General features: G+C 72.8%; 47 protein-coding genes and 3 tRNA genes (1 of these 50 only partly in view). 24 read left to right on the top strand and 26 right to left on the bottom strand.

The window, feature by feature from the left end:
- Both dusB and ppdK read left to right on the top strand, forming a co-directional pair.
- Window positions 1–76 carry the final stretch of a tRNA dihydrouridine synthase DusB gene (gene dusB / locus ACFZBB_RS01520; RefSeq protein WP_391116680.1) on the top strand. The gene continues 1130 nt to the left of window position 1, outside the view, so 76 of the gene's 1206 nt are visible here — the last part of the coding sequence; its start codon lies off the left edge, out of view; it ends in the stop codon at window positions 74–76.
- Between the two features lie 412 nt (window positions 77–488).
- Window positions 489–3212 carry a pyruvate, phosphate dikinase gene (gene ppdK, locus ACFZBB_RS01515; protein WP_391116678.1) on the top strand — a complete coding sequence of 908 codons (2724 nt, stop codon included), beginning with the start codon at window positions 489–491 and terminating at the stop codon, window positions 3210–3212.
- 271 nt (window positions 3213–3483) lie between these two features.
- On the opposite strand, the gene ACFZBB_RS01510 is transcribed toward ppdK, so the two are convergent.
- From ACFZBB_RS01510 to ACFZBB_RS01495, 4 genes are all read right to left on the bottom strand, one after another.
- Complete coding sequence (locus ACFZBB_RS01510) at window positions 3484–4206, bottom strand: DUF4230 domain-containing protein (RefSeq protein WP_391116676.1); 723 nt, start codon at window positions 4204–4206, stop codon at window positions 3484–3486.
- A gap of 111 nt (window positions 4207–4317) precedes the next feature.
- Complete coding sequence (locus ACFZBB_RS01505) at window positions 4318–5235, bottom strand: oxidoreductase (protein ID WP_391116674.1); 918 nt, start codon at window positions 5233–5235, stop codon at window positions 4318–4320.
- Window positions 5236–5564: 329 nt separating this feature from the next.
- Window positions 5565–6491, bottom strand: a complete 927-nt coding sequence (locus ACFZBB_RS01500) for a DJ-1/PfpI family protein (protein WP_391116672.1) — start codon at window positions 6489–6491, stop codon at window positions 5565–5567.
- Window positions 6488–7096, bottom strand: a complete 609-nt coding sequence (locus ACFZBB_RS01495; protein WP_391116670.1) for an isochorismatase family protein — start codon at window positions 7094–7096, stop codon at window positions 6488–6490. The genes ACFZBB_RS01500 and ACFZBB_RS01495 overlap by 4 nt, the downstream gene beginning before the upstream one ends.
- Window positions 7097–7287: 191 nt before the next feature.
- Here ACFZBB_RS01495 and ACFZBB_RS01490 point away from each other — a divergent pair, with 191 nt between their 5' ends.
- From ACFZBB_RS01490 to nirD, 3 genes are read left to right on the top strand one after another with little or no spacing between them, the layout of a single operon-like run.
- On the top strand, window positions 7288–8688 hold the full coding sequence (locus ACFZBB_RS01490) for an FAD-dependent oxidoreductase (protein ID WP_391116668.1): 1401 nt from the start codon (window positions 7288–7290) through the stop codon (window positions 8686–8688).
- A gap of 2 nt (window positions 8689–8690) precedes the next feature.
- A complete protein-coding gene (gene nirB / locus ACFZBB_RS01485; RefSeq protein ID WP_391116666.1) occupies window positions 8691–11294 on the top strand; it encodes a nitrite reductase large subunit NirB in 2604 nt (867 codons plus the stop codon).
- Window positions 11291–11635 (top strand): nitrite reductase small subunit NirD, encoded by a 345-nt coding sequence (gene nirD / locus ACFZBB_RS01480; protein ID WP_391116664.1) that lies wholly within the window; start codon window positions 11291–11293, stop codon window positions 11633–11635. The genes nirB and nirD overlap by 4 nt, the downstream gene beginning before the upstream one ends.
- 19 nt (window positions 11636–11654) lie before the next feature.
- Here the strand turns inward: nirD and ACFZBB_RS01475 are convergent, their stop codons facing one another.
- Window positions 11655–13097 carry an endo-1,4-beta-xylanase gene (locus tag ACFZBB_RS01475; protein WP_391116662.1) on the bottom strand — a complete coding sequence of 481 codons (1443 nt, stop codon included), beginning with the start codon at window positions 13095–13097 and terminating at the stop codon, window positions 11655–11657.
- Between the two features lie 314 nt (window positions 13098–13411).
- Window positions 13412–14521, bottom strand: coding sequence for a substrate-binding domain-containing protein (locus ACFZBB_RS01470; protein WP_391116660.1), 1110 nt, complete (start codon window positions 14519–14521; stop codon window positions 13412–13414).
- Window positions 14522–14761: 240 nt separating this feature from the next.
- On the opposite strand from ACFZBB_RS01470, the gene ACFZBB_RS01465 reads away from it, so the two are divergent.
- Complete coding sequence (locus tag ACFZBB_RS01465) at window positions 14762–15478, top strand: hypothetical protein (protein WP_391116658.1); 717 nt, start codon at window positions 14762–14764, stop codon at window positions 15476–15478.
- Between the two features lie 8 nt (window positions 15479–15486).
- On the opposite strand, the gene ACFZBB_RS01460 is transcribed toward ACFZBB_RS01465, so the two are convergent.
- The 4 genes from ACFZBB_RS01460 to ACFZBB_RS01445 all read right to left on the bottom strand — a co-directional run bounded on the left by ACFZBB_RS01460 (window position 15487) and on the right by ACFZBB_RS01445 (window position 19657).
- Window positions 15487–15969, bottom strand: coding sequence for an OsmC family protein (locus tag ACFZBB_RS01460; protein ID WP_391116656.1), 483 nt, complete (start codon window positions 15967–15969; stop codon window positions 15487–15489).
- A gap of 23 nt (window positions 15970–15992) precedes the next feature.
- Complete coding sequence (locus ACFZBB_RS01455) at window positions 15993–16628, bottom strand: FCD domain-containing protein (RefSeq protein WP_391116654.1); 636 nt, start codon at window positions 16626–16628, stop codon at window positions 15993–15995.
- 63 nt (window positions 16629–16691) lie between these two features.
- Entirely contained in the window at window positions 16692–18728 is a 2037-nt protein-coding gene (locus tag ACFZBB_RS01450; protein WP_391117474.1) for a molybdopterin-dependent oxidoreductase, read from the bottom strand.
- Between the two features lie 203 nt (window positions 18729–18931).
- A complete protein-coding gene (locus ACFZBB_RS01445) occupies window positions 18932–19657 on the bottom strand; it encodes an ElyC/SanA/YdcF family protein (protein WP_391116652.1) in 726 nt (241 codons plus the stop codon).
- Between the two features lie 140 nt (window positions 19658–19797).
- On the opposite strand from ACFZBB_RS01445, the gene ACFZBB_RS01440 reads away from it, so the two are divergent.
- The 5 genes from ACFZBB_RS01440 (at window position 19798) to ACFZBB_RS01420 (ending at window position 24891) form a co-directional block, all read left to right on the top strand.
- Window positions 19798–20229: a gamma-glutamylcyclotransferase gene (locus ACFZBB_RS01440; protein WP_391116650.1), complete on the top strand. Its 432-nt coding sequence runs from the start codon at window positions 19798–19800 to the stop codon at window positions 20227–20229.
- Window positions 20230–20576: 347 nt separating this feature from the next.
- Window positions 20577–21371, top strand: coding sequence for a CbiX/SirB N-terminal domain-containing protein (locus tag ACFZBB_RS01435; RefSeq protein WP_391116648.1), 795 nt, complete (start codon window positions 20577–20579; stop codon window positions 21369–21371).
- Between the two features lie 48 nt (window positions 21372–21419).
- A complete protein-coding gene (locus ACFZBB_RS01430) occupies window positions 21420–22751 on the top strand; it encodes a deoxyguanosinetriphosphate triphosphohydrolase (protein ID WP_391116646.1) in 1332 nt (443 codons plus the stop codon).
- A gap of 335 nt (window positions 22752–23086) precedes the next feature.
- On the top strand, window positions 23087–24349 hold the full coding sequence (locus ACFZBB_RS01425; RefSeq protein WP_391116644.1) for an FAD-dependent oxidoreductase: 1263 nt from the start codon (window positions 23087–23089) through the stop codon (window positions 24347–24349).
- A gap of 53 nt (window positions 24350–24402) precedes the next feature.
- Window positions 24403–24891, top strand: a complete 489-nt coding sequence (locus ACFZBB_RS01420; RefSeq protein WP_391116642.1) for a GNAT family N-acetyltransferase — start codon at window positions 24403–24405, stop codon at window positions 24889–24891.
- Window positions 24892–24927: 36 nt separating this feature from the next.
- On the opposite strand, the gene ACFZBB_RS01415 is transcribed toward ACFZBB_RS01420, so the two are convergent.
- Window positions 24928–26856 carry a glycoside hydrolase family 9 protein gene (locus ACFZBB_RS01415; RefSeq protein WP_391116640.1) on the bottom strand — a complete coding sequence of 643 codons (1929 nt, stop codon included), beginning with the start codon at window positions 26854–26856 and terminating at the stop codon, window positions 24928–24930.
- Between the two features lie 151 nt (window positions 26857–27007).
- On the opposite strand from ACFZBB_RS01415, the gene dnaG reads away from it, so the two are divergent.
- Window positions 27008–28951: a DNA primase gene (dnaG, locus tag ACFZBB_RS01410; RefSeq protein WP_391116638.1), complete on the top strand. Its 1944-nt coding sequence runs from the start codon at window positions 27008–27010 to the stop codon at window positions 28949–28951.
- 120 nt (window positions 28952–29071) lie between these two features.
- On the top strand, window positions 29072–30250 hold the full coding sequence (locus tag ACFZBB_RS01405) for a sigma-70 family RNA polymerase sigma factor (protein WP_391116636.1): 1179 nt from the start codon (window positions 29072–29074) through the stop codon (window positions 30248–30250).
- A 46-nt stretch (window positions 30251–30296) separates the two neighbouring features.
- Here ACFZBB_RS01405 and ACFZBB_RS01400 read toward each other — a convergent pair whose 3' ends face one another.
- The 5 genes from ACFZBB_RS01400 to ACFZBB_RS01380 all read right to left on the bottom strand — a co-directional run bounded on the left by ACFZBB_RS01400 (window position 30297) and on the right by ACFZBB_RS01380 (window position 38058).
- Window positions 30297–32108: a phosphatidylglycerol lysyltransferase domain-containing protein gene (locus tag ACFZBB_RS01400; RefSeq protein ID WP_391117472.1), complete on the bottom strand. Its 1812-nt coding sequence runs from the start codon at window positions 32106–32108 to the stop codon at window positions 30297–30299.
- A gap of 207 nt (window positions 32109–32315) precedes the next feature.
- A complete protein-coding gene (locus ACFZBB_RS01395; RefSeq protein WP_391117470.1) occupies window positions 32316–34235 on the bottom strand; it encodes an ABC transporter transmembrane domain-containing protein in 1920 nt (639 codons plus the stop codon).
- A 50-nt stretch (window positions 34236–34285) separates the two neighbouring features.
- Window positions 34286–36019: an ABC transporter transmembrane domain-containing protein gene (locus ACFZBB_RS01390; RefSeq protein WP_391116634.1), complete on the bottom strand. Its 1734-nt coding sequence runs from the start codon at window positions 36017–36019 to the stop codon at window positions 34286–34288.
- Window positions 36020–36207: 188 nt separating this feature from the next.
- Entirely contained in the window at window positions 36208–37653 is a 1446-nt protein-coding gene (locus ACFZBB_RS01385) for an FGGY family carbohydrate kinase (protein WP_355344733.1), read from the bottom strand.
- A 105-nt stretch (window positions 37654–37758) separates the two neighbouring features.
- A complete protein-coding gene (locus tag ACFZBB_RS01380) occupies window positions 37759–38058 on the bottom strand; it encodes a YtxH domain-containing protein (protein WP_391117468.1) in 300 nt (99 codons plus the stop codon).
- 209 nt (window positions 38059–38267) lie between these two features.
- On the opposite strand from ACFZBB_RS01380, the gene ACFZBB_RS01375 reads away from it, so the two are divergent.
- The 3 genes from ACFZBB_RS01375 to ACFZBB_RS01365 all read left to right on the top strand — a co-directional run bounded on the left by ACFZBB_RS01375 (window position 38268) and on the right by ACFZBB_RS01365 (window position 38648).
- Window positions 38268–38340 (top strand) — tRNA-Asn (locus tag ACFZBB_RS01375).
- A gap of 5 nt (window positions 38341–38345) precedes the next feature.
- A tRNA-Asn gene (locus ACFZBB_RS01370) sits at window positions 38346–38418 on the top strand.
- Between the two features lie 156 nt (window positions 38419–38574).
- Window positions 38575–38648 (top strand) — tRNA-Ile (locus ACFZBB_RS01365).
- Window positions 38649–38880: 232 nt separating this feature from the next.
- On the opposite strand, the gene ACFZBB_RS01360 is transcribed toward ACFZBB_RS01365, so the two are convergent.
- The 5 genes from ACFZBB_RS01360 to ACFZBB_RS01340 form a co-directional block, all read right to left on the bottom strand.
- A complete protein-coding gene (locus tag ACFZBB_RS01360; protein ID WP_391116632.1) occupies window positions 38881–39147 on the bottom strand; it encodes a DUF4235 domain-containing protein in 267 nt (88 codons plus the stop codon).
- Complete coding sequence (locus tag ACFZBB_RS01355; protein ID WP_391116630.1) at window positions 39144–39731, bottom strand: DUF3618 domain-containing protein; 588 nt, start codon at window positions 39729–39731, stop codon at window positions 39144–39146. Before ACFZBB_RS01355 ends, ACFZBB_RS01360 begins: the two co-directional genes overlap by 4 nt.
- Entirely contained in the window at window positions 39728–40168 is a 441-nt protein-coding gene (locus ACFZBB_RS01350; RefSeq protein ID WP_355344864.1) for a phage holin family protein, read from the bottom strand. The genes ACFZBB_RS01355 and ACFZBB_RS01350 overlap by 4 nt, the downstream gene beginning before the upstream one ends.
- Window positions 40169–40309: 141 nt before the next feature.
- Window positions 40310–40759: a hypothetical protein gene (locus tag ACFZBB_RS01345; protein ID WP_391116628.1), complete on the bottom strand. Its 450-nt coding sequence runs from the start codon at window positions 40757–40759 to the stop codon at window positions 40310–40312.
- A 132-nt stretch (window positions 40760–40891) separates the two neighbouring features.
- Window positions 40892–41131, bottom strand: coding sequence for a hypothetical protein (locus ACFZBB_RS01340; RefSeq protein WP_391116626.1), 240 nt, complete (start codon window positions 41129–41131; stop codon window positions 40892–40894).
- Window positions 41132–41373: 242 nt separating this feature from the next.
- Here ACFZBB_RS01340 and ACFZBB_RS01335 point away from each other — a divergent pair, with 242 nt between their 5' ends.
- Window positions 41374–41550, top strand: a complete 177-nt coding sequence (locus ACFZBB_RS01335) for a hypothetical protein (RefSeq protein ID WP_355344748.1) — start codon at window positions 41374–41376, stop codon at window positions 41548–41550.
- 53 nt (window positions 41551–41603) lie between these two features.
- Here the strand turns inward: ACFZBB_RS01335 and ACFZBB_RS01330 are convergent, their stop codons facing one another.
- The 3 genes from ACFZBB_RS01330 to ACFZBB_RS01320 form a co-directional block, all read right to left on the bottom strand.
- A complete protein-coding gene (locus ACFZBB_RS01330; protein ID WP_355344751.1) occupies window positions 41604–42446 on the bottom strand; it encodes a helix-turn-helix transcriptional regulator in 843 nt (280 codons plus the stop codon).
- 120 nt (window positions 42447–42566) lie between these two features.
- Window positions 42567–43535, bottom strand: coding sequence for an SDR family oxidoreductase (locus ACFZBB_RS01325; RefSeq protein WP_391116624.1), 969 nt, complete (start codon window positions 43533–43535; stop codon window positions 42567–42569).
- Window positions 43536–43717: 182 nt separating this feature from the next.
- Window positions 43718–44536, bottom strand: a complete 819-nt coding sequence (locus ACFZBB_RS01320; protein ID WP_391116622.1) for an SDR family oxidoreductase — start codon at window positions 44534–44536, stop codon at window positions 43718–43720.
- A 238-nt stretch (window positions 44537–44774) separates the two neighbouring features.
- Between ACFZBB_RS01320 and efeU the strand changes: the two genes are divergently transcribed.
- The 4 genes from efeU to ACFZBB_RS01300 all read left to right on the top strand — a co-directional run bounded on the left by efeU (window position 44775) and on the right by ACFZBB_RS01300 (window position 51187).
- Window positions 44775–46895, top strand: coding sequence for an iron uptake transporter permease EfeU (gene efeU, locus ACFZBB_RS01315; RefSeq protein WP_391116620.1), 2121 nt, complete (start codon window positions 44775–44777; stop codon window positions 46893–46895).
- Between the two features lie 131 nt (window positions 46896–47026).
- Window positions 47027–48277 (top strand): iron uptake transporter deferrochelatase/peroxidase subunit, encoded by a 1251-nt coding sequence (efeB, locus tag ACFZBB_RS01310; RefSeq protein ID WP_391117466.1) that lies wholly within the window; start codon window positions 47027–47029, stop codon window positions 48275–48277.
- Window positions 48278–48414: 137 nt separating this feature from the next.
- Window positions 48415–49929 (top strand): aldehyde dehydrogenase family protein, encoded by a 1515-nt coding sequence (locus ACFZBB_RS01305; RefSeq protein WP_391116618.1) that lies wholly within the window; start codon window positions 48415–48417, stop codon window positions 49927–49929.
- A 154-nt stretch (window positions 49930–50083) separates the two neighbouring features.
- Window positions 50084–51187 (top strand): hypothetical protein, encoded by a 1104-nt coding sequence (locus tag ACFZBB_RS01300; RefSeq protein ID WP_391116616.1) that lies wholly within the window; start codon window positions 50084–50086, stop codon window positions 51185–51187.
- Between the two features lie 29 nt (window positions 51188–51216).
- Here ACFZBB_RS01300 and ACFZBB_RS01295 read toward each other — a convergent pair whose 3' ends face one another.
- Window positions 51217–51723, bottom strand: a complete 507-nt coding sequence (locus ACFZBB_RS01295; protein WP_391116614.1) for a MarR family transcriptional regulator — start codon at window positions 51721–51723, stop codon at window positions 51217–51219.
- 149 nt (window positions 51724–51872) lie between these two features.
- Between ACFZBB_RS01295 and ACFZBB_RS01290 the strand changes: the two genes are divergently transcribed.
- Entirely contained in the window at window positions 51873–52883 is a 1011-nt protein-coding gene (locus ACFZBB_RS01290) for a zinc-binding dehydrogenase (RefSeq protein WP_391116612.1), read from the top strand.
- A gap of 118 nt (window positions 52884–53001) precedes the next feature.
- Window positions 53002–53430, top strand: a complete 429-nt coding sequence (locus ACFZBB_RS01285; RefSeq protein WP_355344774.1) for an organic hydroperoxide resistance protein — start codon at window positions 53002–53004, stop codon at window positions 53428–53430.
- 59 nt (window positions 53431–53489) lie between these two features.
- On the opposite strand, the gene ACFZBB_RS01280 is transcribed toward ACFZBB_RS01285, so the two are convergent.
- Window positions 53490–54092, bottom strand: a complete 603-nt coding sequence (locus tag ACFZBB_RS01280) for a TetR family transcriptional regulator (protein WP_391116609.1) — start codon at window positions 54090–54092, stop codon at window positions 53490–53492.
- A 132-nt stretch (window positions 54093–54224) separates the two neighbouring features.
- Between ACFZBB_RS01280 and ACFZBB_RS01275 the strand changes: the two genes are divergently transcribed.
- Window positions 54225–56780 (top strand): glycoside hydrolase family 3 C-terminal domain-containing protein, encoded by a 2556-nt coding sequence (locus tag ACFZBB_RS01275; protein ID WP_391116607.1) that lies wholly within the window; start codon window positions 54225–54227, stop codon window positions 56778–56780.
- Window positions 56781–56966 lie beyond the last annotated feature (186 nt).

Genomic DNA, 56966 nt, shown 5'->3' with positions numbered 1-56966 from the left:
GGACGGCTGGCTCAACGACCCGTACGACTGCGCCGTGCTCACGGAGGACGCCGAATCCGACACCTCGGGCGGCTAGCCACCCGGGAACGCCGGCCGCCCACGGCCGGAGCGGGCCCTGACCGCCGTCCACTATGTGAGACGCAAGGCGTGATTCGCGCCACGGTTGATAGGGCTTGCGCTCAAACGAGCGCGAGGAGGGGTGCCGCACCTTCCGAAAGCATGGCACGCAGTGCCACCCCCGCTGTGTCCACGCGGCGCGGCGCGACGTGACGCTCCGTAGACCGAGTCGCCGAAGCGACCACCGGAGTGAAACCGTCCGTTCGACTCGTGAACGGAGCGCGAACACCGGTCGGCGAGCCCCCCGCCCGGGAGACACCGGCAGACGGGCGGTTACCGCCGTGTGTCGAGGTCATGGACGCACTGCGGCGCCTTCGACCTGGGTACGCTCCCCGCCGTCAGGGCATCCCGGTCGCGAGGAGTCGAGTCCCGTGTCGGCACGACAGAAGAAGCAGAAGTTCGTTTACGACTTCACTGAGGGCAACAAAGACCTCAAGGACCTACTCGGCGGCAAGGGAGCGAACCTCGCCGAGATGACCAACCTCGGCCTGCCCGTCCCTCCGGGTTTCACCATCACCACCGAGGCGTGCAGGGTCTATCTGGAAACCGGCGCGGAACCCTCCGCGCTGCGCGACGAGGTGAGTGCGCACCTCGACGCGCTGGAGCAGCGGATGGGCAAGAAGCTCGGCCAGCCGGACGACCCGCTGCTGGTCTCGGTCCGCTCGGGCGCGAAGTTCTCCATGCCCGGCATGATGGACACCGTCCTCAACATCGGCCTGTCCGACGCGTCGGTCGCCGGGCTCGCCCAGCAGGCGGGCAACGAGCGCTTCGCGTGGGACTCCTACCGGCGTCTTGTGCAGATGTTCGGCAAGACCGTGCTCGGCGTGGACGGCGACCTCTTCGAGGACGCGCTGGACGAGGCCAAGCGGCACAAGGGCGCGGACAGCGACCTCGGTCTGGACGCGGCCGATCTCCGACAGCTCGTGGACGACTTCAAGGCGATCGTCGCCAAGGAGGCCGGCCGGGACTTCCCGCAGGAGCCGCGCGAGCAGATGGACCTCGCCGTGCGCGCGGTCTTCGACTCCTGGAACACCGAGCGCGCCAAGCTCTACCGCCGTCAGGAACGTATCCCCGGCGATCTGGGCACCGCCGTCACCGTCTGCTCGATGGTCTTCGGCAACCTCGGCCCTGACTCCGGCACCGGCGTCGCCTTCACCCGCGACCCGGCCAGCGGCCACCAGGGCACGTACGGCGACTATCTGCAGAACGCCCAGGGCGAGGACGTCGTCGCCGGTATCCGCAACACCGTGCCGCTCGCCGACCTCGAAGGCATCGACAAGGCGTCGTACGACCAGCTCATCGCGATCATGGAGACGCTGGAGACGCACTACCGCGACCTGTGCGACATCGAGTTCACCATCGAGCGCGGCAAGCTGTGGATGCTCCAGACCCGGGTCGGCAAGCGGACCGCGGCGGCGGCCTTCAGGATCGCCACCCAGCTCGTCGACCAGGGCCTGATCAGCGAGGCGGAGGCGCTGCAACGGGTCAACGGCGCGCAGTTGGCGCAGCTCATGTTCCCGCGCTTCGACGACACGGTCGCCGACAGCGGGAACGTACGGCGGATCGGCTGGGGCATCGCGGCCTCGCCGGGCGCCGCCGTCGGCAAGGCGGTCTTCGACTCGTACACCGCCGTCAAGTGGTCGCGGTCCGGCGAGAAGGTCATCCTGATCCGCCGCGAGACCAACCCCGACGACCTCAACGGCATGATCGCCGCCGAGGGCATCCTCACCAGCCGCGGAGGCAAGACCTCGCACGCCGCCGTCGTCGCCCGCGGGATGGGCAAGACGTGTGTGTGCGGCGCCGAGGAGCTGGAGGTCGACACCAAGCGGCGACGGCTGACCGCGCCGGGGGGCGTGGTGATAGAGGAGGGCGACCTCATCTCGATCGACGGCTCCTCGGGCAAGGTGTACGTCGGCGAGGTGCCCGTCGTACCGTCCCCGGTGGTCGAGTACTTCGAGGGCCGCATGCACGCGGGGGCCGACGAGGCCGACGGACTCGTCCAGGCGGTGCACCGGATCATGGCGTACGCCGACCGGGTCCGCCGGCTGCAAGTGCGCGCCAACGCCGACAACGCCGAGGACGCCAACCGCGCCCGCCGCTTCGGCGCGCAGGGCATCGGCCTGTGCCGTACCGAGCACATGTTCCTCGGCGAGCGCCGCGAGCTTGTCGAGCGACTGGTCCTCGCCGACACCGACACCGAGCGGGAAGAGGCGCTCGGCGCGCTGCTGCCGCTGCAAAAGGCCGACTTCATCGAGCTGTTCGAGTCGATGGACGGACTGCCGGTGACCGTACGGCTGTTGGACCCGCCATTGCACGAATTCCTGCCCGACATCACGGAGTTGTCGGTACGGGTCGCGCTCGCCGAGTCCCGCAGGGACGCCAACGAGAACGACCTTCGGCTGCTCCAGGCCGTCCACAAGCTCCATGAGCAGAACCCGATGCTGGGCCTGCGCGGCGTACGCCTCGGCCTGGTCATCCCCGGCCTGTTCGCCATGCAGGTACGGGCCATCGCGGAGGCGGCGGCGCACCGCAAGTCCGTCAAGGGCGACCCGCGCCCCGAGGTGATGATCCCGCTGGTCGGCACCGTGCAGGAACTGGAGATCGTCCGCGAGGAGGCCGACCGCGTCATCGCCGAGGTCGAGGCGGCCACCGGCACCTCGCTCGGCATGGCCATCGGCACGATGATCGAGCTGCCGCGCGCCGCGCTGACGGCCGGTCAGATCGCGGAGGCCGCCGAGTTCTTCTCCTTCGGCACCAACGACCTCACCCAGACCGTGTGGGGCTTCTCCCGCGACGACGTCGAGGCGTCCTTCTTCACCGCCTACCTGGAGAAGGGCATCTTCGGCGTCTCCCCGTTCGAGACCATCGACCGCGACGGCGTCGGCGCGCTGGTCCGCTCCGCCTGCGAGGCCGGCCGCGCCACCCGCCCCGGCCTCAAGCTCGGCATCTGCGGCGAGCACGGCGGCGACCCCGAGTCCGTCCACTTCTTCCACGACGTCGGGCTCGACTACGTCTCCTGCTCGCCCTTCCGCATCCCCGTCGCCCGCCTGGAGGCCGGCCGCGCCGCCGCCCGTCCCCCCACGCCGACCACCTGACCGGGCCGGGCCCGGACCGCCGCCGGACGCCCCTTGCCCTGGGGGCACCCTCACCGACCGGCGACCCGATCCCGACCCCACCCCGCCGGGGGCGACGCTTCGTGCGGAGGCGCCGCCCCCGGCACCTTCACGCCTGCCGGGTCACGGCCCGGCCGGGCCGGCACCACGGCGTCCCACGCCCACGATCCGAGGCGCGCACCCGTGATGAGCACAAAAAGGTCGCCATGGCCGCACCGTAGCGGTGCGGCCATGGCGACTGTTCTAGGCGGGGTCAGGAGGACGTGGGGCTGGCCGTGGTGGGGGTCGCGCTGCCGCTGGGGGCTGGGGCGGTCTTCGGGGGCGGCCCGAAGACGACGTTCACGTGCTCGAAGCCGAGCGAGGTCAGCAGGTGCTCCAGCATGAATTTGGTGTTGGTCTCGGCCCGCGCGCCCAACTCGGTCTGCTTGGCGGCGTCCTGGATCTTCTGCGCGGCCAGCTCGTTGAGCTGCTGGGCGTTGCCCGGGTTGTCGCCGAAGAAGTCGCCGATCCGGTCGAAGAAGCCGCGCTGCTGTGAGACGACGTAGGAATGCTTGGTGTCCAGCGAGGTCCGCTCAAGTGCCGCGTGCGGCAGGCGGATCGTCGCGGACTTGCGGTCGGCGGAGACCTTCACCGCGTCGTTGCCGACGGAACCCAGATCGACATACGCGTCGACGCTGCCCGCGCCGACGTACAGCGTGCGCTTGCCGCGCACCGCGGACGGCAGGAATTTGGCGTCCTTCTCCAGGTCGACGACGACCTCGAAGTTGCCGCTCGCGCCCTCGAAGCGGCTCATGTCCTGGATGGACTTCAACAGGACGGGACCGCTGCGGTCCTTGTCCTTCTCCGCGAACGGATTCGGTATACCGGGCAGCAGATTGGCCTTGCCGAGCAACAGGAACAGCAGCGCGAGCACGACCACTCCGATAGCTGTCCGCGCCCACCAGGGCATACGTCCCGCAGCACCACTGATCGCCATGACCGCGTCACCTCCTGAAGTGCCGGGTACCCGCGCTCCGCGATTCCATGAGCCGAACATGCGGTCGACATAGGTGAGTTGGTACGGCCGGTGCGGGTCACGCCCGACGGCTCACAGGGCGTACGTGACCCCCGTCAGCCGCTCCGACGCCTCCCACAGCAGCTCACCGGTCACGTCGTCTCGGGTCCTGGGCAGCCGCCAGGCGCGGGCGGGCGCGCCGCGCAGACCCGGCGCGCGCGGGCCGGTGAAGGAGTCGGGGGCGACACCGGGCGCCGTCGCCGCGTAGAGCGTGGGCAGCGCCCCGCGCTCGGCCGACTGCGCCAGCAGCCGGTTGCCGAAGACGTAGACGCGCTCCACGCCCCTGCGGCCCTCCATCAGCGCCCCGCGCGTGTGCAGGTCCGTCGCCGCGTAACCGGGGTGCGCCGCCGCGGCCACGATCCCCGAACCGGCCGCGCCGAGCCGCCGCGACAGCTCGTGCACGAAGAGCAGATTCGCGCTCTTCGACTGGCCGTACGCCGTCCAACGGCGGTACCCGCGGGTCGCGTTGAGGTCGCCGAGATGCACCCCGGCCAACACGTGCGCCACGCTCGACACCACGACGATCCGGGCTCCGCGGTCCGCCGCCCGCAGCCGTGGCAGCAGCAGGCCCGTCAGCGCGAAGTGCCCCAGGTGGTTCACCCCGAACTGCTTCTCGAAGCCGTCGTACGTCAGGCCGTACGGCAGTGCCATCACCCCGGCGTTGTTGACCAGCAGGTCCAGCGACGGCTCCTCGTACGCCTCCGCGAACGCCCGCACGCTTCCCAGGTCGGCCAGGTCCAACGGCCTGAACACCGCCTGGGCGTGCGGCACTTCGGCCTGGAGGCGCTTCAGCGCCGCCGCCGCGCGCTCCGCGTCCCGGCACGCCAGGGTGACGCGGGCGCCGCGGCGGGCCAGTTCCCTGGCCGTGCAGTAACCGATGCCGGTGTTCGCGCCCGTCACCACGGCCGTCCTTCCGGACTGGTCCGGAACGCTTTCCGCCGTCCAGCTCATGACGTCCCCCCTCCCTCATACCTGACCACCCGTCAGAGTAGGGCCCTCCCGGCGTACGGTGCCCCCGTAGGGTCCCGTCCTGGACGGTTCTTTCGCGGCGGGCGGTGGGCCGACCTGGCCCAGGGTGGTGGCTGTTCTTTTCGGGGGTGCGGGGAACTGCGCGACGAGCCACCGCGCTCCCGCAGGTCACCACCCGCCCCAGCGGGGCAGTTCGGTTGTTCCCGGACCGCCGGCCCGTGGGGGCTGGCCGAGCACTTCTCCGCGCCCCTTCGGGGTACCAGCCTTGCGCGAGGTGAACGCGACAGGGGCCGCGCCCGTAGAGGATCGCCTCACGCGGAGGCGAGGTCCGGGCGTCGGCGGGCGCGGAGGCGGCGGAGCATGCGGGCGTCCTGGAAACCGACGGCGCGAGCGGCGGCTTCGAGCGTGGCCCCCTGCCCGATGAGATGCTCGGCGCGCTCGATGCGCAGCTCTTGTTGGTAGCGGAGCGGCGTGAGCCCGGTGGAGGCGGTGAAGCGCCGCGTGAGGGTGCGCTCGCTGAGGCCGGTGGAGGCGGCGAGGTCGGCGAGGGCGAGGTGATGGGCGAAGCGGGCGTCGATCAGATCCTGGGCGCGGTGGACGGCGTCGCTGAGGTGCCCGCGGTGCCGGAGCATGGCGCTGGTCTGGAGTTCGTCGCCGTTGCGCCGGGCGTAGACGACCATCTGCCGGGCGACGCGGGCAGCGGCGCCCGGCCCGTGCCGCACGGCGACCAGGTGCAGCGCGAGGTCGATGCCGCTGGCGATCCCGGCGGAGCTGACGACGCGGTCGTCCACGACGTAGAGAACGTCGCGTACGACGGTGGCCCGCGGATAGTCGCGGGCGAGTTCGTCCTGCACGTCGTGGTGGGTGGTGCAGCGGCGGCCGTCGAGCAGCCCGGCCCGGCCGAGCGCGTCCGCCCCCGCGCACACGCTGGCGACGGTGCCGCCGCCCGCGTGGTGCGCGCGCAGCCACTCCAGGGTCGCGGGCGTGAGCGCGCCGTTCTCGTGCAGGGTGCGGGACCGCCAGCCCGGTACGAGGATCAGGTCGTCGGCCGTCAGGGCGGGCGGCTCGGTGGCAGCGCGCAGCGCGACCCCCTGGGCGGTCGGGACGTCTTCCCGCTCGGCGACGTAGTCCAGCCGGTACCCGAGGCCGTAGTCGGCGGCCGTCGAGAACACCTGGGCGGGACCCGCGAGGTCGAGCAGATGCAGGTGGGGCACGAGCAGGAAGACGACCCGGGTCACGATCCGGTCAGCTCCTTGACGGTCGAGACGGTGGCGAAGCGGCCCGCGAGAGCGTACTCGGTGCGCGCGATGATGTCCGCCGGGAGCAGCGTGCGCGGGTCGGCCAGCACCTCGGCGAGCGGGCGGCCCGCCGGCGCGTCGCGGTGCTCGATCGGCTCGGTGGCGGTCGCGTCGACCACGAAGGTGACGTCGTAGCCGAGGTCGGAGGCCAGCCGCGTCGTGGTCTCCACGCACTGCTCGGTGCGGATGCCGCAGGTGATCAGCGAGCGGATGCCGCGCGCGGTGAGGATCTGCTGGAGATTCGTGGTCGTGAAGGCGTTGTGCGCGGTCTTGGTGAGCAGCGGCTCGCCCTCGGCGCGGGTCAGCCCGTCGATCAGCCGCACATGGCCGCTCTCCGGGTCGAAGACCGTGTTCGAGCCGGGCTCGGAGTGCAGCACCCAGATCACCGGGTGCCCCTGCTCGCGGGCGTAGTCGACCAGCCGTGCGACCTGCGTGGCCACCTCGGGGTCGGACGCGGCCTGCCAGCTCTCCCGCTGCCGGAAGGACTCCTGGACGTCGATGACGATGAGCGCGGTCGCGCTCGCGGGGTTCGTGTTGTCAGCCATGTCTCGATCGTGCCTCCGGCGCGGGCCCGCGGGTAGACCCGATCATGCCCCGCTGCGGAACGATCCGGTCACACGGTGGGGCGCCGGCCGGTACGGACTCACAGTGCCGCCCGCCACCGGATGAGGGGGGCGTTCCCCACGGGTAATGGCGGGGATGCGGGCGGGAAACAGCGCTCGCCCATCCTCGGGGCATGGACATCGTGGTGGTCGGCGGCGGAATGGCGGGGGCGCGCCTCGCACAGCAGCTCGCACCGTACGCGGAGGCGCGCGCGGACACGGACGCGGACACGGACGCGGACACGGACACGCCGGACCGTACGGTCACGGTCACGCTCGTCGGCGAGGAGCCGCACCCGCCGTACAACAGGGTGTTGCTCGCCGAGGTGCTCGCGGGCCGCTACGAGCCCGCGAGGATCACGCTCCCGGCCGCGGGCATACGTACGCCGCCCCGGCGGGCGGTACGGCTGGACCGCGACGCCCGGCGGGTCCTCTGCGACGACGGTACGTCGCTCCCGTACGACCGGCTGGTGCTCGCCACCGGCTCCAACTCCGTACTGCCGCCGCTGCGCGGCCTGTTCGAGGACGGCGCGGACGAACTCCCGCTCGGTGTGCGCTGCTTCCGCACGATGGACGACTGCCTCGCGCTCGCGTCGGCCGCCGGGCACGGCACCCGCGTGGTCGTGGTCGGCGGCGGGCTGCTGGGCGTGTCCGCCGCGCAGGCGCTCGCCGCGCGCGGCGCCCGTGTCGTGGTCGCCCAGCAGGGCGAATATCTGATGGAACGTCATTTGGACGACGCGGCATCCGCGTTGCTCCGCCGCCACCTGGAGGCCCAGGGCGTCGAGGTGCACACCGAGTGCCGCGTCCGCGGTCTGCTCACGCAGCGGACGCCCGACGGCCGCCGCGCCGTGCGGTCGGTCGAACTCTCCGACGGCTACTGCCTCGGCGCCGAACTCGTCGTGCTGGCCTGCGGGGTACGCCCCCGCGTCGGGCTCGCCCGCGCGGCCGGGATCACCGTCGAGCAGGGCGTCGTGGTCGACGACCGGCTCCGCACCTCGGACCCCGCCGTCCACGCGATCGGCGACTGCGCCCAGCACGACGGCGTCCTCTACGGCGTCGCGGGCGCCGCCCGCGACCAGGCGGACGTCCTGGCGCGGGTGCTGGCGTACGAGGCGCGGACTGACCTGCGGCCGCGGACGGACCGGCTGGCGCCCACGGCCGGGACGCGCGCCGACGACATACGTACCGATACGGCCGGCGGCGCACCCCGTTACGGCGGCACCCGCGCCCTGACCCGGCTCACCCTCGCCCCCGGTCCGCCCGACTCCGGCGCGGCTCCCCTCGACGCCGCCCCGCCCCTCGACATCGCCGCGTTCGGCGACCCCGAGCCCGGTCCGGGGGACGACGTCCTGCGCCTGACCGACGCCACAACAGGCGCCTACCGCAAGGTCGTTGTGCGCGGTGACCGGCTGGTCGGGGGAATTCTGCTGGGCGACCTGGCCGCCGTCGGCACGGTCGCCGGGGTCTGGGAGGGCGACGAGCCGCTGCCCTCCGCCCCACTGCTCCATCTGCTCACCGACGACGGAGGTTACTGAGCATGGCCGCACACCCTACGACGCAGCGGACGATCGTGCTCGTCGGCCACGGCATGGTCGGCCAGCGGTTCCTGGAGGCGCTGGCCGATCGGGGCGTGACCGCGCGCGACCGCGTCGTCGTCCTCTGCGAGGAACCGCGCCCCGCGTACGACCGCGTCCACCTGACCTCGTACTTCTCCGAAGGCACCACCCCCGAGAAGCTGTCCGTGGTCGAGGACGGCTTCATGGAACGGCACGGCATCGAGCTGCGCGTCGGCGACCCGGCGGTGGCCGTGGACCGTAACGCCCGTACGGTGACGGCCCGTTCCGGTCTGACCGTGCGCTACGACACGCTCGTCCTGGCCACCGGCTCGTACCCCTTCGTGCCACCGGTGCCCGGCAAGGACGCCGAGGGCTGCTTCGTCTACCGCACGATCGAGGACCTGTTGGCCATCGAGGCGTACGCGAAGCGCCCGACGACGGTGACCGGCGCGGTCGTCGGCGGCGGGCTGCTGGGCCTTGAGGCGGCGGGCGCGCTCAGGGGCCTCGGACTCGCCACGCACGTCGTGGAGTTCGCACCCCGCCTGATGCCCGTGCAGGTGGACGACGGCGGCGGCGAGGCGCTGCGCCGTACCGTCGAAGGGCTCGGCGTGACCGTGCACACCGCCGTCGGCACTCAGCGGATCGGCACCGGGCCCGACGGGCGCGTCAACTCCATGGCGCTGTCGGACGGTTCGGCGCTCGTCGCCGACCTGGTGGTGTTCTCCGCCGGGGTCAGACCGCGCGACGACCTCGCCCGCTCCTGCGGGCTGCCGGTCGGCGAACGCGGCGGCGTCGTCGTGGACGAGCGCTGCCGTACCGCCGACGCGGCGGTCTACGCGATCGGCGAGTGCGCGCAGGCCGCGGACGGCCGGGTGTACGGACTGGTCGCGCCCGGCTACGAGATGGCCGAGACCGCCGCGCGGACCATCGCGGGCGACGCGGGCTCCTTCACCGGCGCCGACCTGTCGACCAAGCTGAAGCTGCTCGGCGTGGACGTGGCGAGCTTCGGCGACGCGCACGGCACCGCCGACGGCTGCCTCGACGTCCTCTACTCCGACTCGCGTTCCGGCGTCTACCGCAAGCTGGTGATGGGCGCAGACGGCACGCTGCTCGGCGGAATCCTGGTCGGCGACGCGGAGTCGTACGGCGTCCTGCGCCCGCTGACCGGCTCGGTGCCGCCGGTCGCGGCGGAGCACCTGGTGCTGCCCGCGGGCGCGGGAGCACCTGTCCGGCTCGGGCCCGGCGCGTTGCCCGACGAGGCGGTGATCTGTAGCTGCCACAACGTCACGAAGGGCGTGATCAGGGGCGCGGTCACCGAACACGCCTGCGGGACCGTGGCCGAGGTCAAGAAGTGCAGCAAGGCCGGTACGGGCTGCGGCAGTTGCGAGAAGGTGCTCGGCCAGCTCGTCACCGCGGAGCTGGAGGCCGGCGGCGTCGCCGTCGACAAGGGCCTGTGCCGCTGCTTCGCGCACACCCGCGCCGAACTGTACGAGATCGTGCTCGCGCTGCGGATCGGCTCCTACCGTGAACTGCTCGACGGGCACGGCCGCGAGACGGCCAGAGGCGGCGAGGGCTGCGAAATCTGCAAGCCGGCCGTCGCCTCGGTGCTGGCCTCGCTCGCCCCGGCGATCGGCGCGTCCGTGCACGTCCTGGACGGCGAACAGGCCGCGATCCAGGACACCAACGACCGCTTCCTCGCCAACATGCAGAAGAACGGCTCCTATTCGATCGTGCCGCGCATCCCCGGCGGCGAGATCACCCCGGAGAAGCTGATCGTGATCGGTGAGGTCGCCCGCGACTTCGGCCTCTACACCAAGATCACCGGCGGCCAGCGGATCGACCTCTTCGGCGCGCGCATCGAGCAACTGCCCTTGATCTGGACCCGGTTGGTCGACGCGGGCTTCGAGTCGGGGCACGCCTACGGCAAGGCGCTGCGGACGGTGAAGTCCTGCGTCGGCGAGACCTGGTGCCGGTTCGGCGTGCGGGACAGCGTCCGGATGGCCATCGGCCTGGAGCTGCGCTACCGCGGGCTGCGCGCGCCGCACAAGCTCAAGTCGGCGGTGTCCGGCTGCGCGCGCGAGTGCGCGGAGGCGCGGAGCAAGGACTTCGGGGTGATCGCCACGGCGAGCGGCTGGAATCTCTACGTCGGCGGCAACGGCGGCGCCACCCCGCGCCACGCGGACCTGCTCGCGCAGGACCTCTCGGACGCCGAACTCGTGCGGCTCATCGACCGGTTCCTGATGTTCTACGTGCGCACCGCCGACCGGCTGGAGCGCACCAGCGTGTGGTTGGGGCGGATCGAGGGCGGCCTGGACCACGTACGCGAGGTGGTCGTCCATGACTCGCTGGGCATCTGCGACTCGCTGGAGGCGCTGATGGCCGCGCATGTCGCGCACTACCGCGACGAGTGGGCCGACACCGTCAACGACCCCGAACGGCTGCGGCGGTTCGTGTCCTTCGTCAACGCGCCGGACACCCCGGACCCGACGGTCCGCTTCGTCCCCGAGCGCGGCCAGATCAGGCCCGAGCCCGCGACCGCCCCGGCCGCCGTACCGGTGACCCTCTCCGCGACGGTGACCGTATGACCACGCACGTGACGCGGGCCATGGTCCGGATCGGATTCGGCGGGGGTTGGGTGCCGGTGTGCGCGCCCGGACTCGTCGGGCCGGGGCGGGCGGTGGCGGTGCTGCTGCCCGACGGCTCGCAGGCCGCGGTCTTCCGGATCAGGGGCGGCGCGCTCCACGCCATTGGCAACGTCGACCCGTTCACCGGCGCCGGCGTGCTCGCGCACGGCCTGACCGGTTCGCTCGACGGCCGCCCCTACGTGGCGTCGCCGCTGCTCAAGCAGCGGTTCGACCTGGCGAGCGGGCGGTGTCTCGACGACGACGCGGTGGCGGTGCCGGTGTATCCGGTCGTCGAGGAGTAGCCGCCCGCTCGCCCGGCAATCAACTCACCGTGCAGGCAGCGCCGTTGAGAGTGAAGCCGGTCGGCTTCGGGTTACTGCCGGACCAGTTGGCGTTGAAGCCGAAGTCCACCGTCCCACCCGCCGCGATCGTCCCGTTGTAGGACAGATTCGTGGCCGTCGCCGCGGTGCCGCTCTGGGTGACCGTCGCGTTCCACGCCTGCGTGACCGTCTGGCCCGGCGCGAAGGTCCACTTCAGCGTCCAGCCGTTGACCGGCGCGGAGCCGTTGTTCTTCACCGTCAGATTGGCGGTGAAGCCGGTGTTCCACTGGTTGACCCCGTACGTCACCGCGCAGCCGCCACCGCCGGGCGGTGTGGTGGGCGGAGTGGTCGGGGGCGTGGTGGGCGGTGTCGTCGGCGGTGTGGTGGTCGTGCTGCCGCCGAGCGCCGTACGGACCGCGGTGTAGGCGGGCTTGGGCTGGTAGTTGTCGTCGTACAGCAGAGCCGCGCCCTGGCCGGGGAAGACACCCGGGATCCACGAGGTCGCGTCGGAGACGCCCCACACCGTGATGCCCACACAACGCGACACGCCCAGGCAGGCGTTGACCACCGAGGTGTAGTCATTGGCCTGCTGCTGGAGCCTGGCGGCGTCCGACGGGGTCTGCATCCGGATGTCCAGCTCGGTGATGGCCACGTCCACGCCGAGGTCGGCGAAGCGCTGGAGGTTGGCCTTGAAGGTCGACGGGACCTGACCGAGGATCAGGTGTGCCTGGAAGCCGACGCCGTCGATCGGAACGCCCTGCTGCTTCAGCGACTTGACCAGGTTGTACATGCCGTCGCTCTTGGGGCCCGTGCCCTCGACGTTGTAGTCGTTGAGGTAGAGCTTGGCGCCCGGGTCGGCGGCGCGGGCGGCCGTGAACGCGTCCGCGATGTACGACGAGCCGAGCTGGTTGTACCAGAGGTCCTGGCGGAAGGTGCCGTCCTCGTTGAACGGCTCGTTGACCACGTCCCAGTGGACGACCTTGCCCTTGTAGTGCGTGGCCTCGTCGGTGACGTGCTTGATCAGGATGTTGTGCAGCTCGGTGTTGCTGAAGCTGCCGGAGGTCAGCCAGTTGGGGAGCTGGCTGTGCCACACCAGATTGTGGCCGCGGACCTGCATGTTGTGCGCCTGCGCGAAGTTGACGATCGAGTCGCCCGGCGCCCAGTTGTACGTGCCGCGGCTCGGCTCGACGGTGTCCCACTTCATCTCGTTGCCGGGAGTGACCATGCCGAACTGGGCGCCCGCGATGGGCCCGCTGGCCCCCGTGGCCTCGCTCGCGGTCAGGGCGGTGCCCATGTAGATGCCCTTGGCCGCGGCCAGATCGCGCAGCGGCGGGTCCGCGGCGTGCGCCGACGGCACGGTGACGGCGATCAGCGCCGCTGTCGCCGCCAGCAGCGCCGCGCCGGATCCGCCGATGGCGGATCTGAGGGCTCGCTTGGAGAACATGTGTGAATACCTCTTCCAAGTGGGGGATTGGAGCAGGCAGTTCGGTACGCGTGGTTGCGAGCGATGCGCGTGGGACGAGGGAGGAACGCATCGAATGTTTCGATACGAATTCCGACTGCGGCGCAGACCCTACGGGCACCCCACCCGGCCGTCAACACCCCCGGCAATCACCGCACTTCGGACGGGGGCGGTGCGCGTACGCCTCGGCGTGCGGACGTGCGGACGTGCGGACGTGCGGACGTGCGGACGTGCGGGTGCGCGGCGTGCGGGTGCGCGGCGCGCGGGTGTGTGAGTGTGCGGGCGCGCGAGGACGCCTAGGCGGGGGGCCGGGTGCTGCTGCGCTCGACCAGCCGGGTCGCCAGGTCCACCCGCAGAGTGCTCGGCTGCTTGCCGCGACTCAGGTCGAGCACCAGCCGGGCGGCGGCCTCCGCCATCTCGGTCAGCGGCTGCCTGACCGTGGTCAGCGGCGGGCTGATCCAGCGCGACAGCGGCAGGTCGTCGAAGCCGATCACGCTCACGTCGCCCGGAATGCTCAGCCCCAGCTCGCGCGCCGCCTCGTACAGGCCGAGCGCCTGGAGGTCGTTGCCGGTGAAGACGGCGGTGGGCCGCTCCGGCAGCCGCAGCAGTTCGAGCCCCGCGGTGTAACCGGCCTCGTGGTGGAAGTCGCCCGCCCTGACCAGCGCAGGGTCGAAGGCGACCCCCGCGGTCTCCAGTGCGGCGCGGTACCCGTCGATCCTGGCCCGGCTGCACATCATCCCCGCCGGGCCGCCGATCACACCGATCCGCCGGTGCCCCAGCTCCAGCAGGTGCCGGGTGGCGGCCACCCCGCCCTGCCAGTTGGTCGCCCCGATCGCGGGCACGTCCTCGCCGGGGTCGCCCGCCGGGTCCATCACCACGAACGGGATGTCCCGGCTGGTGAGCTGCGCCCGCTGGGCCGGGTCGAGCCCGGACAGCACGAGGATGACGCCGGTCGGACGCCGGGCCAGCACCCCGTCCACCCACGTCTGGCCGGGGCTCAGGCGACCCGCCGACTCCGAGAGCACCACGCTCAGGCCCTCGACCCGCGCCACGTTCTCCACGCCCCGGATGACCTCCATCGCCCACGCGCTCTCCAGCTCGTGGAAGACCAGGTCGAGCAGCGGCGCGGGCTGCGCGTTGCCGCGCCGCCGCTGGTAGCCGTGGAGGCGCAGCAGCTCCTCCACCCTGCTCCGCGTGGCGGGCGCGACATCGCCGCGGCCGTTGAGCACCTTCGAAACAGTCGGAGCCGAGACGCCCGCGGCTCGGGCGATCTCGGCGAGGGTGGCCGCGCCGGCGCTGCCGCCCGCGGTTCCGCCCGCGCTCGCGCGGCCCGCCGCTCCCGCCGCGCCGTTCGACGGCGTGTCGGGCTGGTCGGCTGTCCTGGACGGTACGTCTGCGGCGCTCATGCCTGCGATCGTAGCCCGCCGCCGCCCCATCCGTCCGACCCCGGGGTGCCCCCTGTTTTCCCGGCAACAATCGGCAACTAACTCGAATCATTCTCCGGTGTCGTCCGTCACCGGTTACCTGTGCCCCTCGGGGCGCGGGGGACCGTACGGTCAGCCGTGACGCCCGGGCGGCCGGAAACGGGCGTGGCATGGCCGATTCCGGGCGGGCGGCCGGGGGAGGGAGGGTGCGACGGTGACGGGATGAGCTTCTTCCAGGACGTGCCAGAACCGCCGACACCGCAGGAGCCGGAGCCCCGGCCGCGTCCCTCGTGGGAACAGCCCGTCTACGTGCTTCCCGCGTCGGTGCCGGGTGACGTGGTGCTGCTGCGCTCGGACCGGGCGGCGGTCTGGATCGGCGGGCTGCGGGCGTACCCCAACGGCTTCGTGTTCCATCTGCGCGCGGTCCTGCGAAGGGCCCCGGCCAACGGTGCCTGGCTGGGCAATCCCCTCGACGGCCGGTCCAACCCCCTGCGTCCGCACGAGCCGCAGAGCAATCTGCGGCTCGGCCTGCGGTACGCGGACGGCCGACGCGTCGCGACGCAGGGCGGCATGCCGGTGCCCTGGCCGGGCGACGACGACACGGAGGCGATCCGCCTGATCAGCCAGGGCGGCGGCGGCAGCGGTCTGACATGGGAGGCGAGCTTCTGGACGTATCCGCTGCCGCCGGACGGCCCGGTGACCGTCTTCGCCTCGTGGCTCGACGCCGGGGTGCGTGAAGCGTCGGTGGAGCTGGACGGCGCGGCGATCCGGGCGGCGGGCGGCCGGGCGGTCCGCCTGTGGCCGCAGGACGAGGACCCCGAGGACGAGGACGGCTACAGCTACGCCACGACGAGGCTGACGGTCGGCGACGCCGAAGCGGACGGGGACGACCCCGAGACCGTACCCGAGACCGCACCCGGCACCGCACCGGGCGCGTAACCGGACGCTCACGGGGCCGAGACCGTCACCGACGTCTCGTGCCGCACCGGAAAGTTCACCGAGTTGGCGATGAAGCACAGCCGTTGGGCCTCCTCGTGGAGGGCCTGGGCGGCGGCGGCCATCGCGGGGGAGGCGACCTCGACGGCGGGCCGGAGCACGGCTTCGGTGAAGTGGCCGCCGCCGTCGCCGGTCTCCCGCATCGTGCCGGTCGCGTGGTCGATGTAGCCGGTGACGACCACGCCGTTGACGGCGCAGACGTGGAGGTACGACAGCAGGTGGCACTGGGAGAGCGCGGCGAGGAGCAGCTGCTCGGGGTTCCAGCGGTCGGCGTCACCGCGGAAGGCGCGGTCGGCGGAGCCGCAGATGGCGGGGAGTCCGGCCGCGGTGACCTCGTGCGTACGGTCGTAGTCGCGGTAGGAGCTGGTGCCCGTGCCGCGGTTGCCGGTCCAGACGACCTCGGTCTCGTAGGAGTGCTGACGGGCTGACGGCATGGCTCGATGTCCCTTCGGGTCGCTCAGTCGGTGAATCGGGCGCCGCAGGTGTCCAGGACGTGGCGGCGGGCCGCCTCGGCCGCCTCGCGCGCCCGGCCCCCGGTGATCGCGGCCAGCAACTCCCGGTGCTGGGCGTTGACCTGGGCGGGCCGGTGGGGCGGGTCGAGGGAGGCACGGGTGGAGACGAGGATCTGGTCCCACAGCCGGTCGAGCGAGGCGAGCGCCACGGGGTTGGCGGCGAGTACGGCGATCCGGCCGTGGAAGCGGCGGTTGTGGGTGACGGCCTCGGCGAGCCGCCCGGCCAGCGTGGCCTCTTCCGTACGGTCCGCCTCGCGGACCAGCTCGGCCAGGTCGGCGGGGGCGATCCGGCCCTCGGCCTGGCGCCGGGCGGCCAGCTCGGCGGTGAGCGCCTCCAGAGCGGCCCGCACCTGGTAGGCGTGGCGCAGCGCCTCCGTGTCGAGCGCGACCACCCGCACACCGCGCCCAGCCGAGTGGACCAGCCCCTCGGCGACCAGCGCGCGGAACGCCTCGCGCACCGGCGTCCTGCTCATCTCCAGCGACAGCGCGACCTCGGTCTCGGTGAGCCGCTGGCCCGGCGCGTAGGCGCCGTCCAGGATCAGGTCACGCAGCCGCGCGCGGGCGGAATCGGTCTGCTGCACACGGCCGAGGCTAGCTTCCGCATGCATTGCATGCAATGGATGCAGAAGGCCGGGGCGTACGGCTCAGGCCCGCTCCACCCGCACCGCGCACACCTTGAACTCCGGCATCCGCGACGCCGGGTCCAGTGCCGGATTGGTCAGCGTGTTGGCCCGGCCCTCGCCCGGCCAGTGGAAGGGCATGAAGACGGTGTCGGGCCGGATCGCGGGGGAGAGGCGGGCGGGCGCGACGGCCCGGCCGCGGCGGCTGGTGACCGCGAGCGGCTCGCCCTCGCCGACGCCGAGCCGGGCCGCGAGCCGCGGATGGAGCTGCACGAAGGGTCCCGGCGCCGCCGCGTTCAGCTCCCGCACCCGCCGGGTCTGCGCACCCGACTGGTACTGCGCGAGCACCCGTCCGGTGGTCAGGTAGTACGGATAGTCCGGCGTCGGCTCCTCCGCCGAGGGCCGGTGCTCCACGGGCGTGAACCGGGCCCGCCCGTCCGGCGTCGCGAACCGGTCGAGGAACAGCCGTGGCGTGCCCGCCGGTTCACCCGTCTCCGTACGCTCCGCGCCGTTCCGCGGGCACGGCCAGAAGACGCCGTCCTCCGCGACGATGCGCCGGTAGCTGATGCCCGAATAGTCGGCCGGGCCGCCCGCGGAGGCCCGCCGCAACTCCTCGAATACCTCCTCCGGGTCGGCGGGGAAACCCTCCTCGCGGCCCAGCCGGCCGGCGAGCGCGCCCAGCACCTCCAGGTCGCTCCGTACCCCCGGTGGCGGGTCGACCGCTTTGCGGCGCAGGAGCACCCTGCCCTCCAGATTGGTGGTGGTCCCGGTCTCCTCCGCCCACTGCGTGACCGGCAGCACCACGTCCGCCAGCGCGGCCGTCTCGGAGAGCACCACGTCGCAGACCGCGAGGAAGTCCAGCGCGGCGATCCGCTCCTCGACGTGCCGGGCGCGCGGCGCGGACACCACCGGGTTGGAGCCCATGAGTAGCAGCGCGTGCACGTCACGGCCGAGGGCGTCGAGCAGTTCGTACGCGCTGCGGCCGGGTCCCGGCAGGTCGTCGGGGTCGACGCCCCAGACGGCGGCGACGTGGGCGCGCGCGGCCGGGTCGTCCAGCTTGCGGTAACCGGGGAGCTGGTCGGCCTTCTGGCCGTGCTCGCGCCCGCCCTGGCCGTTGCCCTGCCCGGTCAGACAGCCGTAACCGGACAGCGGGCGGCCCGCCCGGCCGGTCGCCAGGCACAGATTGATCCAGGCGCTGACGGTGTCGGTGCCCTTGGCCTGCTGCTCGGGGCCGCGCGCGGTCAGCACCATCGACTCCGGCGCGTCGCAGAACAGCGCGACCGCGCGCCGCAGTTGAGGCACCGGCACTCCGGTGATCCGCTCCACCAGCTCGGGCCAGTGCGCCATCACCCCGGGCAGCGTCCGCTCCCAGCCCGCGGTCCGCCCGGCGATGAAGCCGGTGTCCAGCCGTCCCTCGGCGACCACCAGGTGCAGCAGGCCGAGCGCCAGCGCCAGATCCGTGCCGGGCCGCGGCTGGAGGTGCAGATCGGCCTGTTCCGCGGTCCTGGTGCGGCGCGGGTCCACGACGATCAGCGTCCCGCCGTTCCGCCTCAGCTCGGTCAGGTAGCGCAGCGCGGGCGGCATCGTGTCGGCCAGGTTGGAGCCGACGAGGATCACGCACCCGGTCGCGGACACGTCCGCCAGCGGGAACGGCAGCCCCCGGTCCAGGCCGAACGCCCGCTGGTGCGCGACCGCCGCCGACGACATGCAGAACCGGCCGTTGTAGTCGATCTGCGAGGTGCGCAGCACCACCCGGGCGAACTTCCCGAGCGCGTACGCCTTCTCGTTGGTCAGCCCGCCCCCGCCGAACACCCCCACGGCGTCCCGCCCGTGCTCCGCCCGGACCCGCAGCAGCCCGGCCGCGACCCGGTCCAGCGCCTCCTCCCAGCTCGCGGGCGCCAACTCGCCGTCCGCGCCCCGTACCAGCGGCCCGGTCAGCCGCACCGCCGTGGACAGCACCTCGGTCGAGGTGCGGCCCTTGCCGCACAACGCCCCCCGGTTCACCGGGAACGCCGTCCGCTCCACCACCTCCGGCCCGTCCGCCCCCGCCCGCAACGTCATCCCGCACTGCAACGCGCAGTACGGACAGTGCGTGTCGACCCCACCGGAAACGGCCCCGGCCCCGGCCTCGCCACCGGCCCCGTGCACGGAGACAGCCCCGGCCGAATCCCCCGCGCCACGTACTGGAATGCTCATCCGGCCACCCTGCGCGGCCCGTGTTTCCTCCCGCCGCCCGCGGCCGTTACGCCCCGGCCACACTCACCTCAGCGCACGGCCCCACCCGCTGTGAGGGCCCGTGCGACCCCCGGCTCGCGCGGCCCCAGGAAGTGCGGGTTCGGGCGTACCACCACGTCCGCCGCCGCCTTGCCCGCGGCCAGCAACTCCCGTACGCCGCCCGCGTACCAGGTGGCGTCGTGCGGCTCGTCGACCCCTATTCCGTAGGCGTCGATCCCGGCGGCCTCGCAGAGCGCCAGGGCCCTGCGTATGTGGAAGTCCTGGCTGACCAGGACGGCCCGGTCGATCCCGAAGACGCGCTTGGCGCGGCTGCACGAGTCCCAGGTGTCGAAGCCCGCGTAGTCCAGGACGACCTTGTCTGCGGGCACGCCGTGCGCGGCCAGGTAGGTGCGCATGGCACCCGGCTCGTTGTACGACGTACGGCTGTTGTCGCCGGTGACCAGCACCACGCGTATCCGGCCCGTCCGGTACAGCGTCGCCGCCGCGTCCAGCCGGTGCGCCAGATACGGCGACGGCTTCCCGTCCCAGAGCCCGGCGCCGAAGACCACGGCCACCGGCTCCTTCGGCACGTCGGCCAGCGTGCGGACGCGCCCGCCGTCGGCCAGCCGCAGCCACGTCGCGGGCAGCAGCGCCAGCACGCACACGGCCACGCTCCACCGCAGCAGCCGCCGCCACCCCCGCCGCGTGCGCGGCAACCGCACCCATGACGGCTTCCACCCCCGGACCCGCGCCCCCCACGTCCGCGCCCACGTCATACCGTCCACCCCCTGACCCGCCATCGCACCCGCCCCTCGCCGACCCGTGCCCCCTCCGTGACCGACGCCGGACACCCCCGCCCGGTTGCGTTATGGATCACAGTAGAACCCACCACTGACAACGCCCCCGGAGCGCCCGCGTGACCGACCCCCGCCTCCCCTTCTTCCTCTACGGCACGCTGCTGCCCGGCGGGCGCAACCACGGCGTGCTGCGCGGCCGGGCCCTGACCTGGACACCGGCCGAACTGCCCGGCGCGCTGCTCTTCCACGGCCCCGGCTACCCGTACGCCGTCCCCGACCCGGCGGGCGAGGGCGTCGTCCACGGGGCGCTGACGGCGGTCGGCCCCGAGGCGTACGCGGACGTCCTCGCCGACCTCGACCGGCTGGAGGAGTACGCGCCGGGCGCCCCCGCCAACCTCTACGAGCGCCGCCGGACGCACGTGCGCACGGCGGGCGGACCGACCCCCGCCTGGGTGTACTTCGCGGCCGACCGCACCGCCCGTGAGCTGCTGCTCTCCGGCGAGCGGGTCTCCGGCGGCCGGTGGCCTCACAGCGGACCCGCGGCCGGGTGAGAGCACCGAAACCGGCTGTTGCGCCCGCGCGAACGACGAGGCAACCCAGGCACGTCAGGATCACGCCATGAGCCGGCCGCACACCGGAGCCCTGCCCCATGCATGCGCAGGCGGGTTCGCCGGTAGCCGTGGAGCCGAAGGGCGCGCCGGTGTTGAAAAGGAGAACGCGCACAGTGACCGAGGAACGAGGGAGCGAGCACGATCGACTTCCCCCAGACTCCGTCCGGGGGTGCCCCCACACCGGGTCCAAGCGCCCGGAGGCGGAAGGGCGGCAAAAAGAGGGGGATCGCGGTGAGCTGACGTACGAAGGCTCCCCCGCACGGTTCGTTCCCTGGAAGCCGCCGCCGGTGCGCCGACCGGCGCTGCTGGCCGTCGCCCACGGCAGCCGGGACCCGCGCGCGCCGCGCGCCGTACGGGAACTGCTGGAGCGGGTACGGGCCCGGCGGCCGGGCCTCGACGTGCGGCTCGGCCACATCGAGCTGAACGAGCCGCTGCTCCCCGACGCCCTCGCCGCACTGCGCGGCGACGCCGTCCTCGTCCCGCTGCTCCTCGGCCGCGGCTACCACGTCAAGCACGACCTCCCGCGCGCCCTGGCGGGAGCGACCCATCTGCGCGGCCTGATCGCCGCGCCCCTCGGCCCGCACCGCCTGCTCGCGACGGCCCTGCACGCGCGCCTGACGGAGGCGGGCTGGCCCGCCGCGCCGGACACCGGCCCCGGCGGCCCCGCCGTCGTCCTCGCCGCCGCCGGTTCCCGCGACCCCGACTCGGCGGCCGACACCGCCCGCACCGCAGCGCTGCTCGGCGTGCGCCTCGGCGGGGTGCCCGTGCTGCCCGCGTACGCCTCCGCCGCCGCGCCGACCGTCGCCGAGGCCGTGGCCGCGCTCACCGCCCGCGGCCACCGCCGGATCGCGGTCGCCTCGTACTTCACCGCACCCGGCCGCTTCGCCGCGCAGACCTCGGCCGCCGCGCCCTGGATCGCCGCGGCCCCGCTCGGCGCGCACGACGCGATGGCCGAACTCGTACTGCACCGGTACGACGAAGCCCTTCGGTACGACGAAACGCTCCTGCGCGCCGACGCCCGCCGTCGGGGCAGGTCACCGCGGGCCCCGGCGGCCCGGCCGCCGGTCGCGCGCCCGGTCTGACACCCGCGCGTACGCCGCCGGTCACCGGGGCCGGTTACCGTCACGGGTATGGAAGAGAAGGACCGGTCACAGCGGGCGGCATCCGCGCACCTGGGCCCGTACGAGCGGTACGGGCCCTACGGCGAGGCCGATATGGAGCGGTATGTCACGGAACCGGACAAGAGGCCGGGCCGTACGGCGTTCCAGCGCGACCGGGCGCGGGTGCTGCACTCGGCGGCGCTGCGCAGGCTGGCCGGGAAGACGCAGGTCGTGGACCCGGGCGTCAACAGCGCGGCGGTGATCGACACCAGCCCGCGCACCCGGCTGACGCACTCGCTGGAGTGCGCGCAGGTCGGCAGGGAACTGGGCGCGGCGCTCGGCTGCGACCCCGACCTGGTGGAGACGGCGTGCCTGGCGCACGACCTCGGGCACCCGCCGTTCGGGCACAACGGCGAGCTGGTGCTGGCCGAATTCGCCGAGGACTGCGGGGGGTTCGAGGGCAACGCGCAGAGCCTGCGGCTGCTGACCCGGATCGAGCCGAAGAAATTCGTGCCGGACCCGGCGGGCGACACGCTGGTCAGCGTCGGCCTCAATCTCACCCGCGCCGCGCTGGACGCGGCGACCAAGTACCCGTGGGCGCGCGGCGGCCACCCCACCACGCCCGGCAGCCCCAAATTCGGTGCGTACGAGGACGACCTCCCGGTCTTCGGCTGGCTGCGGAAGGACGCGCCCGACGGCCGTCAGTGCTTCGAGGCGCAGGTCATGGACTGGGCCGACGACGTCGCGTACTCGGTGCACGACGTGGAGGACGGCCTCCAGGCCGGGCACATCGACCCCGGCGCGCTGACCTCCGCCGCCGAGCGCGCCGAGGTGTTCGGCTGCGCCGCCGCCCGCTATGTGCCGCCCGGCACCGATCCGGCCGAGCTGGCCGCGGCACTCGACCGGCTGCTCGACCAACCCTGGTGGCCGCACGGCTACGACGGCACCGCGCTCGCCCAGGCGCGGCTCAAGGACGCCGCCTCCCAGCTCATCGGCCGCTTCTGCCTGGCGGCCGAGAGCGCCACCCGCGAGCGCTACGGCACCGGCCGCCTCACCCGCTACCGCGCGGAGCTCGTCGTGCCACGCGAGCAGCGGCTCGAATGCGCCGTTCTCAAGGCGGTCGCCGACCGGTACGTCATGCAGCGCGCCGCGCAGGCCAAGCGCCGGGCCGAGCAGCGCGTGGTGATCGGCGAGCTGGCGCAGCGGCTGCTGGAGCGGGCCCCTGAGGGCCTTGACCCGCAGTTCCGCGGGATCTTCGACGCCGCCCCCGACGACCGCGCCCGCCGCCGCGCCGTCGTCGACCAGATCGCCTCCCTCACGGACGCGGCGGCCACCGCCCTGCACGCCCGGCTGCACGCGTAACCGCCGGAAACGGGGCGTCCGGTACGCCGGGATACCCGCCCGGCATATGGCCGGATGCCCACTGGGCAGAAGAAACACGAGGGGAAGGACGGCGCGGCGCTCTTCCGGACGGCCCTGACGTGCGGGACGCTCGTATGTACGCACAGGCAGGACGCACAGGCAGGACGTACAAGCAGGACCCACGAGCACGACGCGCCTTCAGACGCACCGCACGACGCACGACGCACGAACAGAACGCACAAGCACCACGCACAAGCACCACGCACGCAGCACCGCACGACGCGTACACGTACGCTCGCACACGTACCGATCGCCGACCCGCCTGGAGGGCCACCGTGGTGGACGCACACGAAACCTTCGTGATCGTCGGAGCAGGGCTCGCCGGGGCGAAGGCGGCCGAGACGCTCCGGGCCGAGGGTTTCACCGGCCGGGTGATACTGATCGGCGACGAGCGCGACCACCCCTATGAACGCCCGCCTCTGTCCAAGGGCTACCTGACCGGCGCCGACGAGCGCGACTCGGTCTTCGTGCAGAACACCGCCTGGTACGCCGAGCACGACATCGAGCTGCACCTGGGCCAGCCGGTCGTGCACCTGGACCCGGCCGCCAAATTCGTTCGCCTCGGCGACGGCACGACCCTGATGTACGACAAGTTGCTGCTCGCCACCGGCTCCGAGCCGCGCCGCCTGGACATCCCGGGCACCGACCTGGCCGGGGTGCACCACCTGCGCAGGCTCGCGCACGCCGACCGGCTCAAGCACGTGCTGACCAGCCTCGGCCGGGAGAACGGCCACCTGGTGGTGGCGGGCGCGGGCTGGATCGGCCTGGAGGTCGCCGCCGCGGCCCGCGGCTACGGCGCCGAGGTCACCGTCGTGGAGTCCGCGCCGACCCCGCTGCACTCGGTGCTCGGCCCCGAACTGGGCGCGGTCTTCACCGACCTGCACGCCGAGCACGGCGTCCGCTTCCACTTCGGCGCCCGGCTCACCGAGATCACCGGCCAGGACGGCATGGTGCTCGCCGCCCTCACCGACGACGGCGAGGAGCACCCGGCACACGACGTGCTCGCCGCGATCGGCGCCGCGCCGCGCACCGCGCTGGCCGAGAGCGCGGGACTCGACCTGGTCGACCCGGCCGAGGGCGGCGGCATCGCCGTGGACGCCTCCCTGCGCACCTCGAACCCCGACATCTTCGCCGCGGGCGACGTCGCCAACGCCGAACACCCGCTGCTCGGCGGCCGGTTGCGCGTCGAGCACTGGGCGAACGCGCTGAACGGCGGCCCCGCCGCGGCCCGCGCCATGCTCGGCCGCCCGGTGTCGTACGACCGGGTTCCGTACTTCTTCTCCGACCAGTACGACCTGGGCATGGAGTTCTCGGGGAACGCGGCGCCCGGCTCGTACGACCAGGTGGTGTGCCGCGGCGATGTGGGCAAGCGGCAGTTCATCGCCTTCTGGCTGAACGAGGGGCGGGTGCTGGCGGGGATGAACGTCAATGTGTGGGACGTCACCGAGCCGATCCAGCAGCTCATCCGCTCCGGCCGCGCGGTCGACCCCGAGCGGCTGTCCGATCCGACGGTGCCACTAACCTCGTTCCTGGACTGACCAGGAGCTTTCTTCCTGGACCGGCCGGACCGACCAGGAAGGGACACCCCGCCGTGCCCGTCACCCGTACCGCCGTCGTGCCCGTCGAGGAGATCTTCGCCCTGCGCTGGGCGGTGCTGCGGACCGGCCTGCCGCGCGAGACCGCCGTCTATCCGGAGGACTCTCGCGACGGCACCTTCCACATCGCCGCCTACGACGAGGAAGGCGCGGTACGGGGCTGCGCCACCTTCTTCCCCGAGCCGCTGTCGGGGGATGACGCCCTCGCGGACGCGGATCCGGCCGGGGCGTCCGCGTACCGCTTCCGCGGCATGGGCAGCGCGCCCGAGGTCCGCGGCCAGGGGTTCGGCGGCGCGGCCCTGATCGCGGGGCTGCGCGAGGCCGCGGCCCGCGGCGCCGGACTGGCCTGGTGCAACGGCCGTACGTCCGCCGCCGGTTTCTACGAGCACTTCGGCTTCACGGCGATCGGCGAGGAATTCGTCGTGGAACCGATCGGCCCGCACTACGTGTTCGTCACCAAGGACCTCGCGCGGGGTCCCGCGTAGGCCGTTGCTCAGCGCCTTGCCGCCTGTCCCCGAACGCTACTTCGACAGGTAGAAGGCCAGCAGCCCCGACGCGTCCATGTCCAGCGCCGGCTCCGAGCTCTGCCACGACCGGACGTCGTCCACGTACCGGCTGCCGCGCCCGTTGAAGGCGCTGTACGGGTCCGCGCCGCCGGGCGGGCACGGCCGCATGCCGTCCAGGTAGTCGCCGAGGCCGTCGCTGAACTGCTCCGCGCCGTTGGGCCCGTTGACGATCGCGCCCACCTCCAGCGGTCGCGAACCGGTCAGGCTCCCCGCGAGGTTGCCCAACTGGCCCGCCGTGCAGCGCGGGAAGGTCTGCCCCTGGCCGACCATGAAGGACGTGCCCCAGGCGTTCGCCCCCAGCAGCCAGTCGAGTTGCTGCACCGCGAAGCGGTCGAACGAGGTGTCGCCGGTCACCGAGCGGTAGAGCCGCGTGGTGGCCGCGAGACCCAGCGTGTGCGAGTCCGCGTCGAAGTCGTCGTAGACCGCGCCCGCGTGGAACGGATCGGCCGCCGCCCGCCGTTGCCCGGCGGCGATCTGGCCCTTCACGTAACCGACCAGGTCGGCGTACGTCACCGCGAGGCCGCGCGGGTGCCCGGCCGCCCTGATCGCCCGCGCCAGGTCGAGGTCGGCGAGCGCGCTGGTGTCGTACATGTTCAGCGTGTCCGCGCCCGCCTCGCTCTGGTGCGCCTTCGCCCAACTCGCCGCCTGCTTCAGCCAGTCCGCGCCGCGCCGGTCGTGCAGCCGCTGCGCCGCCAGCGCCAACTCGGCCCCGCCGAAGGCCAGATCGTCCTTCCAGCTCGTCTCGGGGTAGTAGCCGTACGGCACGGTGGTGACGAGCGTGCCAGGGCGGGTGTCGGCCAGGCCGTAGATCTGCGCGGCGGTGTTCAGATACGCGCGGGCCTTGGCGGGCGCGGTGGCCGCGTACCGCTGGGCGGCGAGCGCGAAGTCGGCGGCGAGCCGGCCCGCCTGGTTGGGGCTGAGCTTCGCGCCGGGGGCGCCCGCCCTGAACACCGGGCGGTTCTTCAGGAAGGGGTGCGCGGAGTCCTTGTCGTCCTTCTCCGGCAGCCGCCACACGTCGTGGTCGCCGACGACGCTGCCGCTGTCCGTACCGGAACCGAGGCCGACCTGGATGTACAGCGTCTTCGTTGTGCCGTCCCACATCTTGTCGAGCCAGTCCAGGCCGTGCTGCGCCTCGCCGCCGAGGGCCGAGGCGGGGCCCGCGCCGGTCTGCCGGGCGGCGATCTGGAGCGCGGCGACGGCGTACGAGGTGGTCTCGGTGAACTTCAGGTAGTCGCCCGCGTCGAACCAGCCGCCGGAGACGTCCACCGGGGCCGCGTCCGCGATCTTCTTCGGGGCGGCCTTGATCGTGTCGCCGTCGGGGTCGGTGAACGACGGCCACGCGTAGACGGCGGCGTGCGCGTCGTTGAGATGCGACGGCTTGCGCCGCAGCTGCCCGGGAATCGTCCTCGCGCCGTCGCGCTGGGCCTGGAAGAACGCGGTGGCGTCGGCGGCGGGGCGGCCGAAGACGGCCTTCGCCGAGCCGATGGTGAAGGCGGGGGAGGAGGCGGTGGCGGTGCCGCCGACCACCAGGCGGTAGGTGCCGGGCGTGCGCACCGCGCTGAAGTCGATCAGGTAGACGGCCGGATACGCGCTGTTCCAGCGGCCGAGGCTCGCCCCCGTGCTGCCGTGCGCGACGACCCGGCCGCCGCGGCCGACCAGCTTCCACGACGCCGTGCCGACCGCGCTCTTGGCCAGCAGGAACGCTTCTTTGGCGCCGCTTCCCGCGTAGCCGACCTGGTTCACCCGGACCTCGCCGGTGGTCACGGCCTGCGCGGTGTCCGCGCCGCCCGCCAGCGACAGCGCCGCCAGCACGGTGGTCGCGGTGACAGCCGTCGCCGCGGCGGTGGTCCATCTGCGGAGCGGCCTTCTGCGAAGCTCGGGCATGCGGCTGTGTCTCCCCACGACTTCGGAACCCCAATAGGAAAGGTTCCTAACGATCGGCGAAGCTAGTCCTCACCTCCGCCCGGGTCAAGACCTTCGTCGCCACCCACCGCCCCGCGCTTCGCTGTCCCACCAGCGCCGTAGACTTGCGCGAGTGGCGGGCAGGATCAGAGACGAAGACGTGAAGGCGGTACGGGACGCGGTCCCGATCGACGCCGTCGTCTCCGAATACCTCCAGCTCAAAAACGCCGGCGGCGGCAATCTCAAGGGCCTGTGCCCCTTCCACGACGAAAAATCCCCCTCCTTCCAGGTCAGCCCCTCCAAGGGCCTTTACCACTGCTTCGGCTGCGGGGAAGGCGGGGACACCCTCGCGTTCGTCATGAAGCTCGATCATCTGTCGTTCACCGAGGCCGTCGAGCGGCTGGCCGGGCAGGCCGGGATCACGCTGCGGTACGAGGAGGGCAGCCATGTCCCCGGGCGCCAGCAGGGCGAGCGGATCCGGCTGGTCGAGGCGCACAAGGCCGCCGCGCAGTTCTATGTGGAGCAACTGGGCGGGGCGGAGGCGGAGATCGGCCGGAGGTTCCTGGCCGAGCGCGGTTTCGACCAGGCGGCGGCGGAGCACTTCGGGGTGGGGTACGCGCCCGCCGGGTGGGATCACCTGGTGCGGTATCTGCGGGGGAAGGGCTTCACCGACAAGGAGCTGATCACCGCGGGGCTGGCCTCCGAGAGCCGCAGGGGCGGGGCGATCGACCGCTTCAGGGGGCGGCTGATCTGGCCGATCCGGGACATCACCGGCGAGGTGATCGGCTTCGGCGCGCGCAAGCTGCGCGAGGACGACCAGGGCCCGAAGTACCTGAACACCTCCGAGACGCCGCTCTACAAGAAGTCCCAGGTGCTGTACGGCATCGACCTGGCCAAGAAGGAGATCGCCAAGACCGGGCGGGCGGTGGTCGTCGAGGGGTACACCGACGTGATGGCCTGCCATCTCGCCGGGGTCACCACGGCCATCGCCACCTGCGGCACCTCCTTCGGCGGCGACCACATCAAGATCCTGCGCCGGCTGCTGATGGACAATTCGACCGCCGAGGTGGTCTTCACCTTCGACGGCGACGAGGCGGGACAGAAGGCCGCGCTGCGGGCGTTCGAGGACGACCAGAAATTCGCCGCCGAGACGTCCATCGCGATCACGCCCGGCGGGATGGACCCGTGCGAACTGCGGCTCGCCGAGGGCGACGCGGCCATCCAGCGGCTGATCGACGGCCGCACCCCGCTGTTCGCCTTCGCGCTGCGCTCCATCGTGGCCCGCTACAACCTGGACACCGACGAGGGCCGGGTCGCGGCCGTGGACGCGGCGGTCGCCGTGGTCGCCGCGATCAAGAACCAGGCGCTGCGGGACCGTTACGCGATCCGGCTGGTCGGCATGGCCGGGATCGGCACGCAGTCCGAGGAGCAGTCGATCATCCGCCGGGTCCGCGCGATGGCCAGGGCCCGCGCGGCGGGCGGCGGCAGCACCGACAACCGCCCGCAGTACGGCCGCCAGGGCCAGGGCGGCCCGTACGCGGGCGGCGACCGGCAGTCCTCCGGCGTCCCCGCGCAGAACGCGCCGCGCGGCCCCCGGCTGGACCTGCGCAGCCCCGCCCACCGCGTCGAGCGCGAGCTGCTGAAGCTCGCCCTCCAGTACCCGAAGCTGGTCTCCCCGGCCTTCGACGCGTACGGCGAGGACGAGTTCACCGGACCGCCCTACGCCGCCGTGCGCCGGGTGATCGCCGAGGCGGGCGGCGTCGAGGCGGCCGACGCCGACTATCTCGTACGGGTCCGCGAGGCCGCGCCCGACGACACCGTACGGATGATGGTCACCGAACTTGCCGTCGAGCCGGTGATGCACAAGTCGCCCGAGTTCTACGCGGGCGAGGTGCTGGTCCGGGTGCGGATCAACGCGGTGGAGCGGCGCGTGGCCCAGGTGCACGCCACGCAGGCGCGGTTCGCCGCCCAGGGCGTCCCGCAGGACTCGCCCGAGGTCACCGCGTCACTGCGCGAGTTGTGGGCCCTCCAGCAGTACGGCCAGCGGCTGCGCGAACAGGGCGCGGCGGGGCTGTAGCCGCCGCGGGCGGGCAGCCGGGCATATGCCTTGCGTCACCGCACGGACCTGAGCGGTGACCTTGTGTGAAAAAGGGAGCGCACGCCCCTCGTAGCGGAGCCGCGTCGTGGGCCACACTGGGTGACGGCGCCCAGGGCCTGTCCGGCAAGACGCGCTGCGAGCCCGAGGACGCGCTCACTTCTGGAGGTCGCTTCCGTGCAGACCCAGACCCAGATCCACACCCAGATCCAGACCCTCACGACCGCGGCCGAGGTGGTGGCGATGGAGCCCCAGGCGGAACCGCCAGGGAACCTCACGGGGTCGCGGGTGCCGGAGCAACGCGTGGTCACCGACGAGCGGGACGACGAGGACGCGGTGCCGGTCCGGCCGCTGCGGGAGGAGTCCGCGGGCCCGTCCGCCGACCTCTTCCGGCAGTATCTGCGCGAGATCGGCCGTATCCCGCTGCTCACGGCGGCCGAAGAGGTGGACCTCGCCCGCCGGGTGGAGGCCGGACTCTTCGCCGAGGAGAAGCTCGGCGCCTTCCCCGACCTGGACTCGCAGCTCGCCGTCGACCTCGACCGCCTGGTGGTGCTCGGCCGGATGGCCAAGCGCCGCCTCATCGAGGCCAATCTGCGGCTGGTCGTCTCGGTCGCCAAGCGGTACATCGGCCGCGGCCTGACCATGCTCGACCTGGTCCAGGAGGGCAATCTCGGGCTGATCCGGGCGGTGGAGAAGTTCGACTACGCGCGCGGCTACAAGTTCTCGACGTACGCGACCTGGTGGATCCGCCAGGCGATGTCGCGGGCGCTGGCCGACCAGGCCAGGACGATACGGGTCCCCGTGCACGTGGTGGAGCTGATCAACCGGGTGGTGCGGGTGCAGCGGCGGCTGCTCCAGGAGCGCGGCTACGAGCCGAGCACCGAGGAGGTCGCCGCCCAGCTCGACCTGCCGGAGGAGCGGGTCAGCGAGGTGCTGCGGCTGGCTCAGGAGCCGGTGTCGCTGCACGCGCCGGTCGGCGAGGAGGAGGACGTCGCACTCGGCGACCTCATCGAGGACGGCGACGCCGCCTCGCCCGTGGAATCCGCGGCCTTCCTGCTGCTGCGCGAGCACCTGGAAGCGGTGCTGTCCACGCTCGGCGAGCGCGAGCGCAAGGTCGTCCAGCTCCGCTACGGCCTCGCCGACGGCCGCCCCCGCACCCTGGAGGAGATCGGCCGCATCTTCGGCGTGACCCGCGAACGCATCCGCCAGATCGAGTCCAAGACCCTCAACAAGCTCCGCGACCACGCCTTCGCCGACCAGCTCCGCGGCTACCTCGACTGAGACCCACCGCGGCGGAGCCCGACGCCAGCCGTCCCCGCCGTGGGTCCTAGCCGTCCCTGCGCAGCCGCGCCAGCGGCCTCGGCGCCACCACGAACCCCTCGGCGCGCGCGCTCGCCAGCCCGATCCGCGGCAGATGCGCGCTCTTGGCGAAGAGCAGGAAGCGCGGCTCCCAGATGGGCCGGTACTTGGCGTTCGCGCGGTACAGCGACTCCAGTTGCCACCAGCGGGAGAAGAACATCAGGGCCGAGCGCCACAGCCGCAGCACCGGGCCCGCGCCCAGCCGGGCGCCGTCCTCGAACACCGACCGGAACATCGCGAAGTTGAGCGACACCCGCTCCACGCCGACGTCGGCGGCGCGTTCGATCAGGTCGAGGACCATGAACTCGACCAGGCCGTTCTCGCTGTCCCGGTCGCGCCGCATCAAGTCCAGCGACAGCCCCTTCGGGCCCCACGGCACGAAGCTGAGCAGCGCCTTCAACTCGCCCTCGCCGTCGAGGCATTCGATCATCACGCAGTCGCCGTCGGCCGGGTCGCCGAGCCTGCCGAGCGCCATCGAGAAGCCGCGCTCGGTGGCGCCGTCCCGCCAGCGGTCCGCCGCCTCGATCAGCGCGGCCGTCTCGTCGGCCGGGATGTCGCGGTGCCGCCGGATACGGGTGGTGTAACCGGCGCGTCGCACCCGGTTGTACGCCTGCCGCACGCCGCGCATCGCCCGGCCGTCGAGGGTGAACTCGTCGGTCTCGACGATGGCTTCGTCGCCCAGCTCCAGCGCGTCCAGGCCGTGCCGGGCGTAGACGGTGCCGCCCTCCTCGCTGGCGCCCATCACGGCGGGGATCCAGGCGTGGTCGCGGGTCTCCACCAGCCAGGCGTCGATGGCGCCCGGCCATGCCTCGACGTCGCCGATCGGGTCGCCGGAGGCCAGGGCCACACCGCCGACCACGCGGTAGGCGACGGCGGCCTTGCCGCTGGGCGAGAAGATGACCGACTTGTCGCGGCGCAGCGCGAAGTAGCCGAGCGAGTCGCGGGCGCCGTGCCGGGCGAGCAGTTCGCGCAGCCGGTCCTCGTCGTCGCGGCTCTGGAGGTCCCGGCCGCGCGGGGAGCGGAAGAGCGCGTAGAGCACGGCGAGCAGCAGGCCGAGGCCCGCCAGGTTGAGGCCGCTGCTGACCCATGGGCTGATGTGCAGATTCGGCTCGATGTCGGAGTCGCGGCTCAGCGTCGTGAGCCGCAGCGCCACGTACCAGACGCGGTCGCCGACGCTGGCGCGCTCCGGGCCGACGGCCGTGACCAGGGTGGTGCCGACCAGGACCGACAGCAGCGCGCCGACGCCGAGGACGGCGAGCGCGAGCTGCGGGTTGGTGCGGTCGCCCTTGCCGTGGAATTCGCGGCGGCCGAGCGCGCCGAAGCACAGCACGGTCAAAGTGAGCGCGGTGGAGACCCAGTTGAACGGGTGCCGCCGCAGGTCGTCGTAGCACAGCGCCCACACCGACAGGGCCGCGTAGCCGCCGCACAGCGCCATGAAGGCGATCCAGGCCACGCGCTTGTGGCGGGCCAGCATCATGGCCATGAAGAGCGTCGCGGCGGCCGAGCCGAAGCCCGCGAAGAGCATGAACGGCGTGAACAGCTCACCGGTGTTGTGGTTCGACATCTCCTGACGGATCGTCAGGGAGACGGCGGACAGCAGATCGACGACGCCGATCACCCGCAGGTACCAGATCGGCACCCGCGCGCTGCGCCGCGCCAGCGTCGAGGTCTCGCGCCGCGCGGGGCAGCGCACCGGGTCGGAACCGCCCGGTCGCCCCTGCCGCGGCCCCTCGCCCGTACTCGTACCGGTACCTGTACCCGAATCCGTGCTCGTACCCATACGGGTACTCGTACCCGCCCGCGTGCCGGTACCCGCGCCCGACGCCGCGGTGGTGGCGCTGCTCATCACTTCTGCCCTTCCGGAGGTACGGCGGCACAGGCTACCAACGCCGCGCGCCGCCGTACCCGCTGGCTCCTCGGGTTTCCCGGCCCCCCGCTCCGGCCGGTCGGCCGGGACGGAACACCCGCCCCGGCCGACCCTCGTACCTCAGTCGACCTCCGCCACGGCCTGCGCGAACTGCGCCGCGTACAGCCGCGCGTACGCACCCTCGGCCGCCAACAGCTCCTCGTGCGTGCCCTGTTCGACGATCGCGCCGGACTCCATCACCAAGATGACGTCGGCGTCGCGGATCGTGGACAGCCGGTGCGCGATGACGAAGCTGGTACGGCCGTGGCTGAGCTTGGCCATCGCCCGCTGGATCAGCACCTCGGTACGGGTGTCGACGGAGCTGGTCGCCTCGTCCAGTACCAGGATCGTCGGATCGGACAGGAACGCCCGCGCGATGGTGATGAGTTGTTTCTCACCCGCGCTGACCCCCGCGCCCTCGTCGTCGATCACCGTGTCGTAGCCCTCGGGCAGCGTACGGATGAAGCGGTCCGCGTGCGCGGCGCGCGCCGCCTCCTCGATCTGCTCGGCGGTCGCCCCCTCGCTGCCGTAGCCGATGTTCTCCGCGATCGTGCCGCCGAACAGCCAGGTGTCCTGGAGGACCATGCCGATCGAGGAGCGCAGCTCCTCGCGGGAGAGCGTGGCCACATCGGTGCCGTCCAGGGTGATCCGGCCGCCGGACACCTCGTAGAACCGCATCAGCAGATTGACCAGCGTGGTCTTGCCCGCGCCGGTCGGGCCGACGATCGCGACCGTGTGGCCCGGTTCCACCTTCAGCGACAGGTGGTCGATCAGCGGCTTGTCCGGGTCGTAGCGGAAGTTCACGTCCTCCAGCGCGACCCGGCCCCGCACCGGCACCCGGGGGACGTCCCGCTTCGCCGGCTCCGCCGACTGCTCCTCGGCGTCGAGGAGTTCGAAGACCCGCTCGGCCGACGCGATGCCGGACTGGACCAGGTTCGCCATGCTCGCCACCTGCGTCAGCGGCTGGCTGAACTGCCGCGAGTACTGCACGAACGCCTGGACGTCACCGATGGACAGCGCGCCCGACGCGACCCGCAGGCCACCGACGACGGCCACCAGCACGTAGTTCAGATTGCCGATGAACATCATCATCGGCTGGATCGTGCCGGAGATGAACTGCGCCTTGAAGCCCGAGCGGTACAGCGCCTCGTTCTGCTCCTCGAAGGCCGCCGCCGACTCCTCCGCGCGCCCGAAGACCTTCACCAGCGAGTGGCCGGTGTACATCTCCTCGATGTGCGCGTTGAGCTTGCCGGTGGTCTTCCACTGCTGGATGAACTGCGGCTGCGCGCGCTTGCCGACCCGCGTGGCCACCAGCAGCGTCACCGGCACGGTGACCAGCGCGATCAGCGCCAGCAGCCAGGAGATCCAGAACATCATGGCCAGCACGCCCACGATGGTCAGCAGCGAGTTCACCAGTTGGCCCATGGTCTGCTGCATCGTCTGGCCGATGTTGTCGATGTCGTTGGTGGCCCGGCTCAGCACCTCGCCGCGCGGCTGCCGGTCGAAGTACGACAGGGGCAGCTTCGCCAGCTTGTCCTCGACGTCGGAGCGCATCCGGAACATCGCCCGGTTGATCACCTTGGTCGCGGTGCGCATCTGGAAGACGCTGAAGACGGCCGCGGCCACGTACACCGCGAGGACCACCAGCAGCACCTTGCCGATGGCGTCGAAGTCCATACCCTGGCCCGGCGTGAAGCTGATGCCCTTGAGCATGTCGGCGACCCGGCCGTCACCGTGCGCGCGCAGCGCGTCGAGCGCCTGCTGCTTGGTGCCGCCGTGGAACCGCCGTCCGATCACCCCGGCGAAGATCAGGTCGGTGGCGTGACCGAGGATGCGCGGTCCGGTCACCGCGAGCGCGACGCTCGCCGTGCCGAGGACCAGCACCAGGCAGAGCAGGAAACGGTCGGGACGCATCAGACCCAGCAGCCGCTTCAGCGACCCGCCGAAGTCCATCGGCTTCTCGACCGGGCCGCCGCTCATGAAACGCGCGGGCCCGCCCATCGGCCGCGGCGGGCGCTGCGCGGCGGCGGGCTTGTGCTCGTCGTCGCTCATCAGGCGGCCTCGGCTTCCGTGAGCTGGGACAGGACGATCTCCCGGTAGGTCTCGTTGTCGGTCATCAGCTCGGTGTGCGTACCGGTGCCGACGACCCGGCCCTCGTCCAGGACGACGATCCGGTCCGCGTCACGGATGGTGGACACCCGCTGGGCGACGATCAGCACGGTCGCGGCGGCGGTCTCGTGCAGCAGCGCGCGGCGCAGCGCCGCGTCCGTCGCGTAGTCCAGCGCCGAGAAGGAGTCGTCGAAGAGGTAGATTTCCGGCTTGCGGACCAGGACCCGCGCGATGGCCAGGCGCTGCCGCTGCCCGCCGGAGACATTGCTGCCGCCCTGTGCGATGGGCGCGTCGAGCCCGCCGTCGAGCCGCTCCACGAAGTCCTTGGCCTGCGCCACCTCCAGCGCGTGCCACAGCTCCTCGTCGGTGGCGTCCGGTTTGCCGTACCGCAGGTTGGTCGCGACGGTGCCGGAGAACAGATACGGCTTCTGCGGTACGAGGCCGACTGTCTCGGCCAGCAGCGCGGGGGCCAGCTCCGCGACGTCCTCGCCGTCGACCAGCACCCGGCCGCCCGTCGCGTCGTACAGCCGCGGGATCAGGCCGAGCAGCGTCGACTTGCCGCTGCCGGTGGAGCCGATGATCGCGGTCACCTCACCGGGCCTGGCGACCAGGTCGACACCGCGCAGGACGGCCGCCTCCGCGCCGGGGTAGGCGAACTCCACGCCGGTCAGCTCCAGGTCGCCGTGGCGGCGCAGGGTCAGCACGGGCGCGGTGGGCGGGACGACGCTGGACTCGGTGCCCAGCACCTCCTCGATGCGCTCGGCGCAGACCTCGGCGCGCGGCACCATCATGAACATGAAGGTGGCCATCATGACCGACATCAGGATCTGCATCAGATAGCTCAAAAACGCCGTCAGGGCGCCGATCTGCATCCCGCCGCTGTCGATGCGGTGCGCGCCGAACCACAGCACGGCGACGCTGGAGATGTTCACCACGCCCATCACCAGCGGGAACATCAGCGCCATCAGCTTTCCGGTGGCCAGCGACACATCGGTCAGACTGTCGTTGGCCTCGGCGAAGCGGCGCTGCTCGTAGTCGTCCTTGACGAAGGCGCGGATCACGCGGATGCCGGTGATCTGCTCGCGCAGCACCCGGTTCACGGTGTCGACGCGGGTCTGCATCGTGCGGAACAGCGGGCGCATCCTGCGGATGATCAGGCTGATCACGATGCCGAGCAGCGGCACCACGGCCAGCAGCAGCGACGACAGCGGCACGTCCTGGCCGAGCGCCATGATGATGCCGCCGACGCACATGATCGGCGCGGACACCATCAGCGTGAACGTCAGCAGCACCAGCATCTGCACCTGCTGCACGTCATTGGTGGTGCGGGTGATCAGCGACGGCGCCCCGAACTGCCCGACCTCGCGGGCCGAGAAGCTCTGCACCCGGTCGAAGACCGACGCGCGGATGTCACGGCCGACCGCCATCGAGGTCCGGGCGCCGAAGAAGACCGCGCCGATCGCGCAGCAGACCTGGACGACGGTCACCCCGATCATGACGCCGCCCAACTCCACGATGTAGCCGGTGTCGCCCTTCACCACTCCGTTGTCGATGATGTCGGCGTTGAGCGTGGGCAGGTAGAGCGTGGCTATGGTCTGGACGAGTTGGAGCAGTACCAAGAGACCGATGGGTCGCTTGTACGGGCCCAGGTGGGCCCGCAGGAGTCTGATCAGCACACTGAAACCTCGGTGTCGGCGGTACGGGCGCCGCGTACCCGGCGGGACGTACGCAGGCGGCGGAAGGCGCGTACGGAGACGCAGCGCGGGGGAGGGGACGTTGCCCCGGCCCGCCGAGCTTTGCCCGCCCTTTGCCCGTGTTGATCGGCGGAGGATCTTATCTTCCGACACCGCCGGGCCGCATGGGATTAAAGCGAGGCAAAGGCCCCCGGGTGCGTCTGCTCGCGCACCGCGACGTACTGCTGACGCACCGCTGACCCCACGGCCGAGTCGTCGCCCGGCTCCAGCAGTTGCGTGGCCGCCTCGGCCCACGGCGGCGGTTCGGTCTGCGACTGCGAGCCGAGCACCGCGCCCAGCGACCAGGCGGCCTGCCGCGCCGCGCCCAGCGCCGCGTACTCGGCGGCCGGCGGTACGACGACCTGCGTGCCGAACAGCGCGGGCGCGATGGCGCGCACCGCGGGCAGCTCGCCCGCCGCGCCCAGCAGGAACACCCGGCGCACCTCGACGCCCTTGTTGCGCAGCACGTCCAGCGCGTCCGTCAGCCCGCACAGCATGCCCTCGAAGGCGGCCCGCGCCAGGTGCTCCGGCTTCATCGAGTCGCGCCGCAGCCCGGCCAGCGTCCCCGCGGTGTGCGGCAGATCGGGCGTCCGCTCGCCCTCCAGATACGGCAGCAGCACCAGTCCGTACGCGCCGGGCGTCGACTGGAGCGCCAGTTCGGACAGCCCGGCCAGGTCGGTGCCCAGCAGATCGGCGGTGCCGCGCAGCGTACGGACGGCGTTGCGCACCTGCACCACCGGCAGATGGCGGCCGGTCGCGTCGGCGAAGGCGGTGACCGTACCCGTCGGGTCCTTCAGCGCCTCGTGGTGCACGGCGAAGACGGTGCCCGCCGCGCCCAGGGAGACCACCGCGTCGCCGGGGCCGAGGCCCAGGCCCAGGGCGGCGGCCATGTTGTCACCGGTGCCCGCGGAGATCAGCAGGCCCTCGGGGGTCTGGCCCGCGGGTTCGGCGGGGGCCAGTACGTCGGGGAGCGCCACCTGGTGGCCGAGCGCCCGCTCGACCAGATCCGTGCGGTACTCGCCGGTGGCCGCCGACCAGTAGCCGGTGCCCGAGGCGTCGCCGCGGTCGGTCGTCCGGCGCGCGGGCCGCCCCAGCAACTGCCACACCAGCCAGTCGTGCGGGAGCATCACCTGGGCGATGCGCGTGGCCGTCTGCGGTTCGTGCTGCGCGATCCAGCGCAGCTTCGCCACCGGATACGCGGCCTGGGGCACCGAGCCGACCGCCTCGGCCCACCCGGCCGCCCCGCCCAGCTCGTCGGTGAGGTCCACGGCCTGCGCCTGCGCCCGCTTGTCGCCGCGCAGCAGCGCCGGGCGTACGGCCACCCCGCCCGCGTCCAGGGCCAGCAGCCCGTGCTGCTGCCCGGAGATGCCTATCGCCTGCACCCCTTCGAGGACGCCGTCCTTGGCCGCCTCGCCCAGCGACAGCAGCCACGCCTGCGGGTCGATCTCGGTCGGCTTCTCGCCGTCGTCCAGAGGGTGCGGCGCATGGCCCTGCCTGAGTACCGCCCCGGTCTCGCTGTCGCACACGACGACGGTCGTACCGGTGGTGGAGCTGTCTATGCCCGCGACTTTCCCCATGGACGAGATGATGCCCCACGAGGGGCGGGCGCGGGGTGACAGCTGTGCATCAGGTTGCGTCAGGTGTTCGAGAAGCGAGCGGGGTACGGGCGGTGACGCCCTCCCTCAGGTGTTGGAGGTGCCCCAGTCGTCCTCGGGCGGCGCGCTGCGGTCGCGCAGCGCCTTCACCCGCTCGGTCACCGACTCCGGCAGCCGGTCACCGACCTTCGCCGTCACCGTGTCCGCGGCCTTCACCGCGGCGCTCCTGCCGGTCTGCGCGGCGCTCTCCGCCGCGTTGCGCACCGCCGGGTTCTGCGCGACGCGCTGCGCGCTCTTGCGCAACTGCTCGTACCGCTCGCGCCCGGCACGCGCGCCGAGCACATAGCCGACGACGGCTCCACTGATGAACGTCAGCCGGTAGCGCATGGGCTCCACCCTCTCTCCGTCGGACACGTCAGGCATAGGACAAGTCGGGCCAAGGTGCCGTGTGCTGCGCGCCTACCCTGTGCACCCGGGTGACAACCCTGGCGCAACTGGTTGGCGGAGCACCCCCTCACTTGCGCTAATGTATGTGTCGCAGCGAACGCGCGCCGTCCGGGACACCCTGACGAGTGCATTCGGTGCACGCAGAGCGATCCCCTGTAGCTCAATTGGCAGAGCAGCCGGCTGTTAACCGGCAGGTTACTGGTTCGAGTCCAGTCGGGGGAGCTCGGTCCCCTGTAGCTCAATTGGCAGAGCAGCCGGCTGTTAACCGGCAGGTTACTGGTTCGAGTCCAGTCGGGGGAGCGCCGGATCAGGACCCCGTTGGGGTCCTTTTTCATGCCCTCGGGAACCAACTCCCCGCCCCCGCGAGTCCACCCAACGACGCGTCTGTGACCCGCGAGGGCGACAGATCGTATGAGCAGCTATGCTGCGGCAGACGGCGCGCGAGGCGCACCGTACGGGGCGGTAGCTCAGCCGGTTAGAGCAGCGGACTCATAATCCGTCGGTCGTGGGTTCGAGTCCCACCCGCCCCACCCTGCGCTGTGCCGCGAAGCCGGCACTTCGCGGACGGTCTCCGGGGGCGGCGATCATGGCGCCGACACCCCCCCGCGTGAGCATCCGTCCGAGTGGCGTCCGCGGCGCCTCCTTGACGGGGCCGTGTGTGGTCGCGTGGGGCGGCCTCGTGGCCCACCTCGGCGGGGGCCAGGGCTGATCGGCGCGAGACCGCGCGAGGCGGCCCCGCTTTCCGCGTGCGCGGGGAGCGGGTCAGGCCGGCCAGGTGCCGGTGAGCCGCCGGGTGGCGGTGGCGCCGCTCCGGCTGACCGCCGCCTTCACGACGGCGAAGATCAGCCCGTGCAGCGCGGCCGCGATCAGGACCTCCTTCCAGGCGCGCTCCTCGTCCAGCGCGTCCGGGGTGTCGTCGTCGTGCCCGACCACCTTCCACATCTGCTTGAAGGCGGCTCCGGCCACCGCGCCACCGGCCACGCTGAGCAGCAGGCCGACCGGGCGGTAGGCGATCTTCGCGGCGTTCACTTGCGGCCCCTCTTCCAGCGGACGGTGAAGAACACCACGACGGCGCCGATCGCCGCGGCGACGGCCGCGCCGGGGCGGCGCTTGACGGCGTCGGCGGCCTGCTGGGTCTTCTCGGCCAAGGGCTCGGGGGTCTTCTCGCTGACCTTGGCGGCCACCGCCGCGGTGCCCTCAGCGATCTTGGCCGAGGCGGCAGCGGCCTTCTCCCGCACCGGTTCGGGCGTCTTGTCACGGACCAGCGCGCCGACTTCGGCGGCCTTCGCCCGGGCCGAGGCCGACGCGTCGGCCGCCGTGTCCTGAGCGGTGTCCTGGGCTTCGTCCTTCTTGGTCTGGGCGCGGTCCTTCAGCTCGGTGACCTTGCTCTGGACCTTGTCCTTGACCTCGGCGGCCTTGTCCTTCGCCTGGGCGGCCTTGTCGCCGACCTCATCCTTGATGTCGGCGGCCTTGCCCTTGGCGCGGGCCTTCACGTCGGCCTTGGCGGCCAGTTCCTCCACCGTCTCGCCGAGCTGCTCACGGGTGCTCTCCACCTGGGCGCGCAGTTCCTCGGGGGTGGACGGGTCCTTCTCGTCATGCGGGTCGATGGTCATCGCTTCGTCTTTTCCTTGATGGTGGCGACATCGGCCTTGACACCGGCGATCGCCTGCTCGGGAGCCGGCGGCGTCGCGCGGCTCACTTCCTTCTTCCCCGCCAGCGCCAGCGTGGCGGCGAGCGCCAGCAGCGCCACCGCGACGATCAGCGCCGACAGCCACACCGAGAACGTGAGGGCGAGCGCCGCGACCGCCGTGGCGGCCAGCGCCTCCAGACCGATGAAGGCCAGCAGCCCCGCACCGCCGAACAGCCCGCCGCCCATGCCGAACCGTTTGCCCTTCTGGGCCATCTCGGCCTGGGCGAGCCGCATTTCCTCGCGCACGAGCTGCGACATCTGCTGTGTCGCGCGCGACACCAGCTCACCGACCGACGGCTCACCCGAGCCGTCCGCCGCTCCGGAGCCGTCCCCTGCCGCCCGAGTTCCGACGGGATCCATCACCACTCACCGGTCCTTCCGTCTCCTATGCGCCCGGCTACCCGGGCTGGCCGGGCGCACACCGCGCTTCGGCAGGCGGCCGCGTGGCGGGTACATCGGTTCGGCTCAGGCGGGGGACGTACGGGGAAGGCGCGGGCACCGTCAGGCGAAGGTGTTCTTGTAGAAGAGGCTCGCGTCGAAGCCGGGGTCGGTCGTGGTGCCGGTCCTGCCGGAGAAGCCGAGGGTGAGGCGGGGCTGGCCGTCGGCCACCCAGATCGCGCAGCCCTGCGGCTCGCGGCCCGGGATCGTCGCCCCCGCGGTGGTGTGGAAGACCTCGCCGTGCTCGCCCCCGGCGTCGTTCATGCCGACGGCGGCGAGGTAGGACGGGCCGCCCGACTTGCCGTAGAGGAGGTAGGCGTACTCGCCGTAGAGGGTGACGCCCTGGAAGGCGGCGTCGTCCGGGATCTTCAGTTGGGCGTTGGTGGGCAGCGCGCGTTCGGCCTTCCTGTAGCCCTGGGAGAGCCGTCCCGCCACCGCGTCCTCCAGCGGGAAGACCACCAGCCGCCAGGGGTTGGGCGAGGTGGACTGGGTGGCGTAGCGGACCAGCAGCATGTTGTTGACGGGGTCGATCGCGGGGCGGGGCCGGACCGGACGGGCCCGTCCTCGACGGCGTCCGGCGGCACCACGCCCTCCGGCGGAACCACGCCGTCAGACGGAACCACGCCGTCAGACGGAACCACGCCGTCAGACGGCACCACGCCCTCCGCCGACGCCGGCGACGTCGACGCTGCGGCCGATCTGCCGCCGGAGCCCGACGAGGCCACACGCTCGGGATTCCTGGCCGGGCTCAAGGCGGTCGAACCGACGCTGGTCGACGACCCGGACAAGGCGGTACGCACCGGCCGCGACCAGTGCGGCGCTCTCGACGGCGGCGCGCGGTACGTCGACCACCTCGCGGCGGAACGCTTCGGCACCGACACCCACCCCCTCACCGACGACCAGGGCCGCGCCCTCAATCTCACGCTGCGCTACACGCTCTGCCCCGAACGCTGATCGGCGCTGATCGGCGCTGACCGCGCTGACCAGGGGCGCGGAGGGGCGCGGAGGAGCCGCGGACGGGCCGGCCGCGCGTCTGCCCCGGAGTGGGATGGATTACACCCGAGGCGTCCGCGGGATGGGCTCGGCGTATACCAGGCGTTTATCGGATCGTGGATATGTTTGCGCCCATGCCCAGCACGCCTCCGGCTCCCGATTCCGCGTTCGCCGACGCGGCCGAGCTCAATGCCCGGATACGTCGGCTCAGCGCGGGTCGCACCTCGTGGACCCCGGACGAGCTGACGGAACTGGCCCGCCTCCAGGCGGAGTGGCAGCTCGCGGTGGAAGGCGAGTCGGAACAGGTCTGACCCCGGACCGCGGCGGTACGGGGCCGGACCCGTACCCGTACGTGACTCCCTGACTACGCCGTCGCGCCGCGCTCGCCCAGCGACGACAGCAGCTGGAGCTTCTCGTAGGAGTCGGTGCCGGGGGTGGCGGTGAAGACCAGGAGGGTCTGGGACTGGGCGGGGTCCTGCAGGACCTGGCAGTGCAGGTGGAGGATGCCGACCTCGGGGTGACGGATCCGTTTGAGGTCGTCGGGGTGGCGGACGCCGATCTCGTGGGCGCTCCAGAGGGTGGCGAATTCGGGGCTCACGGCGAGCAGGGCGTCGACGAGGGCGGCGGCCCGCGAGCCGGGGCCCTGGCGGGAGAGCGTCTCGCGCAGCCCGGCGGTGAAGATCCGGCTGTGGGTGGGGTGGTCGGCCTCGGGGTAGATGCGGCGGGTGACGGGGTCGGTGAACCAGCGGTAGCCGAAGCTGCGGGCCATCCCGGTGTGCCCGGTCTCGTCGCCCAGCAGGGCGAGCGCCATCCGGGTCTGCGTCAGCGTCTCGCCGAGATCCGTCATGACCTGCGCGGGAGTGTCGTCCAGGCGCCCGAGGATCCGCATCAGACCGGGGCTGACGTGGTCGCTGCCCGATCCGCGCTCCGGGGCGCTGTGCCCCGCCATCCGGAAGAGGTGGTCGCGCTCGTCGAGCGAGAGATGCAGCCCGCGCGCGATGGCGCCCAGCATCGGCGCCGACGGCTGCGGGCCGCGGGCCTGCTCGATCCGGCTGTAGTAGTCGGTCGACATGCCGGACAGCGCGGCGACCTCCTCGCGCCGCAGCCCCCGCGTACGCCGCCGCGGCCCGCGCGGCAGCCCCACGTCCTCGGGTTGCAGCGCCTCACGCCGGGTGCGCAGGAAGTCCGCCAGCTGTTCTCGGTCCATGACCCCAGTCTCCCGCCTGTCCGGTCGCGGCCTCCCGCCCGTACGGCCAGCGTCTTCCGCCCGTACGGCCAGCGTCTTCCGCCCGTACGGCCACCCGTCTCCCGCCCGTACGTCCGCGGCTCAGCCCTCGGCGGCCACGCCGTCCGGGAACCGCACCCCCGCCAGCTCCTCCGACACCTGCCAGACCCGCCGCGCCTCCTCCTCGCTCCGCGCCGACCGGTACAGCGGCTGCTCCACCACGGGGCCGGTCAGATGCCCGAGGCCGCCGGGACCGTAGAAGGCGCCGCCGACCGCCCCCGGCGCGGTCGCCGCGTACAGCACCGGCCGCAAGCCGTCGTCCACGGTCTGCACGAACAGCCCGAGCCTGGACTGCCAGCGGAAGGCGCGGTCCATCCAGGTCGTCCGCTTCGCGCGGCCCAGATTCGGCCCGGCCGTCTGGAGATTGGTCGAGGTCAGGCCCGGATGCGCGAGGGTGCTGGTGATGCCCCAGCCGCCCGCGACGCTGCGCCGGTGCAGTTCCAGGCCGAACATCAGCACCGCCAGCTTCGACTGGCTGTAGACCTTCATCGGCGCGTAGCCGCGTTCCGCCTGGAGGTCGTCCCAGGCCAGCGCCCCCTGGCGGGCGCCGATGCTCGACTGGGTCGCCACCCGGGCGCCGCCCGCGGCGCGCAGCAGCGGCAGCAGATGCGCGGTCAGCGCGAAATGCCCGAGGTGGTTTGTCGCGAACTGCAATTCCAGGCCGTCCGCGGAGGTCTGCCGGGTCGCCGGGGTCATCACCGCCGCGTTGTTGACGAGGATGTCGACCGGCCTGCCCTCGGCGACCAGCGTCCGGCCGAGCGCGGCGACCGACTCCAGCGACGCCAGGTCCAGCTCCCGCGTCGACACCCGCGCGCCGGGCACCTCGGCCCGGATCCGCTCCACGGCCGCCGCGCCCTTCGCCGCGTTCCGCACCGGCAGCACGACCTCCGCGCCCGCCCGCGCCAGCCGCCCGCCCAGCCCCCGCCCGATCCCGTCGCTCCCGCCCGTGACGACGGCGAGTTTTCCGCTGAGATCGGGCACCGCGGTGTCCAGTGCGTTCTTACGTGTCATGACGGTTCGCTCCTGACGGTGGGTGGGGGCGGGCGATGCCGCATTCGCGGGGGCGGGCGAGCGCTTTCCAGCGGAGGAGAGGAACACAAAGGGACGGCGTGCGGATACGTATCCCGTGCGGCGGGCGAGGGAACCGCCCGGTCGGAGGAGCAACCCGCCCGGCTGGAGCGGGAACCCGCGGATTAGAGCAGGAACCCGCCCGACGCCTCGATCCGCTGTCCCGTGATCCACCCGGTCCCGTCGGACAGCACCGCGGCGATCACCCCGCCGATGTCCTCGGCGGTCCCGACCCGGCCGAGCGCGGCCTGGCCGGAGAGCGCGGCCCTGACGCCTTCGTCGTCCCGCATGAAGCCCCCGCCGAAGTCGGTGCCGGTGGGGCCGGGCGCGACGGCGTTCGCGGTGATGCCGCGCGGGCCCAGCTCCCTGGCCAGATAGCGGGTGAACACCTCCACGGCGCCCTTCATCGACGCGTACGCCGACAGGCCCTCGCTGGTGAAGCGGGTCAGCCCGGTGGAGAGGTTGACGATCCGGCCGCCGTCGGCGAGCAGCGGGACCAGCCGCTGGGTGAGGAAGTAGACGCCCTTGAAGTGGACGTTCAGCATCGTGTCGAAGCCCTCCTCGGTGGCTTCGAGGAAGGGTTCCGTCACGGCGGAGCCCGCGTTGTTGACGAGGTAGTCGAAGTCCGTCCGCCCCCAGCCCTCCTTGAGCAGCCGCCGCACCTCGTCGGCGAAGTCCGCGAATCCGGCGGTCCGCGCGGTGTCCAGGCGGAGCGCGTACGCGGTGCGGCCGAGCGCCCTCGCCTCGGCGACCACGGCCGCCGCCTCGTCCTCGTGCGACCGGAAGGTGATGATCGGATCGACGCCGTCCGCGGCGAGCCGCAGCGCGGTGGCGCGGCCGAGCCCCCGGTTGGCGCCGGTGACGATCGCGATCCTGGCCGGTGCGGCGCTGTCCGGGGCCGTGCCCGTGGTCGTGTCCGTGGTCGTGTCCGTGTGCGTGGTCATGACTCCAGCGTGGGCGGCGGAGACGGCCGGATGAAGGCCCCACTTGTCCAGGGATCGCCGATCCCACCTTGAGCGGGGGAGGGGCCCGCGCGGCCCGCGCGCATCCGGTGCCACCCGGTGTCCTTTTTACCCAATACGGAACCGGAGCAGAGAGATTTCGCGGGCCCCGATCCGCAGGATAGGTTTGCCTAAGTCAGGCCAGGCACACCTAAGCACGGGTCCGGGAGGACGAACATCGATGTGGGACGACGCGTTTCCGAGCTTCCTGATCGGACTCAGGGAAGGTCTCGAAGCCGGGCTGATCGTCTCGATCCTGGTGGCCACCCTGGTGCGCGGCGACGCCAAGTCCCGGCTTCCGCAGGTGTGGACGGGCGTCCTGGCCGCCATCGCCCTGTCGATGAGCTTCGGGGCGGTCCTCACCTTCACCGCCGCGAATCTGTCGGCGACCGCGCAGGAGGCGTTCGGCGGCACGCTCAGCGTCGTGGCCGTCGCCTTCGTCACCGCGATGGTCTTCTGGATGCGCCGCTCGGCCCGCAATCTGTCCGGTGAGATCCGGGAAAAGGTGACGGCCGCGCTCGCCATGGGCGGCGGCATGCTGATCCTCACCTCCTTCCTCGCGGTCGGCCGCGAGGGCCTGGAGACCGCGCTCTTCCTGTGGACCACCGCCCGCGCCGCGGGGGAGTCCGGCGGCCCGCTGGTCGGCGCCGCGATCGGCCTGGTGCTGGCCGCGGGGCTCTGCTGGGGTCTGTACCGGCGGGTGCTCAAGATCAATTTGAGCCGCTTCTTCACTGTGACCGGCGCCGTCCTGATCGTCATCGCCTCGGGCGTCCTCGGCTACGGCCTGCGCGACCTCCAGGAGGGCGGCGTGATCGCCGGGAAGACGGCGTACGCCTTCGACCTCAGCGCGCACATCGACGCCGGTTCCTGGTACGCCGCCCTCCTCCAGGGCGTCCTCAACCTCACCCCGGCCATGACCTGGCTCCAGGTCGCCGCCTACGTCGGCTACCTCGCGATCGTCATGACGCTGTTCGTACGCGGGCTGCGCAAGCCCGCGCCCGCGCCCGTATCCAAGAAGGCGGCCGAGGCACCGACGGCCGAGCCGACGGCGGCGGAGACGGCGCCCGCTTCCGCACCGGCCCCCGCTTCCGCACCGGACCCCGCCCCTGTGCCCGCTGTCACGGCGGCGCCCGCCCGCACCCGCTCCCGTCCCGTATGGCTGCTCCCGGCCGCCGTCGTCGCGATCCCCGCCGTGATCGGCGGCCTCGTCGTGGCCTTCGGCGACGGCAAGCCCGCGGGAGCGCAGACCGTCGCCGTCTCGCCGACCGAGTGCGGCAAGGGCTTCGTCGCCCCCAAGCCCGGCCGCCGGACCTTCTCGATGCGCAACACCGGCGACAAGGCGTCCGAGGTCTATCTGATCAACCCCGCCACCAACGCCGTCTACGGCGAGATCGAGGGCCTGGCCCCCGGCACCACCCGCGACCTGGTCGCCACCGTCGGCAGCGGCGAATACGCCTGGCGCTGCGTGCCGACCAGCGGCAAGGCGGTCACCTCCGCGTCCGTACGGGTCTCCGGCGGCAGCACCACCAAGGCCGTCCTGCCGCTGGCCGCGTCCGAACTCCAGCCGCCGCTCGCGTCGTACCGCGCCTATGTCAACACCGGGCTCGGCACGCTGGTCGGCCAGATCGGCACCCTGACGGCCGACCTCGCGGCGGGCGACCTCACCGCGGCGCGCGCCGACTGGCTCACCGCGCACGACACGTACTCCGCGCTCGGCGCCGCCTACGGGACCTTCGCCGACTTCGACGCGAAGATCAACGGCCGCAAGGACGGGCTGCCCGGCGGTGAGAAGGACCCGTCCTTCACCGGCTTCCACCGCATCGAGTACGGGCTGTGGCACGGCGAGTCCGCGGCCTCGCTCAAGCCGCTCGCCGTCCGGCTCGGCGCCGACGTGGCGGGCCTGCGCAAGGCGTTCCCCACACAGGACTTCGATCCGTCCGACCTGCCGCTGCGCAGCCACGAGATCCTGGAGAACACCCTCCAGTTCGAGCTGACCGGCGACACCGACGAGGGCAGCGGGACGAATCTGGCGACCGCGAACGCCAACCTGGCCGGTACGAAAGAGCTGTTGACGGTGCTGCGTCCGCTGATCACCCGGCGGGACCCGCGGCAACTGGCCCTGATCGACGCGGACATCGCCCGCCTCCAGAGGCTGCTCGACGGCACGCACAAGGGCGCCGCCTGGACCCCGGTCGGCTCGCTCGACACGGCGGTCCGCGCGAAGATCGACGGCGCGACCGGTCAGCTCCTGGAAGACCTCGCCCCCGTCCCCGACCTGCTCGAAATCCGGAAGTCCGCATGAGGCGCGAGGACCGTACGGCGCCAGGACCCGACCAACTCCCCGAAAGGAAGCAGCAGATGCCCGCCGACTCCACCCGACCCGAAGGCCACGAGGGCTACGGCGGTGACGCGGCGGGCGGCGGCACCTGCCCGATGGGCGCGGGCCGCAGGTCCTTCGTGAAGACCGCGCTCGGCGCGGGCGCGGGCGCGGCGGCGCTGGCGGGCGGCGGCCTCGCGCTGAGCACGGCGGCCGGCGGCAGCAGCGCCCAGGCGGCCGACGCGGGTCAGCGCGGCCAGGCCGCGGCGGTGGACTTCCACGGCGCGCACCAGGCGGGCGTCATCACCCCGCAGCCCGCCGCGGCGACCTTCGTCTCGCTGAACGTCATCGCGGACACCAGGGCCGAACTCGCCGACCTGTTCAGGACGATCACCGAGCGGGCCCGCTTCCTCACCGCGGGCGGCACCCCCGACGACCTGGGCGTCGGCGCGCCGCCGTCCGACAACGGCATCCTCGGCCCGACCGTCCCCGCCGACGCGCTCACCGTCACCGTCGGCGTCGGCTCCTCGCTCTTCGACGACCGCTACGGCCTCGCGGGCGCCAAGCCGCGCCGCCTCACCCCGATGCGGACCTTCCCCAACGACAACCTCCAGGCCGCGCAGTGCCACGGCGACCTGTCGTTGCAGATCTGCGCGGGCAGCACGGACACCGTCCTGCACGCGCTGCGCGACATCGCCCGGCACACCCGCGGCGGCATGCAGATCAAGTGGCGCATGGACGGCTTCCAGAACGCGCCCCGGCCGACCGGCGCGCAGCGCAATCTGCTCGGCTTCAAGGACGGCATCGCCAACCCGGACGTGAACTCCGGCCGGGAGATGGACCGGCTGGTGTGGGTGACGGACGCGCTCGGCGAGCCCGCGTGGGCGGCGGGCGGCAGTTACCAGACGATCCGGATCATCCGGATGCTGGTCGAGTTCTGGGACCGGGTCTCGCTCACCGAGCAGGAGCTGATGTTCGGCCGCCGCAAGGACACCGGCGCGCCGCTGGACGGCACGAAGGAGACCGACACCCCGCTCTACGCCAAGGACCCGCAGGGCAACGCGATCCCGCTGGACGCGCACATCAGAATGGCCAACCCGCGCACCGCCAGGACCGACGACTCCCGCATCCTGCGCCGCGGTTACAACTACGACCGGGGCGTGGACGCGGTCGGCAACCTCGACATGGGGCTGGTCTTCTGCTGCTACCAGCAGGACGTACAGCGGCAGTTCGAGGCCACCCAGACCCGGCTGATCGACGAGCCGCTGGTCGACTACATCTCCCCGGTCGGCGGCGGCTACTTCTTCGTGCTGCCCGGCGTCCGCGACAGCGAGGACTGGCTCGGCCGCGGCCTGCTCTCCGCCTGAGCCTCGGGCTGTCAATCCATCAGCAGGCCGTCGCACCCGGCGGATCAGGTGCCGTCCGCCTCTCCTCATCTGACGGTCCGTCAGGCATGCTGTGCCCGTGCCGGATTCCGGTGGGACCGGCGGCCGAGGAGGCGGGCATGGCGGTGGACAGGGCGGCGGACGGGCCGGCAGGTACGTCAACAGGTACGGACGGGACGGCGATCGAGGACGCGCTGTTCATCGGCGGGCGGTGGACCGCCCCGGAGCGCGGGCACTACGACGTGCTGAACCCGGCCACCGAGCGCGTGGTCGGGCGGGCGCCGGAAGCGAGCCCGGAACAGGTGCTCGCGGCCACCGCCGCCGCCCGGCGGGCGCTCGACGGCTGGTCGCGCACCCGCCCGGAGGAGCGCGGCCGGATCCTGGAGCGCGCCGGGCGGATCATCCTGCGCGAACTGAAGCCGTACGCGGCCCTGGCGGGCGCCGAGAGCGGCGCCACCGCCGCGACCGCCCGCGGCATGCAGGTCGGCGTGGCCGCCGCCCGCTTCCTGCGGTACGCGCGCGGCGCGCTCGAACCCACCGAGACCGCGCTGCTCCCGCAGCTCAACGAGGCGTCCGCGATGGGCGCGGGCGGCGTCTTCGGCGCGCTGGCGATCCGGCAGCCGGTCGGCGTCGTCGCCTGCGTCACGTCGTACAACAACCCCTGGGCGAATCCGGCGGGCAAGGTCGCGCCCGCGCTCGCGATGGGCAACACCGTCGTGGTCAAACCCGCCCCGCAGGACCCGCTGTCGGTCTACCGGATGGCGGAGGCGCTGACCGAGGCCGGGCTGCCGCCGGGTGTGCTCAACGTGGTGACCGGCTCGGGCGCCGACGTCGGCGAGGCGGTCGTCGGGTCGCCGGACACCGACATGGTGAGTTTCACCGGCTCCACGGCCGTCGGGCAGCGCATCGCGGAGACCTGCGGGCGCGGTATGAAACGGCAGTTGATGGAACTCGGCGGCAAGGGCGCCGCGCTGGTCTTCGACGACGCCGACCTCGACTCGGCCGTCGCCGGGATCGGCACCACCTTCAGCTTCTACAGCGGCCAGATCTGCACCGCCCCCACCCGCGTACTGGCCCAACGCGCGGTCTACCCACGGCTGGTGGAGCGACTGGCCGGGTACGCGCGGCGGCTCGTCGTCGGCGACCCCGCCCAACCCGCCACCGTCGTCGGCCCGGTCATCTCCGCCGCCCACCGCGACCGCGTCGAGGCGTATGTCGCGCTCGGCCGCAAGGAGGGCGCCACCCTGCTGGCGGGCGGTGAACGCCCGCCGCTGGAAAGGGGGTTCTACGTCGCCCCCACACTGCTGGCCGACTGCGCGCCCGACATGCGGGTGGTCCGCGAGGAGATCTTCGGCCCCGTCGTCGTGGTGCTGCCGTTCGACGACGAGGACGAGGGCGTCGCGCTCGCCAACGACAGCGACTACGGCCTGATCGACTACGTGTGGTCCGCCGACGTGCCTCGCGCCTTCCGGGTCGCGCGGCGGCTGCGCGCGGGCGGCGTCGGGATCAACACCGTGGGCCGCAACATGGAGGCGCCCTTCGGCGGCTTCAAGCGCAGCGGCGTCGGCCGGGACGTGGGGTCGTACGCGCTGCACGCCTACAGCGAGACGCAGAGCCTCGTCTGGCCCGGCTGAACCGCCGCCGGGCATCGGCCCGGCGCTGTACAGACCGCCCCGACCTGGCCTGAGCTGCGGCGACTTGTCCGCAGGGGAGTTTCCCGGCGAAGCCGGGACAAGCGTTACTCCGGGGTTCCGCCGCACCGCGACGGTCCCTTACAGTCCATCCGCCATGAACTACTGCCACACGTGCCGACGACACCTCAACGGCGCCTTCTCCTGCCCCGGATGCGGCGCGATCGCGGACCGGTCGGGGCTGCCCGACGAGGCCGACACGGCGCAACTGCCGCCGGTCACCGAGGAGGCCGCCGCAGCGGACGGCGCCGACCCGGCGCCGCCCGCGCCCGCGGCGACACCGGAGGCCCCCGCCGAGGGCTCCCTCGTGGACGACCTCCTCAGGGACTCGGGCCTCGGCCCGGACGCGGGCCCCGCCCCCGTCCCGACCGCCGCCGTCCCGACCGCCGCCGAGCCGGCCGCCCCCGTCCCGACCGCCGCCGTCCCGACCGCCGCCGTCCCGACCGCCGCCGAGCCGGCCGCCCCCGTCCCGACCGCCCCCGAGCCCGAGCCCGGCGGCACGGGCACGGGTACCGGCAGTGCTGTCGGAGTCGGCCACGGCGTCGGCAAGGACCCGGACACGGACCCCGGCACGGCGGGCGACGACAGCGCGTACGGCGGGACGTACACCGCCCCCAGCGCCGACCCGTACGTCCCCGCGTACGGCGAAGCCCCGCACGGGGACGCCCCAACGGCCCTGGCCGACAGCCTGCTCGGAGCCGGTGGCGGCGGCTACCGCGAGGACCACGACCTGCGCGGAACCGCCAGGCGCCGCCGCGGGCGTCACCAGCGGGCGGCGATCCTCGGCGTCGGCGCGGTCGCGGTCGTCGGCTCGCTGACGATGTTCGGCGTCGCGGCCTTCTCCGGCGGCTCGCCGAGCCCGTCCACCGATCCCGGCCCCGGCGTCTCCGCGATCTCCCCCTCGCCCGACGCGGCCCGGCCGTCCACCGGCGCGAGCGGCACCCCCGGCGTCCCGAAGGGCGGCGGCCGGACCAGTGGCAGCACGTCGCCCTCGGCGTCCGACAAGGCGTCCGCCTCGCCGTCGGCGTCGGCCTCGCGTTCCGAGAGCGCGCCCGCGTCCAGCCCGGCGGGGAAGCCCTCGCACACCGCGAGCGCGTCGCCGTCGAGGACGACCGCCGCACCGCCGACCACGACCGCGCCGCCGTCCTCGCCCGCGACGCCGTCGCCGACGTGCACGCATGTGCTCTGGTGGTGCCAGTAGGGTCCGTGCGGGGGACGGATCAGCGGGCGTCAGCCGTCGCCCTCGCCCGGCTCGCGGCCCGCGCCCGAGGCGTCACCGAGGCTGTGGTCGCGGTGCGCGCCGTCCGCCGGGTCGTCGCCCAGCATCTGCCGCAACAGGTCGCGCAGCATGGTGCGTTCCCGCTCGGAGAGCCCGGCGAGCGGTTCGCGGGCGAAGTCCAGGGAGTCGCGCAGTTTGTCGGCGACGGCGTGGCCCTCGGCGGTGGCCGCGGCCAGCTTGATCCGGCGGTCGGCCGGGTCGGTACGGCGCTCGGCCAGCCCCCTGACCTCCAGCCGGTCGATGATGCCGGTCACATTGGACGGCTCGCACTTCAGCCAGCGGGCGATCCGCCGCATGGGCAGCGGCCCCGAATTGAGCAGCGCGAGCACCTTGGCCTGCGCGCCGGTCAGTCGGTGGCGGGCGGCGGCCGACTCGTACTCCTGGTGGTAGCGGGCGGCGACGGTGCCGATCAGGCCGACGACCTCGACGGTCAGGGGATCGCTTCGGCGACGTGTCATGACCAACAGTTTACCCAAATGTTTGACATCATGAAACATCAAGGTCCATGGTTAGTTCAGTACCTGAATCATTTCCATGGTTGATCAGCGGTTGATGAGTGATCGACGCCGACCAGTGGTCGAACCGTCGCCGAAGGAGGACTTCCCCCATGCCGAAGAGCCGTGAATGGCACCTGGTCGCCCGCCCCCAGGGCTGGCCGGTGCCGGAAGACTTCGCGCTGGTCGAGACCGACGTCCCCGAGCCGGGCCCCGGTCAGATCCTGGTCCGCAACCTGCACCTGTCGGTCGACCCGTACATGCGCGGCCGGATGAACGAGGCGAAGTCGTACGCGCCGCCGTACGAGCTGAACCAGCCGATGCACGGCGGCGCCGTCGGCCGGGTCGTGGCCTCGCGGGCCGAGGACTTCGCGGTCGGCGACCACGTGCTGCACGGCCTCGCCTGGCGGGAGTACGCCCTGGTGGACGCCGCGCGCGCCGTCCGGGTCGACCCGGACCAGGCGCCGCTCACCGCGTATCTCGGGGTCCTCGGCATGACTGGGCTCACCGCATACGCGGGCCTGCTGAGGGTCGCCGAATTCGCGCCGGGCGAGGTCGTCTTCGTCTCGGGCGCGGCGGGCGCCGTCGGCGGCCAGGCCGGACAGATCGCCCGGCTCAAGGGCGCCTCGCGGGTCATCGGCAGCGCGGGCTCCGCGGAGAAGGTCCGGATGCTGGTGGAGGAGTACGGCTTCGACGCCGCCTTCAACTACAAGGACGGCCCGGTGGCCGGGCAGTTGAGGGCCGCCGCGCCCGACGGCATCGACGTGTACTTCGACAACGTCGGCGGGGAGCACCTGGAGGCCGCGGTCAGCGCGATGCGGGTGCACGGCAGGGCCGCCCTGTGCGGGGCCATCGCGCAGTACAACGCGACGGAGCCGGTGGCGGGGCCGCGCAATCTCGGCCTGATGGTCGGCAGGCGGCTCACCCTGCGCGGCTTCCTCGTCAGCGACCACGAGGACCTTCGCCCCGAGTTCGTCCGCGAGGCCGCCGGCTGGCTGCGTGACGGTCGGCTGCGGTACCGCGAGACGGTGGTGGAGGGAATCGAGAACAATCTGGAAGCGTTCTTGGGCGTGCTGCGCGGTGACAACACCGGAAAGATGATCGTCTCTCTTCCGGCGGAGTGACCCGCCGTCCGGCCGCCGACCGACCGGCCGGGCTCGACACCCGGCCAAAAATTCAACAAAATGTAGCAGGCGTGCTCGCGTGCCGTGCGGGCCGCCCGCCCCTCAGGAGGACACTTTCATGAGCATCCAGCCCGTAGACGTCCTGTACACCGCCGTCGCCACCGCGGAGAACGGCCGTGACGGCCGCGTCGCGACCGACGACGGCAAGCTCGACGTCATCGTGAACCCGCCGACCGAGATGGGCGGCGCGGGCAACGGCACCAACCCCGAGCAGCTCTTCGCCGCCGGGTACAGCGCCTGCTTCCAGGGCGCGCTGGGCGTCGTCGCCCGCCAGGCCAAGGCCGACATCAGCGGCTCCCGCGTGACCGCCAAGGTCGGCATCGGCAAAATCGCCTCCGGCGGCTTCGGCCTCACCGTCGAACTGGCCGTCTCCATCCCCAACGTGGACGACGTCACCGCCAAGGACCTGGTGGAGAAGGCACACCAGGTGTGCCCGTACTCCAACGCCACGCGCGGCAACATCACGGTGGACCTGAGCGTCGTCTGAGTTCTCCGCCGCTCACCCGGTCGGCCCCGGTAAGGACCGCGCTCCCAGGAGTGCGGTCCTTACGACTGTCCGGCGGTCCCCGGCTCGGACGGCGGGGCCAGCAGCGCCAGGAAGTCGCGGAAGGCCGCCGACATGTCGACCGCGCCGGGGTCGAGGAGCCACTGCACCTGGAGGCCGTCCATCACCGCCGCCAGCAAGGCGGCCGCCCGCTCGGGGGTGAGCCCGCCCGGCAGCCGGTCGCCGTACTCGGCGCGCAGCGCCTGCGCGCCGCCCTCGCGGACCCGCGCGTAGCGCTCGCGGAAGTACTCCTGCGCCGGGTGCCCCTCGGTGACGCTGTCGCCGACCAGCACGGTGAACGCCTGGACGATGCCGGGCCTGGTCGCGTTGTACTCGACCAGCTCGGCCACCACCTCCAGCGGCCACGACCGGCCGTGCAGCGCGGCCGACGCCATGTCCCACTGGTCGCGCGCCTCCAGCACGGACACCAACAGGGCGTCCTTGGTGGGGAAGTAGTGCATCAGCCCCTGCTGCGTCAGCCCCACCCGCTCGGCCACCGCCACCAATGTCGCGCCCCGGTAGCCGCGCTCGGCGATCACCTCCGTCGCGGCCTGGATGATCTCCGCCCGCCGGTCGCCCCGCCGTTCACTCCTGGTTCCCGCCACGCCACCCCGCCCCCTTCCCCTGCCACTCGGGAGCCTACAAGATTACGAAATGGCATCTATCCCTACCGTACGACAGGTAGCGTGGGCGCGGTGGGACGGGAGCGGTACGGGACAGGCGGAAGGGGACGGAAGATGACGGCGATCAGCGGGGCGGCGGCCGGAGCAGGGGACGAGGGCGTACGCGCGGACGTGCGCGGGGACGCGGAGCGCGAGCGGGCGGTCGACGCGGCGCTCGGCACGCTCGACCTCGACGCCAAGACGCGGCTGCTGGCGGGCCAGGACATGTGGACGCTGCCCGCGCTGCCGCAGATCGGCCTCGGCTCGCTGGTGATGTCCGACGGGCCGATCGGCGTACGCGGCAAGCGCTGGACGGCGGGCGACCCGTCGACCGCGCTGCCCAGCCCCACCGCGCTCGCCGCGTCCTGGGACCCCGAACTGGCCCGCCGCGCAGGCCGGTTGCTCGCCCAGGAGGCGCATCGCAAGGGCGTCCACGTCCTGCTCGCGCCGACCGTCAACCTGCACAGGTCGCCGCTGGGCGGACGGCACTTCGAGGCGTACAGCGAGGACCCGTATCTCACCGGCGCCATCGGCACCGGTTATGTGCGCGGTGTCCAGGACGGCGGAGTCGGCGTCACCGTCAAGCACTTCGTCGGCAACGACGCGGAGACCGAGCGCTTCACCGTCGACAACCGGATCGCGCCCCGGCCGCTGCGCGAGCTGTACCTCGCACCCTTCGAGGCGATCGTCGCGGGCGCCCGCCCCTGGGGCGTCATGGCCGCCTACAACGCCGTCAACGGCACGACGATGACCGAGCACGACCCCCTGGTCAACGGCGTGCTGCGCGGCGAGTGGGGCTTCGACGGCGTCGTCGTCTCCGACTGGCTGGCCGCCCGCGACACCGTCGGCGCGCTCCTGGGCGGCCTCGACATCGCCATGCCGGGACCGGTCACCGTCTACGGCGAGGCGCTGGCCGCCGCCGTACGCGCGGGGGCCGTCGAGGAGGCAGCCGTCGACACCGCCGCCCGCCGGGTCCTGCTGCTCGCCGCCCGCACCGGCCTGCTGGAGGGCGCGCCGCCCGCCGTCGCCGTGGCCGACCGGCCCGCCCCGGCCGACGGCGACGCGCTGGCCCGCGAGATCGCCCGCCGCGGCTTCGTGCTCGTACGCAACGAGGTACGCGGCAACGCGCCCGTGCTGCCGCTCGCGCCGACCCCGCTCGGCGGCGGCATCGCCCTCATCGGCGCCGCCGCCCGCGACCCGCGCGTCCTGGGCGGCGGCTCGGCGCAGGTCTTCCCCGACCACGTCGTCTCGCCGCTCGACGGCCTGCGGGCCGCGCTGCACGCGGGCGTCGCCCTCACCCACAGCGTCGGCGCCGACCCCACCGAGGAACTGCCCGTCGCCGGGCCCGGATTCGCCCTCACCGCCGTGGCCCGCGACGAACACGGAGCCGAGCTGGGCTCGGAGGAGCTGCCCAACGGCCAGCTCCAGTGGCTCGGCGAACTGCCGGAAGGCGTGGCGTACGACGCGCTGCACACCGTCGAGACCCGCGGCTGGTTCACTCCGCGGGTCAGCGGCGCGCACCGCTTCGGCACCCGCGGCACCGGCGGCTTCACCCTGACCGTCGGCGGACACGTGCTGTTCGACGGCGTCGAGGGCAGCGAGCACGAGGACCCGTTCGAGGCGTTCCTCGGTACGCCCGCCGAGCACGGGACCGTCGAACTGGCGGCGGGGGAGCGGGTCGAGGTCAGCCTCGTGCACGCCGTACCCAAAGGCGTCGAACTCCCCGTCCTCGCCGTCGGGTTCGCCCTGCTGCACGGTGAACCGGCCCGCGACCCGGAGGAGTTGCTGGCCGAGGCCGTCGAGACCGCGCGGGCCGCGCACACCGCCGTCGTCGTGGTCGCCACCACGGAACGCGTCGAGTCCGAGGGCTTCGACCGGCGCGATCTGCGGCTGCCCGGCCGCCAGGACGAACTCGTCGCACGCGTCGCCGCCGTCAATCCGCGGACCGTGGTCGTGGTCAACTCCGGCTCCCCGGTGGAGCTTCCGTGGCGCGAGGACGTGGCCGCCGTACTCCTCGGCTGGTTCCCCGGCCAGGAGGCCGGGGCCGCCCTCGCCGACGTCCTGCTCGGCGTGGAGGAGCCGGGCGGGCGGCTGCCCACGACCTGGCCGGTACGGCTCGCCGACGCGCCCGTCAGCCGGGTCACGCCGCAGGACGGCGTACTCGCCTACGACGAAGGGGTGTTCATCGGGTACCGCGCGTGGGAGCGGCAGGCCGTGGCGCCCGCCTATCCCTTCGGGCACGGGCTCGGGTACACCGACTGGGAGTACGAGTCGCTGGTCGTCGCCGAGAGTTCGGAGCCGGACGTGCTGGTCACCGCGACGGTGCGGGTGCGGAACGCCGGGGCGCGGGCCGGGCGTGAGGTCGTTCAGCTCTACCTCGACGGGGCGTCTTCCGAGGGGGCGACCTCGGACGTCGCGCGGCCCGGGCGGTGGCTGGCCGGATTCGCTTCCGTTGCCGCCGAGGCGGGGGAGGCCGTCGAGGTGACCGTCCGGGTGCCCCGGCGGGCCGCCGAGGTCTGGGACGAGGACGCCGCCGCGTGGCGGCTCGTGCCCGGTGCCTACGCCGTGGTCGCCGGCCGCTCCATCGCCTCGCCCCGCCTCACGGCCTCGCTCTCCGTCACCGCCCCCTGACCCCGCGCCCGTTTTCCCCGCCCTCCCCCTACCTTCGGCGGGGGGACCCCCGCCCCTGGGGGTGGGGAATTCGGCTGACGGTCTCCCTGGGGGGCCCGGCGTTCGGCGGCCGCGGGCCGTGCGATTCGGGCGACGGCGCGGATGGCCGCCCCGCAGGGATCTCGCGTTCGGCGACCGCGAGTTGTG

The organism is Streptomyces sp. NPDC008139 (assembly GCF_042957025.1).
Classification (GTDB): domain Bacteria; phylum Actinomycetota; class Actinomycetes; order Streptomycetales; family Streptomycetaceae; genus Actinacidiphila.
The sequence above is the reverse complement of the archived record's forward strand: the minus strand, read 5'-3'. Positions and strand labels throughout refer to the sequence as shown.

What these genes read in the sequence shown, in the direction of transcription:
- ACFZBB_RS01415 (WP_391116640.1), bottom strand. Translation starts at nt 26,856, where the DNA reads ATGCCCGAGCTTCGCAGAAGGCCGCTCCGCAGATGGACCACCGCCGCG.
- ACFZBB_RS01465 (WP_391116658.1), top strand. Translation starts at nt 14,762, where the DNA reads ATGAGCTTCTTCCAGGACGTGCCAGAACCGCCGACACCGCAGGAGCCG.
- efeU (WP_391116620.1), top strand. Translation starts at nt 44,775, where the DNA reads ATGTGGGACGACGCGTTTCCGAGCTTCCTGATCGGACTCAGGGAAGGT.
- ACFZBB_RS01345 (WP_391116628.1), bottom strand. Translation starts at nt 40,759, where the DNA reads ATGCTGCTGGTCCGCTACGCCACCCAGTCCACCTCGCCCAACCCCTGG.
- ACFZBB_RS01495 (WP_391116670.1), bottom strand. Translation starts at nt 7,096, where the DNA reads ATGGCTGACAACACGAACCCCGCGAGCGCGACCGCGCTCATCGTCATC.
- nirB (WP_391116666.1), top strand. Translation starts at nt 8,691, where the DNA reads ATGGCCGCACACCCTACGACGCAGCGGACGATCGTGCTCGTCGGCCAC.
- ACFZBB_RS01450 (WP_391117474.1), bottom strand. Translation starts at nt 18,728, where the DNA reads ATGACGTTGCGGGCGGGGGCGGACGGGCCGGAGGTGGTGGAGCGGACG.
- ACFZBB_RS01490 (WP_391116668.1), top strand. Translation starts at nt 7,288, where the DNA reads ATGGACATCGTGGTGGTCGGCGGCGGAATGGCGGGGGCGCGCCTCGCA.
- ACFZBB_RS01395 (WP_391117470.1), bottom strand. Translation starts at nt 34,235, where the DNA reads ATGGGCGGGCCCGCGCGTTTCATGAGCGGCGGCCCGGTCGAGAAGCCG.
- ACFZBB_RS01380 (WP_391117468.1), bottom strand. Translation starts at nt 38,058, where the DNA reads ATGCGCTACCGGCTGACGTTCATCAGTGGAGCCGTCGTCGGCTATGTG.
- ACFZBB_RS01295 (WP_391116614.1), bottom strand. Translation starts at nt 51,723, where the DNA reads ATGACACGTCGCCGAAGCGATCCCCTGACCGTCGAGGTCGTCGGCCTG.
- ACFZBB_RS01305 (WP_391116618.1), top strand. Translation starts at nt 48,415, where the DNA reads ATGGCGGTGGACAGGGCGGCGGACGGGCCGGCAGGTACGTCAACAGGT.
- ACFZBB_RS01335 (WP_355344748.1), top strand. Translation starts at nt 41,374, where the DNA reads ATGCCCAGCACGCCTCCGGCTCCCGATTCCGCGTTCGCCGACGCGGCC.
- ACFZBB_RS01445 (WP_391116652.1), bottom strand. Translation starts at nt 19,657, where the DNA reads ATGACGTGGGCGCGGACGTGGGGGGCGCGGGTCCGGGGGTGGAAGCCG.
- ACFZBB_RS01330 (WP_355344751.1), bottom strand. Translation starts at nt 42,446, where the DNA reads ATGGACCGAGAACAGCTGGCGGACTTCCTGCGCACCCGGCGTGAGGCG.
- ACFZBB_RS01355 (WP_391116630.1), bottom strand. Translation starts at nt 39,731, where the DNA reads ATGACCATCGACCCGCATGACGAGAAGGACCCGTCCACCCCCGAGGAA.
- nirD (WP_391116664.1), top strand. Translation starts at nt 11,291, where the DNA reads ATGACCACGCACGTGACGCGGGCCATGGTCCGGATCGGATTCGGCGGG.
- ACFZBB_RS01470 (WP_391116660.1), bottom strand. Translation starts at nt 14,521, where the DNA reads ATGAGCGCCGCAGACGTACCGTCCAGGACAGCCGACCAGCCCGACACG.
- ACFZBB_RS01430 (WP_391116646.1), top strand. Translation starts at nt 21,420, where the DNA reads ATGGAAGAGAAGGACCGGTCACAGCGGGCGGCATCCGCGCACCTGGGC.
- ACFZBB_RS01460 (WP_391116656.1), bottom strand. Translation starts at nt 15,969, where the DNA reads ATGCCGTCAGCCCGTCAGCACTCCTACGAGACCGAGGTCGTCTGGACC.
- ACFZBB_RS01325 (WP_391116624.1), bottom strand. Translation starts at nt 43,535, where the DNA reads ATGACACGTAAGAACGCACTGGACACCGCGGTGCCCGATCTCAGCGGA.
- ACFZBB_RS01320 (WP_391116622.1), bottom strand. Translation starts at nt 44,536, where the DNA reads ATGACCACGCACACGGACACGACCACGGACACGACCACGGGCACGGCC.
- ACFZBB_RS01300 (WP_391116616.1), top strand. Translation starts at nt 50,084, where the DNA reads ATGAACTACTGCCACACGTGCCGACGACACCTCAACGGCGCCTTCTCC.
- ACFZBB_RS01385 (WP_355344733.1), bottom strand. Translation starts at nt 37,653, where the DNA reads ATGGGGAAAGTCGCGGGCATAGACAGCTCCACCACCGGTACGACCGTC.
- efeB (WP_391117466.1), top strand. Translation starts at nt 47,027, where the DNA reads ATGGGCGCGGGCCGCAGGTCCTTCGTGAAGACCGCGCTCGGCGCGGGC.
- ACFZBB_RS01290 (WP_391116612.1), top strand. Translation starts at nt 51,873, where the DNA reads ATGCCGAAGAGCCGTGAATGGCACCTGGTCGCCCGCCCCCAGGGCTGG.
- ACFZBB_RS01475 (WP_391116662.1), bottom strand. Translation starts at nt 13,097, where the DNA reads ATGTTCTCCAAGCGAGCCCTCAGATCCGCCATCGGCGGATCCGGCGCG.
- ACFZBB_RS01400 (WP_391117472.1), bottom strand. Translation starts at nt 32,108, where the DNA reads ATGGGTACGAGCACGGATTCGGGTACAGGTACCGGTACGAGTACGGGC.
- ACFZBB_RS01275 (WP_391116607.1), top strand. Translation starts at nt 54,225, where the DNA reads ATGACGGCGATCAGCGGGGCGGCGGCCGGAGCAGGGGACGAGGGCGTA.
- ACFZBB_RS01350 (WP_355344864.1), bottom strand. Translation starts at nt 40,168, where the DNA reads ATGGATCCCGTCGGAACTCGGGCGGCAGGGGACGGCTCCGGAGCGGCG.
- ACFZBB_RS01505 (WP_391116674.1), bottom strand. Translation starts at nt 5,235, where the DNA reads ATGAGCTGGACGGCGGAAAGCGTTCCGGACCAGTCCGGAAGGACGGCC.
- ACFZBB_RS01285 (WP_355344774.1), top strand. Translation starts at nt 53,002, where the DNA reads ATGAGCATCCAGCCCGTAGACGTCCTGTACACCGCCGTCGCCACCGCG.
- ACFZBB_RS01510 (WP_391116676.1), bottom strand. Translation starts at nt 4,206, where the DNA reads ATGGCGATCAGTGGTGCTGCGGGACGTATGCCCTGGTGGGCGCGGACA.